Origin of the sequence: Salmonella sp. SAL00653 (assembly GCF_046552515.1) — a bacterium.
Lineage (GTDB): Bacteria > Pseudomonadota > Gammaproteobacteria > Enterobacterales > Enterobacteriaceae > Salmonella > Salmonella enterica.
Genome location: NZ_JBGDTY010000004.1, coordinates 114,726 through 172,396 on the forward strand (window position 1 = coordinate 114,726; position 57,671 = coordinate 172,396).

Below are 57,671 nucleotides of genomic sequence, written 5' to 3' on the forward strand. Positions count from 1 at the left end.
ATATCTTCAATGATGGTAACAAACGCACCGCCTTATTTATTACGCTGCTGTTTTTAAAGCGTAACGGGATCTCACTCGCTGCGAATCCGGATTTTGTCGATATGACAGTCGATGCGGCGGCAGGGCGGCTTACGCTGGAGCAAATTGCCGTTCGCTTACGTGCCTGAGACGTTAATCCCGGTGACGCTCCGCCTGGTTGGGTTACGGCATGTGCGCCGCCCCCGAGAATAATGTCGTACCTATCCGTGCCGTAGCTCCCACTTTTCTTTTCCGGCGCTTTCACTGCCTTGCCATCTCTCTGTCGCCTTACTATCTTTTTTTTGTAATAAAAAAGTTATTTTTCTGTCATTCGAGCATGTCATGTTACCCCCGCGAACATAAAACGCGTGATATCGCGCATCCCGGCACAAAAAGAGAGATAACCGATGATATCGTTACGACATACAGCTTTAGGACTGGCGCTGAGTCTGGCATTTACGGGTCAGGCGTTGGCCGTCACCACTATTCCATTCTGGCATTCAATGGAAGGGGAGTTAGGCAAAGAAGTTGATTCACTGGCGCAACGTTTCAACCAGGCCAATCCGGATTACAAAATCGTTCCGGTCTATAAGGGGAACTATGAACAGAACCTGAGCGCCGGGATCGCGGCATTCCGTACCGGCAACGCGCCGGCAATATTGCAGGTTTATGAGGTTGGGACAGCGACCATGATGGCCTCGAAAGCCATTAAGCCGGTTTATGAAGTGTTTAAAGACGCCGGTATTAACTTTGACGAGTCCCAGTTTGTACCGACCGTTGCAGGCTACTACACCGATGCTAAAAGCGGGCATCTGCTCTCCCAGCCCTTTAACAGCTCCACGCCGGTACTGTACTACAACAAAGACGCCTTTAAGAAAGCCGGTTTAGATCCGGAACAGCCGCCGAAAACCTGGCAGGAGCTGGCTGACTATACCGCGAAACTGAGAGCGGCAGGCATGAAATGCGGTTACGCCAGCGGCTGGCAAGGCTGGATCCAACTGGAAAACTTCAGCGCCTGGAACGGTCTCCCCTTTGCCAGTAAAAACAATGGCTTTGACGGTACAGACGCGGTGCTGGAGTTTAATAAGCCAGAGCAGGTGAAACATATCGCGCTGCTGGAAGAGATGAATAAAAAAGGCGATTTTAGCTATGTTGGGCGTAAGGACGAGTCTACCGAGAAGTTTTATAACGGTGACTGCGCGATGACAACCGCGTCCTCCGGCTCGCTCGCCAATATCCGCCAGTATGCCAAATTTAACTATGGCGTGGGTATGATGCCGTACGACGCTGATATCAAGGGCGCGCCGCAAAACGCCATTATCGGCGGAGCCAGCCTATGGGTCATGCAGGGTAAAGATAAAGAAACCTATACCGGCGTCGCCAAATTCCTCGACTTCCTGGCAAAACCGGAAAACGCTGCTGAATGGCATCAAAAAACCGGCTACCTGCCGATTACCACCGCCGCCTACGAGCTGACCCGCGAGCAGGGTTATTACGATAAAAACCCCGGTGCGGATATCGCCACTCGCCAGATGTTGAATAAGCCGCCGTTACCCTTCACCAAAGGCTTGCGTCTGGGCAATATGCCGCAGATTCGTACCATCGTGGACGAAGAGCTGGAAAGCGTCTGGACCGGGAAGAAAACCCCACAACAGGCGTTGGATACCGCAGTGGATCGCGGGAATCAGTTGCTGCGTCGTTTTGAGAAAGCGAGCAAATCTTAAGTGTATAAGTGCCTGGTGGCGCTGCGCTTATCAGGCCTACAGCGTTTGTAGGCCGGATAAGGTGCTTGCACCGCCATCCGGCACCTTCCAGGAAAAGAACCTTCATGTCATCATTCCGTCCGGTGTTCCGCTCGCGCTGGCTGCCGTATTTACTGGTTGCCCCGCAGTTGGTTATCACCGTTATTTTCTTTATCTGGCCTGCGGGCGAAGCGCTGTGGTATTCGCTGCAAAGCGTCGATCCGTTTGGTTTTTCCAGCCAATTTGTCGGGCTGGAGAATTTCGTCGCGCTTTTTCACGACAGTTATTATCTCGACGCCTTCTGGACGACGATTAAATTCAGCGCGCTGGTCACGTTTAGCGGCCTGCTGGTCTCGCTGTTTTTCGCCGCCCTGGTGGATTACGTGGTGCGCGGCAGCCGTTTTTATCAGACGCTGATGCTGCTGCCTTATGCCGTCGCGCCCGCCGTCGCCGCCGTATTGTGGATTTTCCTGTGTAACCCGGGGCGGGGATTAATCACCCATTTCCTCGGCGAATTCGGCTATGACTGGAACCACGCGCAAAACAGCGGTCAGGCGATGTTCCTGGTGGTATTTGCGTCAGTCTGGAAGCAGATTAGTTACAACTTTTTATTCTTCTTTGCCGCGCTGCAATCCATTCCCCGCTCGCTGGTGGAAGCGGCGGCCATTGACGGCGCCGGGCCGATTCGTCGTTTCTTCCGGCTTTCTTTGCCGCTTATTGCGCCGGTCAGTTTCTTCCTGCTGGTGGTCAACCTGGTGTACGCCTTTTTCGACACCTTCCCGGTGATTGACGCCGCGACCGCCGGCGGGCCGGTACAAGCCACCACGACGCTGATTTATAAGATTTATCGCGAAGGGTTTACCGGCCTGGATCTCTCGGCGTCCGCCGCGCAGTCGGTGGTGTTGATGTTCCTCGTCATCATTCTGACGGTGGTGCAGTTCCGCTATGTGGAAAGTAAGGTGCGTTACCAATGATAGAGAATCGTCGCGGGCTGACAATATTCAGCCATACCATGCTGGTTCTGGGGATCGCGGTCATTTTGTTTCCGCTGTATGTCGCGTTTGTCGCGGCGACGCTGGACGACCGCGCGGTGTTTGAGACGCCGATGACTCTGCTTCCCGGCACGCAGTTACTGGAGAATATCAAAACTATTTGGGTCAACGGCGTCGGTGTTAATAGCGCGCCATTCTGGCTGATGATGCTTAACAGTTTCATTATGGCGTTCAGCATTACGGTAGGCAAAATCACGGTATCTATGCTTTCCGCATTCGCCATCGTCTGGTTTCGTTTTCCCCTGCGTAACCTGTTCTTCTGGATGATTTTTATCACCCTGATGCTGCCGGTTGAAGTGCGTATCTTCCCGACGGTGGAAGTGATCGCCAACCTGAAAATGCTCGACAGCTATGCTGGTCTGACGCTACCGCTGATGGCGTCCGCTACCGCCACTTTCCTGTTTCGTCAGTTCTTCATGACGCTTCCGGATGAACTGGTGGAGGCGGCCCGTATTGACGGCGCGTCGCCGATGCGCTTTTTCCGCGACATCGTGTTGCCGCTGTCAAAAACCAACTTGGCGGCGCTGTTCGTTATCACCTTTATCTATGGCTGGAACCAGTATCTGTGGCCGCTGTTGATTATCACCGACGTGAATCTTGGCACTGCCGTAGCGGGTATCAAAGGGATGATCGCCACTGGCGAAGGTACCACGCAATGGAACCAGGTGATGGCCGCGATGCTGCTGACTCTGATTCCCCCGGTCGTAATTGTGTTAGCCATGCAACGGGCGTTTGTGCGTGGTTTAGTGGACAGTGAGAAATAAAAATGGCTGGTTTAAAACTACAGGCAGTAACCAAAAGCTGGGACGGCAAAACCCAGATCATTCAACCGCTGACGCTGGACGTGGCGGATGGCGAATTTATTGTGATGGTCGGGCCGTCCGGCTGCGGCAAATCAACGTTGTTGCGGATGGTGGCCGGTCTGGAACGCGTGACCAGCGGCGATATCTGGATTGATCGCAAACGGGTCACCGAGATGGAGCCCAAAGATCGCGGCATCGCGATGGTATTTCAGAACTATGCTCTCTATCCCCATATGAGCGTAGAGGAGAACATGGCGTGGGGGCTGAAAATTCGCGGTATGAGCAAAGCGCATATTGAAGAACGCGTACGGGAGGCGGCGCGCATTCTGGAGCTGGACGGCCTGCTTAAACGCCGTCCACGCGAGCTTTCCGGCGGTCAGCGGCAGCGCGTGGCAATGGGGCGCGCGATCGTCCGCGAGCCGGCAGTCTTCTTATTCGACGAACCGCTCTCTAACCTCGACGCCAAGCTGCGCGTGCAGATGCGTCTGGAGTTACAACATCTGCATCGTCGTCTTCGTACCACCTCGCTCTATGTTACTCACGATCAGGTAGAGGCGATGACGCTGGCCCAGCGGGTGATGGTGATGAATAAAGGCGTCGCAGAACAGATTGGCACGCCGGTAGAGGTATATGAAAAACCGGCCAGTCGCTTCGTGGCGAGCTTTATCGGCAGCCCGGCGATGAACCTGTTGGATGGCGTTATCAGCGCTTCCGGCGACCGTTTCGAATTGCCTGGCGGTCTGGCGTTACCGATAGGTGCGGACTATCGGGGTCATGCCGGACGTAACATGACGCTGGGTATCCGACCGGAGCATATTGCGTTAAGCTCGCAGGCGGAAGGCGGCGTGCCGCTAACGGTAGATACGCTGGAGTTTCTGGGCGCGGATAATCTGGCGCATGGGCGCTGGGGCGATCAGAAACTGGTGGTGCGGTTGGCGCATCAGCAGCGCCCGGCGGCGGGCAGTACGCTATGGCTGCATCTGCCGGAACATCAGCGACATCTTTTTGATGGCGAAACAGGACAACGTGTATGAGTAACTGGCCTTATCCCCACATTGTCGCCCATCGCGGCGGCGGCAAACTGGCGCCGGAAAACACTCTGGCGGCGATTGACGTGGGCGCGCAATACGGGCACACCATGATTGAGTTTGATGCCAAGCTGTCGAAAGACGGCGAAATTTTCCTGCTGCATGACGATAACCTGGAGCGCACCAGCAATGGTTGGGGCGTGGCGGGCGAGTTGAACTGGCAGGATTTATTGCGTGTGGACGCTGGCGGTTGGTTTAGCGGCGAATTTAAAGGCGAGCCGCTGCCGTTGCTCTCGCAGGTGGCGGAGCGCTGCCGTAAACACGGCATGATGGCGAATATTGAGATCAAACCGACAACGGGGAGCGGAAGGCTAACAGGACGCGTCGTGGCGTTGGCCGCCCGCGAACTGTGGGCCGGGATGACGCCGCCGCTGCTTTCTTCCTTTGAGATAGAGGCGCTGGAAGCGGCGCAGGCGGCAGCACCTGAACTGCCGCGCGGGTTACTGCTGGATAAATGGCGTGAAGACTGGCGTGAACTGACGACCCGTCTGGGCTGTGTTTCCCTCCATCTCAACCATAAATTACTCGATGAGACGCGAGTGCAAGAGATTAAGGCCGCGGGTCTGCGGATTCTGGTGTATACCGTCAATCAGCCCCAGCGGGCGGCAGAGCTGCTACGCTGGGGCGTGGATTGTATCTGCACCGATCGCATTGATGACATCGGCCCTCACTTTCAGTTTTAAGGGCCGTCAGTTTTAAGGGCTGATGGTTTTCAGCGGGATGTCAGGCTGCGGCGTCCCGCTGTCCTGCTGCAACATTGGCTGGGAATGGTTTAGCATCCGGTCCGGGTTTCCGCTGCCGCTGAGCATTCCGCCCTGCGTATTGGGCAGCGTTTGCTGACCGAGCATACCGTTGCCCGGCTGTCCCTGCTGAACCCGCTGCGTATTGGCATTCAACTGTGACTGTAGATTTTGCTGCTGGCTGCGCGCCTGCGTTTGCATCTGTTGTTTCAACATACCCTGCCGCTGAATCTGCTGCGTTTGCATCTGCGTCTGCATACGCTGCTGGCTGGGGATCTGATAACCTGGCTGATTAGGATTATTCATAGTGTTAATTGGCTGGGCCAATACAGCAAAGGGTAACAAAGCCGTAATAAGTAGTAAGCGTTTCATTGTCGTCTCCTCCCGATGAGGCCTCTTTTTAAGTGTACCTCTATTTCGCCATGATGATGATTTTTTAAGCGTTGTGGACCAGGATTAAACGGGACATACACCCATTTATCTGGAGAAAAACAACGATGAAACCAACGTTTATGCGCTGGGTGGCGATCGCCGCTCTGCTGGCCGGGGGAACGTTTAGCGCGGTGGCCAATCCTCCCGTCGCGCCGCCAGTCTCCTATGGTGTTGAAGAAGATGTCTTTCATCCTGTGCGGGCGACGCAAGGGATGGTGGCGTCCGTGGATGCAATGGCGACGCAGGTTGGCGTGGATATCTTAAAGCAGGGCGGTAATGCCGTGGATGCCGCCGTCGCCGTGGGCTATGCGCTGGCTGTGACGCATCCGCAAGCCGGGAATCTGGGCGGCGGGGGATTTATGCTGCTGCGCACCAAAGACGGTAACACTACGGCGATTGATTTTCGTGAAATGGCGCCTGCTGCCGCGACCCGTGATATGTTCCTCGACGATCAGGGTAACGCCGATGCGAAAAAGTCGCTGACGTCGCATCTGGCACCCGGTACGCCGGGTACCGTGGCGGGGTTCTCGCTGGCGCTGGAGAAATACGGCACGATGCCGCTGAATAAAGTGGTGCGTCCGGCGATGAAGCTGGCGGAAGAGGGTTTTGTGGTTAACGATGCGCTGGCTGACGACTTAAAAACTTACGGCAGCGAAGTGATCCCTAATCATGAAAACAGCAAAGCCATTTTCTGGAAAGACGGCGAGCCGCTGAAAAAAGGCGATAAGCTGGTCCAGAAGAATCTGGCGAAAAGCCTGGAAATGATTGCCGAAAACGGCCCGGATGCGTTTTATAAAGGGGCGATTGCTGACCAGATTGCCGGAGAAATGCAGAAGAACGGCGGTCTGATGACCAAAGAGGATTTAGCCAGCTATAAAGCCGTTGAGCGTACGCCAATCAGCGGTGACTATCGCGGGTATCAGGTCTTCTCCATGCCGCCGCCATCCTCGGGCGGTATTCACATCGTACAGATCCTGAATATCCTCGAAAATTTCGACATGAAGAAGTACGGCTTTGGCAGCGCCGATGCCATGCAAATCATGGCGGAAGCGGAAAAATACGCCTACGCTGACCGCTCAGAGTATCTGGGCGATTCGGACTTTGTGAAAGTGCCGTGGCAGGCGCTGACCAACAAAGACTATGCGAAAACGCTGGCCGATCAAATAGATATCAACAAGGCCAAACCTTCCAGCCAGATAAAACCGGGCAAGCTCGCCCCGTATGAAAGCAACCAGACCACCCACTTCTCGGTGGTGGATAAAGACGGCAATGCCGTGGCGGTGACCTATACCCTGAATACTACCTTCGGCACCGGGATTGTGGCGGGTAATACCGGTATTCTGCTCAATAATGAAATGGACGATTTCTCTGCCAAGCCAGGCGTGCCGAACGTATACGGACTGGTGGGCGGCGACGCCAACGCGGTCGGTCCGAAGAAGCGTCCGCTGTCGTCGATGTCGCCCACTATCGTCGTTAAAGAGGGCAAAACCTGGCTGGTGACCGGCAGTCCTGGCGGGAGTCGAATCATCACTACCGTGCTGCAAATGGTAGTGAACAGCATTGATTTCGGCATGAACGTCGCCGAAGCGACCAACGCGCCGCGCTTCCATCATCAATGGTTGCCGGACGAACTGCGGGTAGAAAAGGGCTTCAGCCCCGATACGCTAAAGTTGCTGGAACAGAAAGGGCAGAAAGTTGCGCTGAAAGAAGCGATGGGCAGCACCCAAAGTATTATGGTTGGACCGGATGGCGAACTGTATGGCGCGTCTGACCCGCGTTCGGTGGATGATTTAACGGCGGGATACTGATTTTTAATTCCAGGCCCGGTGTCAGACACCGGGCTATTTGCAGATTATGCCGTGAGTAATCGGGCTGGATTATCAATACAAAGCTTGCGCAGAGTATCGTTGTCTACTCCGCGAGCAGCCAGATAGGCGAGGAAGACATTCGGGACAAACCCCCAGCCATTTCCGCCATTTTTCGCCTACATCTGTTTGAGAAAAACATCATGGCTTAAAACGATTTGGTCGGCGTAACCCAGTGCAATCAGATTCGCTACTGCATCTGCGGTCTCCTGAACGCCCGGCGCGACACCTTCTTTTGGAAAGGTGATGTCCAGACCAATCATGTCAAATTCAAGCCATACGCCGCGGTCGAGCATTTTACGTTGATAGACGACATCTTTTCCTGAAGGGTCCGAATGCGCCAGCGAGACTTTTGCCGGAGAGACGTTCATTTCTTCCAGCACGATATCCAGCACCTCATCACCCAGTCGCAGCCACCCTGGCATATGGATATTCATCGCCGTGTGGGGGTTGTTACATTGTGCCAGAGACGCTGCTCGCAGGCTGTTACGCTCCGCTTGGGTAAACGCGGGAGATACGCCGATTTCACCGATCATGCCAGCGCGAATATCCGTCTCGCCAATACCCTGATTCAGTTCTTTATCAATGAGTGAGGCTAACAGCTCAACAGGTTTATGGATCCGGGTACTTTCAAATTTCTCCAGATAAGGTCCGGATGACGCAACGATATTCAAACCCGTTTTTAAGGCAACTTCTCGCAGCGCTGAGGCGTCCCGTCCAATGGATTCTGATCCGGTGGCGTCGACAATCGTCCTGCCGCCCAAAGACATAAAGTTATTGATTTCGAAGATAACATCATCAATCTCTTTGCGGTCCATGTTATCGGCGCAGCAGTATGGGTCGTGTTTCAGCCCCCACTGCAGGTCAGCACTGACTTTCTTTCCCACCAGTTGCTGTGAAAAAGCATAATGTGGCTCGTCTACGACCGAAGACAGATCGTTAAACAGATGTTCATGCGGTAGCGTCAGCCCCATATCCGTATGCGCCACCGGGCCTGTTACGGTTTGCAGGAAACCTTTCATTCTGACACCTCTATTCTTTGCGCCATTTTGGATGCTCTGTATTCAGGGATGGTGGTCACAATCGCACCGACTAACGCGAACAGCGTACCGATGATGGTGACCAGGTAGACCGTATTGCCTAATGAAGGGATCAATTCATCAATTAGCACTGAGCCAAGCAGTTGGCCTGCTGTTGACGCTACGCCCAGCATCAATAGCCCTAAGCCTCTCACCAGAATCGCCATTAGCCCGATGGACAGCAGACCCAGCGGACCACCGAGATACATCCACCATGTATCGGGTAACTGAATGGTGACATGGCCTAATGCGATACGTATCGCCAGCGCTGCGCCCAGGACACAAAAGCCGACGATGAAGTTCCATGTAATGGACACCAGCATGGAGCCCGTTGCCTCGGCGACTTTCGCATTCCCCGCAGGCTGCCAGCCAGCGAGTAACCCGGCCAAAAAGGGGAGGATAGCGAGCAGGATAAACGAGGTTGAGTGCCACTGTGGCGACACGACAAAAATGGTGGCGATAACGGCGAATAATGCGCCAGTAATGCGCCATGGCGTAAAATATTTCTTCTCCTCCACACCGACGCCAAAACGGTCGCACAGCAGGCCGGAAAGAAGCAGAGCGGAAATTAATGCCGTTTGAAAGGTGGCAACGCCCAGCGCGCTGGCGGATGCGCCTTCAGAAAATACGACCATCGCCCCGCATAATCCTGCAAACCAATTCCATAGCGGGATTTTTCTCTTTTTAATCAGAGTAGGGATTGAGGCGAATTGCTGGCGTGTTTCTTTGCGCGCAATAATAATAAAAAACATGACGACCAGACCGCTGGCAAACGAGATTACTGCGCAAGCATTACCGTCTTGTAACCAATGTCCTAACTGCCCATTAACGGCAGACTGCATCGGGGAAAGCATACCGGCTAAGATGGTGGCAAGCATCAGTAAGGGGGTTGAGTACTTATTCTTGTTCATATATCAATCCTTATATTTTATAAAAGGAGTAACTTTCGTTACTCCATTGTTTTTTATTTTCTGGCGATGAATTGAAGCGTGTTGACCCACAGGTCGGTATAAAATGGCCATGACATAAACTGCTGGGTTCCCCAGTGGGGGGAGCAGTCACTCATAAAGCAGGCGGTTTTACCCTGTTGGTATTCACCGAACACTAACAATGGGTCATTATTTATTGTTAATACGACATCGGCATCGTCTCTGGCGACGGCCTGGTTATATCCAAGAAATACCGGATAATCTGAGAACCCGTTAACAACAGGATGTTCAGGTGAGACAGCCTCAGCACAGATACCCTCTGGCTTTTCTACCCGGTCATCGCCATCAAGCATAATAACTGGCAGAACCTCAGCAAGAACGGTGTTCTTATAATTGGCTTTTGCCTCAATACCCATGAATGACAGATAGCCGCCAATCATGAGTAGTCCACCGCCATTTTTGACGTACTCTTTAATGGACTCCAGAGCGTTTGGTTTTATTTTTAGCTGATAGAAGGTTTCATTTTGTAGCAGGAAGGTATTACTACCAATGTCGCTAACAACAATCACATCATAACGATTTAATTCGTCAATACTCTCTGGAAAGGCAATTTGTACCGTGTGGGCAGGCATGTAATCAATTTCAACGCCGCCTTTCCTCAAGCATTCCAGTAACCATGTAGCGCCTTCTTCATATTTACTGGAGGTGAAACTGTCATAACCTTTTGAATGAATCATATGAATATGCCAGGATTCTCCAATAAAGAGCACCTTTAGTTTTTTCTGCGTATTGTTCATAGTCTGCTCCTTGATTTAGTGAGTAGAGATAGTTTGTTTGTAATGTGAACCCTGAATACGATGAAGAACGGAGTCGTTTTCCGGCATATCAGAGGCATTAGGCGTTTCAACCGCAAGTGAGGCAAATGCGCTGGCGTAGCACAATGCGGATGCCAGTGACTTTCCTTTTGCAAGGCCAGATGCGAGGGCGCCATTGAAAGCGTCACCCGCTCCCGCCGTATTTTTTACAACTGCCGGAAATGCCGGGGAATAGATGAATTGTGTGCCATCATAAGCAAGCGAACCTTTGCTACCTAATGTAATAATGGTATTTTTGACGCCTTTCTGATGAATAATTTTGGCCGCGCATTTGGCTGATTCGATATCATTAACCGCCATATTGGCCAGCAGGCCTGCTTCCGTTTCATTTGGCGTAATATAGTCAATGTTATCAATGATGGTGTTAACCATGTCATTGTACGGCGCTGGATTGATGATGACCGGTATGTCATTTTTTTGTGCGAGACGAATTGTTTGCTGCAGCGCTTCGTAATTCGTCTCCAGTTGGACAAGAACAATATCTGAATGAACAATGGCTTCTTTCTGAATGGTGATTTCATCAGGGGAAATTGTCATGTTGGCGCCAGGGTAGATAGCGATGACGTTATCTCCGGTATCTCCATTCACCATGATGGTTGCTGTACCTGTTTGTGTTTCTTTGGTCTGGTAGATAACACTTTTATGGATTTTTGATGAGTTTATAAAATTAATGGCGTAATCACTAAAATGATCTGAGCCGACTTTAGTAATAAAATGCACATCAGAGTCGGCATAGCTTGCTGCTAATGCCTGATTACATCCCTTACCGCCGGGTGAAAAAATAAATTTATCGGCCAGCAATGATTCTCCCGTTGAGGGTAATCTCGGTAGATAACTGATGATATCAACATTGAACGAGCCAATAACACATACATTATTTTTCATGGCAGAGAGACCTTTTTTTATTTTCTGCGCTGATTCATATTTTTCCAGCACATAAGCAATTTCATTTTTTGCGACGTTATCAAGAGAATCAAGGGTAATAAATGCACCACCATGACAGCGAGTAAGATATCCCTGTCCGGCAAGTTCATTGAGATCTGAACGAATAGTTTCCTTTGTTACCTTGAGACTTTTCGCCAGATTTGAAACTTTTACAACTCCCGAAATACTGAGTTCCTTCAATATTCTATGATGGCGTTCAAATTTCATTTTTTACCTCACCGTGGTTAAATTAGTCCCGGGAGGAGTATATTGTTGTGATTGTCACCATAAAGTGATGGCAGAAACCAAAAAAAACAAAAATTTAATATTAATATTGCTAAAATTACGGAAAAAACGGTGATAAAGCTTAAAGTGGTAATAACCATGAAACTCAGATGGTTATTGTTTTGATATAGGGGAAGTAGGTTGCAATAACTGGAATGTTGTGAAGGTTTGTGACGTTTCGCCCCACAGGGTGGGGCGGGGAAGCGCTATTTCACGCGCGCCATAAAGTACGCATCAACGTACTCACCGTTGCGCAGGCCGTATTTCTTACCGGTGCCTTCGATTTCAAAGCCGTACTTCTTATACACCGCCACGGCGGGCTCGTTATCAACAAACACCGTTAACTCAATACGGTCAACGCGCAGCCAGTTATCGCACATGTCGATCATGGTGCGGATCAGCGCGCTGGCAATGCCACGATTGTGCCACCGGGCATCCACGCAGATGCCAAAATCGGCCACGTGGCTGCGACGGGGACGTTGGGTGACCTGAATAGAAAGATGGCCAACGACAATATCGTCAATGCAGGCAACCAGTTGTTTAACCCCGGCTTGCTCGGTTAGCCGCGCCTGCCACATTTCGAGGGAAGGATGAGGAACCTGTAGCGTGTTGTGGTACACCTCCGGCTGGGCGTGGATCTGACGAATGGCGTCGTAATCTTTCGGTTCAGCGTGGCGTATCACTATTTCACTCATTCCTTATCTCCTGCAGGGGTAATTGTGTATTTACACTCGCTGAGAAAGAAAATTCCGTCAACCGCATTTTTTTGCAAAAAGAAGTAGACAAGTGCGAATGAGAATGATTATTATTGCATCGCGTTCAGGGGAACCCCTACGGAGAACCTGAAAGCACGACATTGCTCACATTGCTTCCAGTATTATTTTGGCCAGCTTTTGCTGGCTTTTTTTTTTGGGTTTTGTTTCAGCCTGGCTTACTTGTCATTTTGTCCCCGGGAAGTGCTCGTGCTCCTCACGTACATTTAGTACGCTCCGGGCCCTGCGCGCTTGCCGTGAACAATCTGCCTGCGCCACTTACGCCCGATCTTGAGGCATCTGCTTTTGTAGGCCCAAAAAGGCAACGCCGCATCCGGCAAAGAATCCAACATTCAGTCTCCTCACGCTTTGCGCTATGGTGTAAACAATCATCTTCAAAAGGATCGTCTCATGACCTTACACTGCGCATTTATTGGATTCGGCAAAAGCACCACCCGTTACCATCTCCCCTACGTTCTGAATCGGAAAGATACCTGGCATGTCGCGCATATTTTCCGTCGTCACGCTAAACCGGAAGAGCAGGCGCCACAGTATTCACATATTCACTTCACCAACGATCTGGATGAGGTGTTGGGCGATCCGCAGGTAAAGCTGGTGATCGTCTGTACGTATGCTGACAGCCATTTCGAATACGCCAAACGCGCGCTGGAAGCGGGTAAAAATGTGCTGGTTGAGAAACCTTTCACGCCGAAGCTGGCGGAGGCAAAAGTGTTGTTCGAACTGGCGCGAAGCAAAGGACTGACCGTTACGCCGTATCAGAATCGTCGTTTTGATTCCTGTTTTCTCACGGCTAAAAAAGCGATAGAGAGCGGCAAACTGGGCAAGATTGTCGAAATTGAAAGCCATTTCGATTATTACCGCCCGGTAGCAGAAACCAAACCGGGCCTGCCGCAGGACGGCGCTTTCTACGGACTTGGCGTCCACACCATGGATCAAATTATTTCGCTATTTGGCCGCCCGGATCATGTCGCGTATGACATTCGTAGCCTGCGTAATAAAGCGAATCCGGATGACACCTTTGAAGCGCAACTGTTTTATGGCGATTTGAAGGCTATCGTTAAAACCAGCCATCTGGTGAAAATCGACTATCCGAAGTTTATTGTTCACGGCACCAAAGGTTCGTTTGTGAAATACGGTATCGATCAACAAGAAACCAGCCTGAAAGCGAACATTATGCCTGGCGAGCCGGGTTTTGCCGCTGACGAATCCGTCGGTGTGCTGGAGTATGTCAATGACGACGGCGTTACGGTGAAAGAAGAGGTGAAACCGGAAACGGGTGACTATGGTCGCGTCTATGATGCGCTGTACCAGACGTTGACCGTCGGTACGCCTAATTACGTCAAGGAATCTGAAGTTCTTACCAACCTGGAAATCCTCGAACGTGCTTTCGAACAGGCAACGCCTGCGACGATAACCCTCGCTAAATAGCCCTTACAGACTCCTCTGCGCTTATTCATATTTTTTGAACAGAGGAGTCAATTTTCACCCTCTATGATCCCGGACGGAATGAGTCCACACTTATTCCATCGAAAACATCTGGGGGTGAACACAATGATCTACTTACGCAAAGCAAACGACCGCGGTCATGCGAATCATGGCTGGCTTGACTCCTGGCATACCTTTTCTTTTGCCGATTATTACGATCCGAACTTTATGGGGTTCTCGGCGCTGCGTGTGATTAACGACGATGTGATCGACGCAGGCCAGGGGTTCGGCACGCATCCGCATAAAGACATGGAAATTTTGACCTATGTGCTGGAAGGTGCCGTAGAACACCAGGACAGTATGGGCAATAAAGAACAGGTTCCGGCCGGTGAATTCCAGATTATGAGCGCCGGGACCGGCGTTCGCCACTCCGAGTACAACCCGAGCAAAACGGATCGTCTGCGGCTGTACCAGATCTGGATCATTCCGCAAGAAACCGGCATCACGCCGCGCTACGAACAGCGTCGCTTCGACGCCGCGCAGGGCAAGCAACTGGTGCTTTCGCCAGATGCTCGCGATGGTTCGCTGAAGGTCCACCAGGATATGGAGCTGTACCGCTGGGCGCTGCTCAAAGAGGAGCAGTCGGTGCATCAGATTGCCGCTGAGCGCCGCGTCTGGATCCAGGTGGTAAAAGGTAACGTGACCATTAACGGTACTAAAGCCACCACCAGCGATGGCCTGGCGATTTGGGATGAGCAGGCAATCTCGATTCATGCCGACAGCGACAGCGAAGTGTTACTGTTTGACCTGCCGCCAGTCTAACGTGCTGTAACCTTTTGTAGGCCGGATAAGACGCGAAAGCGTTGCCATCCGGCTTTTCATCGTTTGTCATTAATTCCGCACGTCCGTGGTAAACTGGGCAAATCTATCCCTTTTATACCTTTCAGGACGATGAAAAAGAAAAGACCCGTACTTCAGGATGTGGCCGACCGTGTGGGCGTGACCAAAATGACGGTCAGCCGTTTTTTGCGTAATCCGGAGCAGGTCTCCGTCGCGCTGCGGGGTAAAATTGCGGCTGCGCTTGATGAGCTCGGGTACATTCCTAATCGCGCGCCTGACATTCTTTCCAACGCCACCAGTCGCGCCATTGGCGTTCTGCTGCCGTCTTTAACCAACCAGGTCTTTGCGGAAGTGTTACGCGGCATTGAGGCTGTCACCGACGCGCATGGTTATCAAACCATGCTGGCGCACTACGGCTATAAACCGGAGATGGAGCAGGAGCGCCTGGAATCGATGCTCTCCTGGAATATCGACGGCCTGATCCTCACTGAGCGTACCCATACGCCGCGCACCTTAAAAATGATCGAAGTCGCCGGGATTCCGGTGGTGGAACTGATGGACAGCCAGTCGCCGTGTCTCGATATTGCCGTCGGTTTTGACAACTTCGAGGCCGCCCGTCAGATGACCGCCGCGATTATCGCGCGTGGTCATCGTCATATCGCCTATCTGGGGGCGCGCCTCGACGAACGTACTATCATCAAGCAGAAGGGTTATGAACAGGCGATGCGGGACGCAGGACTGGTTCCTTACAGTGTGATGATGGAGCAATCTTCATCCTACTCTTCCGGTATCGAACTCATGCGCCAGGCGCGACGCGAATACCCACAGCTTGACGGTATTTTTTGCACCAACGATGACCTGGCGGTGGGGGCGGCCTTCGAATGCCAGCGCCTGGGGCTAAAAATCCCGGACGACATGGCGATCGCCGGGTTCCACGGTCATGACATCGGCCAGGTGATGGAACCGCGTCTGGCAAGCGTCCTGACGCCGCGCGAGCGAATGGGCAGCATTGGCGCGGAACGTCTGTTGGCCCGCATTCGCGGCGAAATGGTCACGCCGAAAATGTTAGATTTAGGTTTCACCTTGTCACCGGGCGGATCTATTTAGTCTGACAACTTTGAAGTAGCTCACACTTATTCACTTTTGGCACGAATGGTCATTGCGTCGTGAATGGTGCGGTTGGACAATGTTACCGATAACAGTTACCCGTAACAAATTTTGCAACTTGTAGAGTGGGGGCCCGCTTTGAGCACGACTAATCATGATCACCACGTTTACGTTCTGATGGGCGTATCAGGCAGCGGTAAATCCGCTGTCGCAAGCGCCGTGGCGCATCAGCTTCATGCCGCGTTTCTGGACGGCGATTTTCTGCATCCGCGCTGCAATATTGAAAAAATGGCTTCCGGCGAGCCGTTGAATGATGATGACCGCAAACCGTGGTTACAGGCGCTGAACGACGCCGCTTTCGCGATGCAGCGTACCAATAAAATCTCGCTGATCGTCTGTTCCGCACTGAAAAAACATTATCGCGACCTGCTGCGCGAGGGAAACCCGAACCTCTCCTTTATCTATCTGAAAGGTGATTTCGACGTCATTGAAAGCCGTCTGAAAGCGCGCAAAGGTCATTTCTTCAAAACCCAGATGCTGGTGACGCAGTTTGAAACGCTGCAAGAGCCGGGTGCCGACGAACGCGATGTTCTGGTGGTGGATATCGACCAGCCGCTGGAAGGCGTTGTGGCGAGCACCATTGAGGTCATCAATAAAGGCAGTACGCTGTGAGTACATTAACACTGGTTTTAACCGCCGTCGGTTCCGTCTTACTGCTGCTGTTTCTCGTGATGAAGGCGCGTATGCACGCCTTCGTCGCGTTAATGGTCGTCTCAATGGGCGCGGGGCTTTTTTCAGGGATGCCGCTTGATAAAATCGCCGCGACCATGGAAAAAGGGATGGGCGGCACGCTGGGCTTCCTGGCGATTGTGGTCGCGCTGGGGGCGATGTTCGGCAAGATTCTGCATGAAACCGGCGCGGTCGATCAGATAGCCGTGAAAATGCTTAAATCCTTTGGCCATAACCGCGCGCACTATGCGATTGGCCTTGCCGGGCTGATTTGCGCGCTCCCGCTATTCTTTGAAGTGGCGATTGTGCTGCTGATAAGCGTGGCGTTCTCTATGGCGCGTCATACCGGCACAAACCTGGTGAAGCTGGTCATTCCGCTGTTTGCGGGCGTGGCGGCAGCCGCGGCGTTTTTGTTGCCTGGGCCTGCGCCGATGCTGCTGGCTTCCCAGATGCATGCTGATTTCGGCTGGATGATCCTGATTGGGCTGTGCGCCGCCATTCCTGGCATGATTATCGCCGGGCCGCTGTGGGGGAATTTTATCAGCCGTTACGTTGAGCTGCGTATTCCTGACGACATTACCGAGCCGCATCTGGGTGAAGGTAAAATGCCTTCTTTCGGCTTCAGCCTGTCGCTGATTCTGTTGCCGTTGGTGCTGGTAGGGCTGAAAACGATCGCCGCGCGTTTTGTGCCGGAAGGTTCCACCGCTTACGAATGGTTTGAGTTTATCGGTCACCCCTTCACTGCGATTCTGGTCGCTTGTCTGGTAGCGATTTATGGCCTGGCGATGCGTCAGGGGATGCCGAAAGACAAAGTGATGGAAATCTGCGGCCACGCGCTGCAACCGGCGGGCATTATCCTGCTGGTGATTGGCGCAGGCGGGGTGTTCAAACAGGTACTGGTTGACTCCGGCGTCGGCCCGGCGCTGGGCGAAGCGTTAACCGGTATGGGACTGCCGATTGCCATTACCTGCTTTGTGCTGGCGGCGGCGGTGCGCATCATTCAGGGCTCCGCGACCGTGGCGTGTTTAACCGCGGTCGGTCTGGTGATGCCGGTCATAGAGCAACTGAATTTCTCCGGCGCGCAGATGGCGGCGCTCTCTATCTGTATCGCCGGCGGTTCAATTGTGGTTTCTCATGTTAACGACGCTGGCTTCTGGCTGTTCGGTAAATTTACCGGCGCGACCGAAGCGCAGACGCTGAAGACCTGGACGATGATGGAAACTATCCTCGGCACGGTCGGCGCGATTGTTGGGATGATTGCTTTCCAACTGCTGAGCTGAGTCTTGTTGCCCGGTGGCGCTGTGCTTACCGGGCCTGGAAACGGGCACATATCGACACCGTAAGCCGGGTAAGGCGTAATCGCTACCCGGTTTTTTTATTGAGGTGTGCATGGCAATCGCCCAACGACGTTTTGCCTCGCCATGTTTCAGTACGCGCATAAAAACAGGCAAATTTCTACGCTGATCCATAATTAGGATCAATAAAACAGCGACGGAAATGATTCCCTTCCTAACGCAAATTCCCTGATAATCGCCACTGGACTTTCTGCTTGCGCGGTAAGGCAGGATAAGTCGCATTACTGATGGCTTCGCTATCATTGATTAATTTCACTTGCGACTTTGGCTGCTTTTTGTATGGTGAAGGATGCGCCACAGGATACTGGCGCGCATACACAGCACATCTCTTTGCAGGAAAAAAACGCTATGAAAAATGTTGGTTTTATCGGCTGGCGCGGAATGGTCGGCTCTGTTCTCATGCAACGCATGGTAGAGGAGCGCGATTTCGACGCTATTCGCCCTGTTTTCTTTTCTACCTCCCAGTTTGGACAGGCGGCGCCCACCTTCGGCGACACCTCCACCGGCACGCTACAGGACGCTTTTGATCTGGATGCGCTAAAAGCGCTCGATATCATCGTGACCTGCCAGGGCGGCGATTATACCAACGAAATTTATCCAAAGCTGCGCGAAAGCGGATGGCAGGGTTACTGGATTGACGCGGCTTCTACGCTGCGCATGAAAGATGATGCCATTATTATTCTCGACCCGGTTAACCAGGACGTGATTACCGACGGCCTGAACAATGGCGTGAAGACCTTTGTGGGCGGTAACTGTACCGTTAGCCTGATGTTGATGTCGCTGGGCGGTCTCTTTGCCCATAATCTCGTTGACTGGGTATCCGTCGCGACCTATCAGGCCGCCTCCGGCGGCGGCGCGCGCCATATGCGCGAGCTGTTAACCCAAATGGGGCAGTTGTATGGCCATGTCGCCGATGAACTGGCGACGCCGTCTTCCGCAATTCTTGATATTGAACGCAAAGTTACGGCATTGACCCGCAGCGGAGAGCTGCCGGTTGATAACTTTGGCGTACCGCTGGCGGGAAGCCTGATCCCCTGGATCGACAAACAGCTTGATAACGGCCAAAGCCGCGAAGAGTGGAAAGGCCAGGCGGAAACCAACAAGATCCTCAATACTGCCTCTGTGATCCCGGTTGATGGTTTGTGCGTGCGCGTCGGCGCGCTGCGCTGTCACAGCCAGGCGTTCACCATCAAGCTGAAAAAAGAGGTATCCATTCCGACGGTGGAAGAACTGCTGGCGGCACATAATCCGTGGGCGAAAGTGGTGCCGAACGATCGTGATATCACTATGCGCGAATTAACCCCGGCGGCGGTGACCGGCACGTTGACTACGCCGGTTGGTCGTCTGCGTAAGCTGAACATGGGGCCAGAGTTCTTATCGGCGTTTACCGTAGGCGACCAGTTGTTATGGGGCGCCGCCGAGCCGCTGCGTCGAATGCTGCGCCAGTTGGCGTAGTGGCTATTGCAGCGCTTATCGGGCCTGCGTGTGGTTCTGTAGGCCGGATAAGGCGCGTCAGCGCCGCCATCCGGCGGGGAAATTTGTGTTAAACCAGGGGTGCATCGTCACCCTTTTTTTGCGTAATACAGGAGTAAACGCAGATGTTTCATTTTTATCAGGAGTTAAGCAGAGCATTGGCTATTCTTTAAGGGTAGCTTAATCCCGCGGGTATTAAGCCTAACCTGAAGGTAGGACGACGCAGATAGGATGCACAGTGTGCTGCGCCGTTCAGGTCAAAGAAGTGTCACTACCTGATGTTGAATTCAGTGAGATGGAGTGACGCCACAAAACAGGATGACAAACCATGTCCAGTCGTATCGATAGAGACGTGATTAATGCGCTAATTGCAGGACATTTTGCGGACCCTTTTTCCGTACTCGGAATGCACCAGACCCAAGCCGGACTAGAAGTCCGCGCCCTATTACCTGACGCCACCGACGTATGGGTGATTGAACCCAAGACCGGACGTAAAGTCGGCAAACTGGAATGTCTCGACGCTCGCGGTTTTTTCTGCGGCGTTTTACCCCGACGTAAAAATTTCTTTCGCTATCAGCTCGCCGTGACCTGGCACGGACAGCAGAACCTCATCGACGATCCTTACCGTTTTGGTCCATTAATACAGGAAATGGATGCCTGGCTATTGTCGGAAGGCACCCACCTGCGTCCTTATGAAACGCTGGGCGCGCACGCCGATACGATAGATGGCGTCACCGGCACCCGTTTCTCCGTCTGGGCGCCTAATGCTCGTCGCGTTTCGGTTGTCGGGCAATTCAACTATTGGGATGGGCGTCGCCACCCGATGCGTCTGCGCAAAGAGAGCGGTATTTGGGAGCTGTTTATCCCCGGCGCGCATAATGGACAACTGTATAAATTCGAGCTGCTTGATGCGAACGGTAATCTGCGCATTAAAGCCGATCCCTATGCTTTTGAGGCGCAGATGCGTCCGGAAACGGCGTCGATGATTTGCGGACTGCCGGAGAAAGTGACGCCAAGCGAAGAACGACAAAAAGCCAATCAGTTTGATGCGCCGATCTCGATTTATGAGGTGCATTTAGGTTCATGGCGCCGCCATACGGATAACAATTTCTGGCTGAGCTATCGTGAGCTGGCGGATCAGCTTGTGCCTTACGCCAAATGGATGGGCTTTACGCACCTTGAACTCTTGCCGGTCAACGAACATCCGTTTGACGGCAGTTGGGGCTACCAGCCGACCGGACTCTACGCGCCGACCCGCCGCTTTGGTACGCGGGACGACTTCCGCTATTTCATCAATGCGGCCCATGCGGCGGGCCTTAACGTCATTCTCGACTGGGTGCCGGGCCATTTCCCGTCCGATGAATTTAGCCTCGCGGAGTTTGACGGCACCCACCTCTATGAGCACAGCGACCCGCGCGAGGGCTATCACCAGGACTGGAATACGCTGATCTACAACTATGGTCGTCGTGAAGTCAGTAATTATCTGGTGGGTAACGCCCTGTACTGGATGGAGCGTTTTGGGATTGATGCGCTGCGTGTCGATGCGGTGGCCTCTATGATCTACCGCGACTACAGCCGCAAAGAGGGCGAGTGGATACCGAACGAGTTCGGTGGTCGTGAAAACCTGGAAGCCATTGAGTTTCTGCGTAATACCAACCGCATTATTGGCGAGCAGGTGCCCGGCGCGGTCAGCATGGCGGAAGAGTCGACAGACTTCGCTGGCGTGACGCGTCCACCGGAAACGGGCGGCCTGGGGTTCTGGTACAAGTGGAATCTGGGCTGGATGCACGACACGCTGGACTACATGAAGCTGGACCCGGTGTACCGCCAGTATCATCACGACAAGCTGACCTTTGGTATGTTGTACAACCATACCGAAAACTTTGTTCTGCCGCTGTCGCACGATGAGGTGGTTCACGGCAAGAAATCCATTCTCGATCGTATGCCGGGCGATGCGTGGCAAAAATTTGCCAACCTGCGCGCCTATTATGGCTGGATGTGGGCCTTCCCCGGCAAGAAACTGCTGTTTATGGGAAATGAGTTTGCCCAGGGACGCGAGTGGAACCATGACGCCAGCCTCGACTGGCACTTGCTGGAGGGGGGCGATAACTGGCACCACGGGGTTCAGCGTCTGGTACGCGATCTCAACCACACCTATCGCCACCATAAAGCGTTGCATGAGCTGGATTTTGATGCTTACGGCTTTGAGTGGCTGGTGGTCGATGACAATGAACGCTCGGTACTGATTTTTGTACGCCGTGATAAAGCCGGTAACGAGATCATCGTCGCCAGCAACTTTACGCCCGTTCCTCGCCACGACTACCGCTTTGGCATCAACCAGCCGGGACGCTGGCGTGAAATTCTCAATACTGATTCGATGCATTATCACGGTAGCAACACCGGCAATGGCGGCGTGGTGCACAGCGATGAGATCGAAAGCCATGGCCGTCAGCACTCTCTTAACCTGACGTTACCGCCGTTGGCGACGATCTGGCTGATGCGGGAGGGGGAATGACGCAGCTTGCGATCGGCGAAGCAACGCCGCATGGCGCAACGTATGACGGTCATGGCGTGAATTTCACGCTCTTTTCCGCCCATGCGGAGCGCGTAGAGCTGTGCGTTTTTGATTCCCGAGGGAATGAGCGTCGCTATGACCTGCCAGGACGTCGCGGCGATGTCTGGCATGGTTATCTGGCAGGCGCCAGGCCAGGTTTGCGCTATGGCTACCGCGTACATGGCCCGTGGCAACCAGCGCAGGGGCATCGGTTTAATCCGGCGAAGTTACTGCTTGACCCTTATGCGCGCCGGGTCGAGGGCGAACTAAAAGATCATCCGCTGTTGCACGGCGGACACGATGAACCGGACTACCGCGATAACGCGGCGGTGGCGCCGAAAAGCGTGGTAATCAGCGACCATTATGACTGGGAAGATGACGCCGCGCCGCGCACGCCGTGGGGAAAAACGGTCATCTATGAAGCACATGTCAAAGGGCTTACCTACCTGCATCCGGAACTCCCCCAAGAGATACGCGGTACCTATAAAGCGCTCGGTCATCCGGTCATGGTGGCGTACTTCAAACAGCTTGGCATTACGGCGCTGGAACTGTTGCCGGTGGCGCAGTTTGCCAGCGAGCCGCGCCTGCAACGTATGGGGCTGACCAATTATTGGGGTTACAACCCGATGGCGATGTTCGCGCTGCATCCCGCCTGGGCCAGTTCGCCCGAGACGGCGCTGGACGAGTTTCGCGATGCGGTGAAAGCGCTGCATCGCGCGGGGATTGAGGTCATTCTGGACATCGTATTAAACCATAGCGCCGAGCTGGATCTGGACGGTCCAACCTTCTCCCTGCGCGGAATTGATAACCGTAGCTATTATTGGATAAGGGACGATGGCGATTATCACAACTGGACGGGGTGCGGCAACACGCTCAATTTAAGCCATCCCGGCGTGGTGGAATACGCGTGCGAGTGTTTGCGCTATTGGGTGGAAACCTGTCATGTCGATGGTTTTCGTTTTGATTTGGCGTCCGTCATGGGGCGCACGCCGACGTTTCGCCAGGATGCGCCGCTGTTCGCCGCGATTAAAGCGTGTCCTGTGTTATCAACGGTCAAGCTGATTGCTGAACCGTGGGATATTGGCGAGGGCGGCTATCAGGTCGGGAATTTTCCGCCACCATTTGCCGAGTGGAACGATCATTTTCGCGATGCGGCCCGCCGATTCTGGTTGCCGCGTAACCTGACGACCGGGGAGTTTGCCTGTCGTTTCGCCGCTTCCAGCGATGTGTTTAAACGCAATGGCCGCGCGCCCGGCGCCTCTGTCAATCTGCTCACGGCGCATGACGGTTTTACGCTCCGGGACTGCGTCTGTTTCAATCAGAAACACAATGAGGCGAACGGTGAGGAAAATCGCGACGGCACCAACAGCAATTACAGCGACAATCATGGTAAAGAAGGATTAGGCGGTCCGCTTGATTTAATGGAGCGGCGGCGCGACAGCATTCATGCCCTGCTGGCGACGCTACTGCTCTCTCAGGGAACGCCGATGCTGCTGGCAGGCGATGAACACGGCCATAGCCAGCACGGCAACAATAACGCCTACTGTCAGGATAATGCCTTAACCTGGCTGGACTGGCAGCAGGCAAATCGTGGGTTAACCACGTTTACCGCCGCGCTGATTCGTTTGCGTCAGCAGATACCGGCTTTAACCGGCAATAGCTGGTGGGAAGAAGGCGATGGCAACGTGCGTTGGCTAAATAAAAACGCGCAACCCTTGAGTGCGGATGAGTGGCAAAACGGGCCTAAGCTGATGCAAATTCTGTTGTCGGACCGTTTTCTGATTGCGATAAATGCCACGCTTGAGGTGACAGATATAGTTTTACCCGAAGGGGAATGGCGCGCCGTTCCCCCATTCGCTGGAGAGGATAATCCGGTGATAACGGCGGTCTGGCAGGGACCTGCGCATGGACTGTGTGTGTTCCAGAGAGGATAAAAAAGGAGTTAATCATGGTGAGTTTAGAGAAGAACGATCGTGTAATGTTGGCGCGCCAGCTGCCATTGAAATCTGTTGCCCTAATCCTGGCCGGCGGCCGCGGCACGCGTCTAAAAGATTTAACGAACAAACGCGCCAAACCAGCCGTCCACTTTGGTGGGAAGTTCCGCATCATCGATTTCGCCTTATCTAATTGTCTGAACTCCGGGATTCGCCGTATCGGCGTGATCACTCAGTATCAGTCCCATACGCTGGTGCAGCATATTCAGCGCGGCTGGTCACTGTTTAGCGAAGAGATGAACGAATTTGTCGATCTGCTGCCAGCTCAACAGCGTATGAAGGGCGAAAACTGGTATCGCGGCACGGCAGACGCGGTGACCCAGAACCTGGATATTATTCGTCGCTATAAAGCGGAATATGTCGTCATCCTGGCAGGCGATCATATCTATAAGCAGGACTACTCGCGTATGTTGATCGATCACGTTGAAAAGGGCGCGCGTTGCACGGTGGCCTGTATGCCGGTGCCGATCAAAGAAGCGACGGCGTTCGGCGTGATGGCGGTCGATGAAAGCGACAAGATTATTGATTTTGTCGAAAAACCGGCGAATCCCCCCGCAATGCCTGGTGACGCCAGCAAAGCGCTGGCCAGTATGGGCATTTACGTTTTTGACGCCGATTACCTGTATGAATTGCTGGCGGCAGACGATAAAGATGACGCGTCCAGCCACGATTTCGGTAAAGACATTATCCCCAAAATCACCCGCGAAGGTATGGCTTACGCGCATCCTTTCCCGCTCTCCTGCGTGCAGTCCGATCCACAAGCCGAACCGTACTGGCGCGATGTAGGTACGCTGGAAGCTTACTGGAAGGCGAACCTGGATTTAGCCTCGGTGACGCCGGAGCTGGATATGTATGACCAGAACTGGCCTATCCGTACGCATATGGAATCGCTACCGCCTGCGAAATTCGTGCAGGACCGCTCCGGTAGCCACGGTATGACGCTGAACTCGCTGGTCTCCGGCGGCTGCATTATCTCCGGTTCGGTGGTGGTGCAATCTGTGCTCTTCCCACGGGTGAGAATAAATTCTTTTTGTAATATTGATTCGGCAGTGTTGTTACCTGAGGTTTGGGTAGGACGCTCCTGCCGTTTACGTCGCTGTGTTATTGACCGTGCCTGTATTATCCCGGAAGGCATGGTGATTGGTGAAAATGCGGAAGAGGACGCTCGTCGTTTCTACCGTTCAGAAGAAGGTATTGTACTGGTCACGCGTGAAATGCTGCGCAAACTGCAGGTCAAACAGGAGCGATAATGCAGGTTTTACATGTATGTTCAGAGATGTTCCCCTTGCTGAAGACTGGGGGGCTGGCGGATGTGATAGGCGCGTTGCCTGCGGCACAAATTGCGGATGGTGTTGATGTTCGCGTTCTGCTTCCAGGGTTTCCCGATATCCGTCGGGGGATACCCGATGCGCATGTGGTGAGCCGCCGCGATACTTTCGCAGGTAAGATATCGCTGCTGTTCGGGCATTATAACGGCGTGGGCATTTATCTGATCGACGCGCCGCATCTGTACGAGCGTCCAGGCAGTCCCTATCACGATACGAATTTATATGCCTATACCGATAACGTGCTGCGCTTTGCCCTGTTAGGGTGGGTCGGCTGTGAAATGGCCTGCGGACTTGATCCATTCTGGCGCCCCGACGTGGTGCACGCCCATGACTGGCACGCCGGGCTGGCGCCCGCCTATCTGGCGGCGCGCGGGCGGCCGGCGAAATCGGTCTTTACCGTACACAACCTGGCCTATCAAGGCATGTTTTATGCAAAGCATATGGATGACATCGAACTGCCGTGGTCATTCTTTAATATGCATGGGCTGGAGTTCAACGGACAACTCTCCTTTTTGAAGGCCGGTTTGTACTATGCCGACCATATTACGGCGGTGAGCCCGACCTATGCGCGTGAAATTACTGAACCGAAGTTTGCTTATGGTATGGAAGGACTGCTGCGCCAGCGTCATCTGGAAGGGCGCTTGTCCGGCATACTGAACGGCGTGGATGAGAAGATCTGGAACCCGGAATCCGATCTGCTGCTGGCGTCGCGCTACAAGCGCGATACCCTGGAAGAGAAGGCGGAAAACAAGCGTCAGCTACAAATTGCGATGGGGTTGAAGGTTAACGACAAAGTGCCGCTGTTCGCCGTGGTAAGCCGTCTGACCAACCAGAAAGGTCTGGATCTGGTGCTGGAGGCGTTACCGGGGCTGCTGGAGCAGGGCGGGCAGTTGGCGCTACTCGGCGCGGGTGATCCGGTGCTTCAGGAAGGGTTCCTCGCGGCGGCGGCGGAACACCCAGGGCAGGTTGGCGTACAGATCGGCTATCACGAAGCTTTCTCGCATCGTATTATGGGCGGCGCGGACGTCATTCTGGTGCCCAGTCGTTTCGAACCGTGCGGCTTAACGCAGTTATATGGCTTAAAGTATGGCACGCTGCCTCTGGTGCGGCGTACCGGGGGGTTGGCCGATACGGTCTCCGACAGTTCGCTGGAAAATTTGGCGGACGGTATCGCCAGCGGTTTTGTCTTTGAAGACAGTAATGCCTGGTCGTTGCTACGCGCGATTCGGCGTGCTTTTGTGTTGTGGTCACGGCCTTCGCTTTGGCGGTTTGTACAACGGCAGGCGATGGCGATGGATTTTAGCTGGCAAGTTGCCGCGAAATCATACCGCGAGCTGTACTATCGCTTGAAATAGTCATCCAGGAATCATTTATATGAATGCTCCGTTTACTTATGCATCGCCCACACTCAGCGTTGAGGCGCTTAAGCATTCTATTGCCTATAAGCTGATGTTTACGATTGGTAAAGACCCGGTCATTGCCAATAAACATGAATGGCTGAACGCCACGTTGTTCGCGGTGCGCGATCGTCTGGTGGAGCGCTGGCTGCGTTCTAATCGAGCCCAATTATCGCAGGAAACCCGGCAGGTTTATTACCTGTCGATGGAGTTTTTGATTGGTCGTACCCTCTCTAACGCGCTGCTCTCGCTGGGCATTTATGATGACGTTAAAGGCGCGCTGGAGGCCATGGGCTTAGATCTCGAAGAGCTGATCGATGAAGAGAATGACCCAGGGCTTGGCAACGGCGGCTTAGGACGGCTGGCGGCTTGCTTCCTGGACTCGCTGGCGACGCTAGGATTACCGGGTCGCGGGTATGGCATTCGCTACGACTACGGCATGTTTAAGCAGAATATTGTCGACGGGCGGCAAAAAGAATCTCCGGATTACTGGCTGGAATATGGCAACCCGTGGGAGTTCAAGCGCCACAATACGCGCTATAAGGTGCTTTTTGGCGGGCGCATTCAGCAGGAAGGTAAAAAAGCGCGCTGGATTGAGACGGAAGAGATTCTGGCCGTCGCGTACGATCAGATCATCCCCGGTTACGACACCGACGCCACTAACACACTGCGGCTGTGGAATGCGCAGGCCAGTAGTGAAATCAACCTCGGTAAATTCAACCAGGGCGACTACTTTGCGGCGGTGGAAGATAAAAACCACTCTGAGAATGTTTCACGGGTGCTCTATCCGGACGATTCCACCTATTCCGGACGAGAGCTACGCCTGCGCCAGGAGTATTTTCTGGTCTCGGCGACAGTGCAGGATATCCTGCACCGTCATTATCAACTGCATAAAACCTATGAGAATCTGGCGGATAAAATCGCCATTCACCTCAATGATACGCATCCGGTGCTGTCAATTCCGGAGCTGATGCGCCTGCTGATTGATGAACATAAATTTAGCTGGGACGACGCGTTTGAGGTGTGCTGTCAGGTCTTCTCTTACACCAACCATACGTTGATGAGCGAGGCGCTGGAGACCTGGCCTGTCGATATGCTGGGGAAAATTCTGCCCCGGCACCTGCAGATTATCTTCGAGATTAACGACTATTTCCTGAAAACGTTGCAGGAGCAATATCCCAACGATACCAGCCTGCTTGGACGCGCGTCGGTTATTGATGAGTCGAACGGTCGCCGGGTACGGATGGCCTGGCTGGCGGTGGTGGTCAGCCATAAAGTCAACGGCGTTTCTGAACTCCATTCCAACCTGATGGTGCAGTCGCTGTTCGCGGATTTTGCGAAGATTTTTCCGACCCGTTTTTGTAACGTCACTAACGGCGTTACGCCGCGCCGCTGGCTGGCGCTGGCAAACCCGCCGCTGTCTGACGTGCTGGATGAGAATATTGGTCGTACCTGGCGTACCGATCTTAGTCAGCTCAGCGAGCTGAAGCAGCATTGTGATTATCCGCTGGTCAATCATGCGGTGCGTCAGGCGAAGCTGGAAAATAAAAAACGGCTGGCGGTAGTGATAGCGCAACAACTGAATGTGGTGGTGAACCCTAAAGCGTTATTTGACGTGCAGATTAAGCGTATTCACGAATACAAGCGGCAGTTGATGAACGTACTGCATGTCATTACCCGCTATAACCGCATTAAAGAAAATCCGGAGGCCGACTGGGTGCCGCGGGTGAATATTTTTGCCGGTAAGGCGGCTTCCGCCTATTACATGGCAAAACACATTATTCATCTGATCAACGACGTGGCGAAAGTGATTAACAACGATCCGCAGATTGGCGACAAGCTGAAAGTAGTGTTTATCCCGAACTACAGCGTCAGCCTGGCGCAGGTGATCATTCCCGCTGCCGACCTGTCTGAGCAGATTTCGCTGGCAGGGACAGAAGCTTCCGGCACCAGTAATATGAAATTTGCCCTGAACGGCGCGCTCACCATTGGTACGCTGGATGGCGCGAACGTAGAGATGCAGGAGCATGTCGGCGAGGAGAATATCTTTATCTTCGGTAATACTGCCGAAGAGGTGGAAGCATTGCGCAGGCAGGGTTATAAGCCTCGCGACTATTATGAAAAAGATGAAGAGCTACATCAGGTACTGACGCAGATTGGTAGCGGCGTCTTTAATCCGGAAGAGCCAGGCCGTTACCGCGATCTGGTAGATTCGCTGATTAACTTTGGCGATCACTATCAGGTGCTGGCGGACTACCGCAGCTACGTGGACTGCCAGGATAAGGTGGATGAGTTGTATCGTCGCCCGGAAGAGTGGACGACGAAAGCGATGCTCAACATTGCCAATATGGGCTACTTCTCATCGGACAGAACCATCAAAGAGTATGCCGAAAATATCTGGCATATTGATCCGGTGCGGTTGTAGCGGTTTAACGCTTGAGAACGGGGCCAAACGGCCCCGTTTTTTATCGTGGTATATTCGGGGGGTATGCCGATATTCGTCTGCTGAATCTGTTAGCGGCACTTGGTCTCTGTCATGGAAAAAGGGTTGAGTACTGGTGTATAGTATTAGCAGAAAAATCCATAATTAATTGATAATAATATGAAAAAGATTACGACATCTATTCCGGCTCTCGATAAAATTATGCGCGTATTTGCTTACCTTCTGGAGTGCGATGGCGCAACGTTTACCCAGATCCATCAAAATTCAGGGATTGCGAAAAGCAGTACCTCATCTTTGCTCAACGGCATGGTGGAGCATGGGTTATTACGCCAGGAAAAAGACAAGTATTATCTGGGGCTACGCCTGTATGAATTAGGTAATAAAGCGGCGGAACAGTATGACATTAAAAAAATCGCGTTACCGATTCTTGAAGAGATTCGCGATAACACCGGCCTGACCTGCCATCTTGGCGTTCTGGAGGGCGATGCCCCCATTTATCTTCTGAAAGTCGAAAGCCCACAGGCTATTGTGATTCGAAGCTGGGAGGGCAAGCGCCTCTCATTACATAGCTCAGGGCTGGGGAAGGTGCTGATTGCATGGCTTAGCGGGGAAGAGCTGGAGGAGTTGCTGCCTCCAGATCAGATATTAACGCGTTTTACGGATACGACGATCACAGATGTGAATATCCTTAAGCAGGAGTTAGCAGGAGTTCGCCGTCGCGGCTGGGGTTATGATAATGAAGAAGACTCCCTTGGCGTGCGCTGCATTGCGGTGCCGGTATTCAATACGCAGGGGAAAGTGATCGCCGCCCTGAGCGTATCCGGCGTTACGTTCCAGATCCCCGATGATAAACGCGAGTCGCTTGCTACGCTGATGATGGATGCCAGCCGTAGCCTGACGCGTCTGATGTGCTGAAATAAAAAGACACAGCGGGCAAGAAGCCCGCTTTCGTCATAGCTTAAAGTCCCGCACGCTGTAAGATCTGCTTCAAATTCGAAATATGTTCTTCATTTGCCGGCAAAACGGGGGGCATTACATGAGTTGAAATATCGACTCCGCTAAGCTGAATTGCCTTTTTGATTATCCCGAAGAAAGGTGAATCCAGGCTGTAAATAGTGGAAAGCGCGGACAGCCTGCGCTGTAATCCGAACATTGTCTCATACTCTTTTTCACACCACGCGCGGTAGATCCCGCAGGTTAGCTGCGGCGCAAAGTTCGCTGTCGCTGGGATCCCGCCGTTGCCGCCTAAGATAAGCGTATCCATCATATATTCATCATAGCCGGAGAAAATAACGAAGTCCGGACGCACTGGCCTGACATTATTGATGATTTCACGAATATGGCTGATATTATCAACGGTATCCTTAATGCCGATAATATTGGGGTGATCCTGCGCCAGCCGGGTAATTAAATCAACGCTAAGGTCCTGTCCCGTCAATGCTGGGAAGTTGTAGAGAATCACCGGGCTTTTTATGTTATTAGCCACGGTTTTGAAATGATGATAAATATACTCATCGGTCAATCTGGCATAGTAGGGATTGAGTACCAGCACGGCATCGACTTCGAGTCGGTCGGCATGCTGACCATACTCAATCACTTCCTGCGTGCTGGTGCTGCTAATACCTAATAGTACTGGAATACGGCGGTTAATATGACGGACGCAAAACTCTGCGGTTTCCAGACGCAGCGCATTGGTCATATGGCAAAATTCCCCCCCGCTGCCCAGCAGTAATACGCCATTGACCTTGCTTGCAATAAGATGATCCAGCAAGGTTGCCATGCCGACTTTATCTAACTCTCCCTGCGCATTAACAATGGTCGGAACTGGCGGAAATACGCCGTGAAATTTCGTAATCTGAGTCATGTATTGATCCTTAAAACAGGCGAGCCGTAGCCCGCCAGGGATATTATTTAAGCCAGGCTCCGGCCATTAATGATGTTGCATTAGCGGTGAACTGTTTAAAGACGCCGCGACAGTTTGAATAATCAGGTTTCTTCCAGCTTGCTCGACGCTCTTCAAGACAGCGGCGTATTTCCTCTTCTGTTTTAGGCATCCCGTCGATCCCTACAATATTGAGCTTGCGGCCTTTCACATCCATTTCGATTAAATCACCATCTTCCACCAGGGCAATCGGCCCGCCATCAGCGGCTTCTGGCGAGACGTGTCCGACACATGGCCCGCTGGTCGCTCCAGAGAAACGACCGTCGGTAATCAATGCGACTTTTCCGTCGAGGCGTTTGTCATACACGATGGCATCGGTTGTCATCAGCATTTCCGGTGCGCCAGAGCCTTTTGCGCCTTCGTAGCGAATGAAAATGACGTCGCCGGGTTCGATATGGTTATGGATGATGGCCTGCTGAGCGTCTTCTTCGGAGTTAAAGACCCGAGCAGGACCGGTATGGTGGTGCATATCCGGTGCACAGGCCGCGTATTTAATGACCGCTCCTTCAGGCGCGATGTTGCCTTTCAGTACCGCAATCGACCCTTTTTTGGTGGCATTTTCTGGTTTACGGATCACCTCCTCCGGACTGACTTTGTAATTGTTGAGGTAACCGTGGTTGCGGGTAAAGAAGCCAGATTGATGGAGCATTTCCAGGTTGTCGCCGAGCGTACGGCCAGTCACGGTAAGAACATCAAGATCCAGATAATCGCGCAGATACCATTGCACCATTGGCACGCCGCCTGCGAACCACATCATTTCGGTAACGTATTCACCGCTGGGCTGAATATTGGTCAGATAAGGGATTTCATTATTGATCCGATCAAACAGTTCGGGCTTCAGCTCCCATCCGAGTTCATGAGCGATGGCCGGAAGGTGGATCATCGCATTGGTGCTGCCACCAATAGCAGCATGGACTTTGATAGCATTTTCAAACGCCGCAGGAGTCAGGATCTTATGGGTGGTGATATTTTTCTCCGCCAGATATAGCGCCTGGTGGCCTGCGGTTCTGGCAACGCGGCGAATTTCCGCCAGGGTTGATGGCAGCAAAGCGCTGCCTGGCAGGGCCAGCCCCAATGCCTCCGACATGCACTGCATGGTACTGGCCGTTCCCATAAACTGGCAGGCTCCGGCGGTGGGGCAACCGCATTGCTGCATGGCTTCTACTTGCTGAATGCCGATTTCGCCTTTCTTCAACTTAGCAGTGATCCCGCCGAGGTCAGAAGTACTCATATTCGGTGCCGGACGCATAGAACCGCCGGGAATATGCAGCAGCGGCAGGTTCAGGCGTGCGGCGGCAATCAGATGCGCCGGGATAGATTTATCGCAGCTTGAGATCAGAATACCGGCATCATAAGGCACCACTGAGGCATGAATTTCGACCATGTTGGCAATAGCTTCTCGAGATGCCAGGATGTAATTCATCCCATCGTGGCCCTGACCCCAGCCGTCGCAGATATCCGTCACATGGTGACGGACCGCGCGACCGCCGCTTTCATGAACACCCAGCACGGCTTCATCGCCCAGTTGGTTAAGATGGAAACTGCCCGGATGACTTTCGCCATAGCAATCATCCACCAGGACCTGCAGTTTATTGACATCTTCTTTGCTGTAATTCATTCCAAGACGCAGGGCGTCGAGCTGCGACCACAGGTCGCGAGCATGTTGACATTTTTGGCTCATTTGGCGATTCCTTCCTGTTTAAGTGACGCACCCGGCGTCGAGGTGTTAGGTGTGTTGCTGCTACCTGCAGGACGAGCGGTAACAGAAGGTAAGCTGAAAAGCAGTCCAACGGCGATAAGCAGGGCGGCAACCAGTACGGTCATTCCTGCTGTTTGCGAGAACGTCACCGTTAACAGCCCGACGAGGTACGGACCGATAAAGCCGCCGATGTTGCCCAGGGCGTTGATCGTGCCGCGCACGCCGCCCAGAACGTTGGGGGCGAAGAGTAATGGCGGCAGCGTCCAGAATGGACCGGCATAGGCTTGCAGGAAGAACCCGCAAATAACCATCATGCCGTAGGCGAGCCAGACGTTATCTTTCAGTAATAAGGAGAGGGCGAGGCAGACCGCGAAACCCAGCAGAGGAATAGCCGTGTAAAGGCGGCGATTCATCGTTTTATCACACCATTTGGCGATGTAATACTGACCGATGATGCACAGAACGTAAGGCGCCGCAGTGAGTACCCCAACGATGGTCATGCCGCTGCCGGTCAGGTGTTTAATCAGATTTGGCATCCATAGCGCGAAGCCATAGAAGCCGACCTGTACGAAGAAATAGATACCGACAAGCTTCCACAGGTTGATGCTTTTTAATACGCCACGAATGCTGCTTTGTTCTCCGCCAATACTCAACGCGCGATCGGCCAGCAATTTTTGTTCGATCCAGGCGCGCTCTTTCGGATCCAGCCACTTTGCCTGATGCGGGTGATCGGAAACCAAAGGTAGCCAGACAAAGAGCAGTCCCAGAGAGAGCAAGCCTTCGATGATAAACATCTCCCGCCAGCCGTAGGTTTCAATAAGCCAGCCGGAAAGCGGCCCGGTAATAATAGAAGCGACGGCCAGGTTCATCTGGAAATAGGCGATAGCCCTGGCGCGCTCCTCATTTGGGAACCAGTGGCCAATCAGCGCCAGAATGGCGGGATACACAGCACCTTCCGCCACGCCGAGCACAAAGCGGATAATCAACAACTGCGTCGGTGTCTGAACAAAACCGGTCAGCAGGGCAAAGCCACCCCAGGCGACGATTGTCCAGGCAATTAACTTCTTGGCGCTTAGCCGCTCGGCTATCTGACCGCCGGGAATTTGCAGGAAGATATAACCAATAAAGAAGATCCCGGCGACCAGACCGGCAAAAGAAGCCGTCATGCCTAAATCTTCATCCATGCCGCCTGCGATCCCAATGGCGATATTGGTCCTGTCCATATAGGCCACGATATAAACGAGGATCGTGGCTGGAATAATATGCAGCCAGCGCCCTCGTGTGGTCGGTTTCTCTATTTCAATGCTCATCATTGCATCCCTTTAGTATCAAAAAATTATGTTCTTTATATGGAACTGTTGTTCTGTATATTGACACTATGCCGACGTATTCATACAGCGTCAATTCCATACTCTAAGGAAGGTTATATTTTGTGATTTGCTTCAAAAATGAACGGAGATAAGGTGAGAAAGAGCGGATAACCCAATGGAAACTGCTCATCGGTCTAATACATAACCAAAATTGTGCGCTGCCTCACAGGATAAGATTATGCTCTCACCTGGTCATTGTGCGTTCAGAGTAAACAGCATTAAATTCTTTATGTGGAATTTTTGTTCTGTATATTGAACTTTAATGCTTTTTAAGGAGAAACAATGGTTACTACCGCGATCTTTCCGTCACGATATGTTCAGGGTAAAGGAGCGTTGACAACGCATCTCCCGCAGGAATTGGCCGCACTCGGTCATAAGGCGCTGATTTTGCAGGATCCTGTTGTTCACAGCACCTACCGGGATGCGGTTGCAACAGCACTGCACGGGGTGATTGAATTTGATATCGAAGTATTCAGTAGCGAGTGCAGTGATGAGGAAATTGCTCGCATCTCCGCACGCGCGCAGGAAATTGGCGCCGATGTGATTGTCGGTATGGGGGGTGGGAAAACCCTGGATACGGCAAAAGCAACCGGCGCCAGCCTGCGGTTGCCTATTGCCGTGGTTCCTACTCTGGCCTCAACGGATGCGCCGTGCAGTTCACTGGTTGTTATCTATACGCCAGAAGGGAAATTCAAACGCTACCTGATGATTCCACGTAACCCGACACTTGTGCTGGTGGACAGCAGTATTATTGCTGCCGCGCCGGTACGCTTTTTGGTTTCCGGGATAGGCGATGCGCTGGCAACCTGGTTTGAAGCGGAAGATTGCCGCATCAAAGGGGCTGGCAATATGACCACCAGGCCAGGACCGATGACCGCATTTGAGCTGGCGCGCTTTTGCTACACCACCTTGATGCGCTATGGGCGCCTGGCGAAACTTGCCTGTGAACAACATCAGGTTACTCCGGCGCTCGAACATGTTATTGAAGCGAATACGCTATTATCCGGGCTTGGTTTTGAAAGCGGTGGGCTGGCGGCGGCGCACGCTATTCATAACGGTCTGACGGTACTGCCCGCCACGCACAAATACTGGCATGGGGAAAAGGTTGCGTTTGGCACGCTGGCAATGCTTATGCTCACCGATAGAGCGCCTGAGCTTATCGAGGAAGTTTATCAATTTTGTGAAGATATAGGCTTGCCCACCACGCTGGCGGATATTGGTCTGGCTGGCGTTAGCGATGATGAACTGCTGGCCGTTGCCAGGGCGTCTTGTCAAACTGGGGAAACGATACACAACGAGCCGTTTACCATTACGCCGGAGGCTGTGCAGGCGGCATTGCGGGCCGCCGATGCTGTTGGGCAGGCGCGGAAAAAGATCGATCTTGCAGGTTAATGTGAGCCTGTAAATAAAAAACGGCAGCCGGAACTTTCAACTTCTGTCTGCCGCTATCGTGAATGTTTTAACGTCGCGATTTCAGAAAAATGCATGGGGGGTGCTCAGGACTACCGGGTTTATACTTCCGCTATCGCAGGGATTAGCGGATAGAAAAATGAAAAATGCTAAGTGGCTTTTTTTGTCAATCATAATGGCGTTTATCGGCGTGCCGCTGCTGGTGAACATTATTACGATTATCGTGGGGGGAATGTGGGCGTGCATTAGCGTTCTTGAAAATAGTATCCCCGTCGCGCGATCTATTGAGGAGGCGACCATTATCCCGGTAGCGCTTCTGGGCGCGGGGTTAATTTTTCTCTGTGGCCGAATATGGGGAAAGGGAAATGCATCAGAGGTAAATCCAGAATGGCGTGATTGCTGCCTGCTTATGCCCGCTCTGGTGGTGCTGATGGGGTGGGTCATCCTGATGTTTCTCACCGATCTTAATATTCGCGCGATAGGGCGTAAACCCATCGCCCAGGTGGTGCAAACGCTTTGGTTAGTACCCAGCGTAATATCCTTTTTCAACGGCTGGGTATGGGCAGTGTTGCTCATCCCGGTTGGCTCGCAGCTCTGTTTTGCATTAGGGTATGGCGGTGCGCGTTGGGGAGTGCTACGCGGCGGTGCGGGCTACTCTTGTCGTAATCTGCTGGTGATTTGCCTGCTGTTTTTCGGGAGCTGTGCCGTATACCAGTCACATCTTTATGCCGTGAAGTATCCCGCTCCCGAGAGCAGTGAATATCTTTATTTCCGCGATTATCAGGCGCACACATGGGGCAACAAACTAACCGGGCTGCGCGATGAGCCGACACTTTTGCTCACCCAAAATTGGCCGCGGCTCGATGGCGCAACGGCTGGCTTGCCGTTATACGCCTCGGCTTTTTATGCGCTTACGCGCTTTCCGGATGATATCTGCCCTGAAGACTACCTTGAAAACCAGGGAACCATTGAAGCCTATCAAAATATCCTTAACGGCAATGCCGATCTTATTTTTGTCGCCCAGCCTTCCACTGCTCAAAAGCAATTGGCCGAGGCCAGTGGCGTAAAACTGGTTTACACCCCCTTTGCACGTGAAGCGTTTGTGTTTATCGTCAACCAAAACAATCCCGTGTCATCGTTGAGTGATGTACAAATTCGCGGCATTTTTAGCGGAAGAATCACCCACTGGAATGAGGTAGGCGGAGAGGCAATCGACATTAAGCCCTGGCAGCGACCGGAAAACTCTGGCAGCCAAACGGCGATGCTGGCGAAGGTAATGAAAGAAACGAAGCTGATGCCAGCGCAAACAACATCAGTGGCAACCGCAATGGGGGAAATGGTGGATATCGTGGCTGAGTATCGCAATACGCACAACGCCATTGGCTATACCTTTCGTTATTACGCTACGCAGATGCACAGCAATAAAGAGATTAAATTACTGGCGATAAACGATGTTGCCCCGACGGTTGAAAATATTCGTAACGGCAGTTACCCGTACACGGTTGATGTTTATATGGTCACCCGTGAGCACCCCACAGCGGAAACACAAAAGCTGGTGGACTGGTTTCTAAGCCCGCAGGGACAACAGTTGGTGCAGGATGTGGGATATGTGCCTCTGTATCCGGCCGCGAAATAAAGGGACTAAATGGAAGATGTTAAATTATATGTGGAACGGGTAGGCGTAGACCCGGCCAGCGGCGCTGATATTCGTATTGCACGGCGTGAATCCACTTCGTGGCATAAAGATATTGTTGCTGAGCTGATTAATCAGGTCCTCCGGTGTGGTGCGGCATTAATCATCGTCGCTGTGCTGACCGCCTGCGATGATCGCCAGGTAAGCTATTTTCCTGATTATGCCGCCATACCCGAGCAGTCCGGTATCTGGACCTGGCTACCTGTGTTCTTTCCATCGTCCGCCAGTGAAATAGAAATGACGTTTAACCTGGACAGCAATCTTTTTTATGCTGACTTTAGCGTGGCCGACGGTGATAAACGCGCGCATTTTGAAAGCGTGCCGGGGGAGGAGTGCGTGGTTCATTATGCCAACTTTACTCATAAAAGCTGGTGTAAAACGGGGAAAACTCTCTGGAATAGCGAAGCGCGGGCAAAACCCTTCTTTATTACCCAAATAAGTGTCGATCGCTACCGTATCACTAATCATATGCCCGGCTGTACAAAACCCGGCGAGTGAATGCGGTATGTGGCGAAAAGGGCGGTATAAACCGCCCCGGATTTTATTACGACGCCATTGAAAGTTGGTGTTTCTCAACATACGCCGCCAGCCACTGGGTGATGCGGGACTGCTGTTCGGCGGTCAGCCACATGCCTTCTTTGGTGCGACGCCAGATAGCGTCTTCAGTACGGCGCACCCATTCGTGATCCACCAGGTACTTGAGTTCCGCCTCGTAAAACTCATGACCGAAATCTTCGCCTAAATCAAGCAGCGACGTGGCTTCGCCGAGAATCCACTCCGTGTTGCTGCCGTAAGTGCGCGAATAGTGGCGCGCCAGCGATTCCGTCAGGAATGGGTAACGACGACGCAGCTTCGCCGCGTAATCTTCGCGGCTGCCGTCGATGTCGCCGCCGGGCAGTACGCACGTTTTGGTCCATGCCGGGCCGATGCCTGGATAATAAGACGCCAGTTTTTCCATCGCATGTTCGGCCAGCTTACGGTAGGTCGTGAGCTTACCGCCAAACACGGAAAGCAGCGGCGCTTTGCCGTTTTCATCATGAATATCAAGGGTATAATCGCGAGTGATCGCCTGCGGTGAGTCGGACTCATCATCGCACAGCGGACGGACGCCGGAGTACGTCCAGACGATGTCATCGCGCCCCAGTTGTTTCTGGAAGTGCGCGTTATAGACCTTCAACAGGTAATTAATTTCGCTCTCTTCAATTTTTACCGCTTTCGGATCGCCTTTATATTCGACATCGGTTGTGCCAATGATCGAAAACTCTTCCATCCACGGAATGACAAAGACGATACGCTTATCTTCGTTTTGCAGAATATACGCCTGCTTCTGATTATGGACGCGCGGCACGACGATATGGCTGCCTTTGATCAGGCGGATGCCATACGGTGACGGCAGGTGCATCCCTTCGTCGAAGAACTGTTTGACCCACGGTCCGGTGGCGTTAACCAGTCCGCGCGCCTGCCAGACATATTTTTTACCGGTGTCGATATCTTCCGCTTCGACAATCCACAGGCCATTTTCCCGACGAGCGGCGGTTGCGCGAGTACGGGTAAGGACTTCGCCGCCTTTACGCACCACCATCTGTGCGTTAGCCAGCACCAGACGCGCATCGTCTACCCAGCAGTCGGAATATTCGAATCCGCGCACGATTTCCGGTTTGAGCACCGAATCTGCGCCAAACCGCACACCGGTGGAACTGGGTAAACTGGTACGTTTGCCGAGGTGATCGTACATAAACAGACCGATACGGATCATCCAGGCTGGACGTAAATGCGGGCGGTGCGGCAGACGAAAACGCATCGGGAAGGCGATGTGCGGCGCCATTTTCAACAGCACTTCACGTTCTGCCAGCGCTTCGCTGACCAGACGGAACTCGTAGTGCTCAAGGTAGCGTAAGCCGCCGTGGATAAGTTTCGAACTGGCGGAAGAGGTTGCGCAGGCCAAATCCTGCGCTTCCAGCATGAGTACGGACAAACCGCGTCCGGCGGCATCAGCCGCGATGCCTGCACCGTTAATGCCCCCGCCTATCACGATCAGATCTTTGGTTTCCATGCTGCCCTCTTGCACTTTCGTTAAAGTTCAAAAATGTTCGTTATCGAACATAATAGCAAAGAAACGCGCTATTGGTAACATCGAAAAAACATTTTAGAGTGATATGTATAACATTATGGCGCTAAGCTACTCCGTCAACGTACACTGGGCGATAAAATGCCTTAATTGGCTTCACCGGCAATAATGAAAGAGCGATTCATGGAACAATTTGAATGTATCACTGTAGAAGAGGCGTATCAGAAACTGCACCAGGGCGCGGCGGTGCTGGTCGATATTCGCGATCCGCAAAGTTATGCCATGGGTCATGCGCCGCAGGCGTTTCACTTGACTAACGATACGCTGGGCGCGTTTATGCGTGAGCATGGTTTCGATACCGCGGTGATGGTAATGTGCTATCACGGCAACAGTAGTAAAGGCGCCGCGCAGTATCTGCTTCGGCAAGGCTATGATGCGGTTTACAGCATTGACGGCGGGTTTGAGGCCTGGCATCGCCGTTTCCCTGCCGATGTCGCGAATGGCGCGTAATCCCATAAAGATGCAGCCTCCGACGAGAAGGGTATATATACTGTCTTCTTTTGTATGGACTAAGCGACAGCAATAATGTTGATGATTACTTCCTTTGCGAATCCTCGCGTGGCGCAGGCATTTGTTGATTACATGGCCACCCAGGGCGTCATTCTTACTATTCAGCAACATAATCAAAGCGATATCTGGCTGGCGGATGAATCGCAGGCCGAACGTGTGCGGGTCGAGCTGGCGCGGTTTATAGAAAATCCCGGCGATCCGCGTTATCTGGCGGCTAGCTGGCAGTCCGGGCAGACTAACAGCGGGCTACGCTACCGCCGTTTTCCCTTTCTCGCCACGCTGCGTGAACGAGCCGGCCCTGTTACCTGGATCGTGATGATCGCCTGCGTGCTGGTCTATATCGCGATGAGTCTCATCGGCGATCAGACGGTGATGGTGTGGCTGGCGTGGCCGTTCGATCCGGTTTTAAAATTTGAAGTCTGGCGCTACTTCACCCATATCTTTATGCACTTCTCACTGATGCATATTCTTTTTAACCTGCTGTGGTGGTGGTATCTCGGCGGGGCGGTAGAGAAGCGCCTGGGCAGCGGTAAATTAATCGTCATTACGGTGGTAAGCGCGCTGCTAAGCGGCTATGTACAGCAGAAATTTAGCGGCCCGTGGTTTGGCGGGCTGTCCGGCGTCGTCTATGCGCTGATGGGGTACGTGTGGCTGCGCGGAGAGCGCGATCCGCAAAGCGGAATTTACCTCCAGCGCGGCTTAATTATTTTTGCATTATTGTGGATAGTCGCTGGTTGGTTTGACTGGTTTGGCATGTCTATGGCGAACGGCGCGCACATCGCCGGGCTTATCGTCGGTTTAGCAATGGCCTTTGTTGATACGCTGAATGCGCGAAAACGAACGTGAGGCGTATCCGGCCTGTGGTCGAGATATTTTTCCAGGCCGGGTAGGGCGAATGCCGCTATCCGGCGCAAGGTTGGTTACTTTCAGAGATTATTCATGAAACAAACACAACGGCATGACGCGATCATTGAACTGGTGAAAAAACAGGGGTACGTCAGTACGGAAGAGCTGGTGGAGCATTTTTCTGTCAGCCCGCAAACCATTCGTCGGGATCTTAACGATCTGGCGGAACAGAATATGATTTTGCGCCACCACGGCGGCGCGGCGTTGCCCTCCAGCTCGGTGAACATGCCGTGGCACGATCGTAAGGCGACGCAAACGGAAGAAAAAGAGCGCATCGCTCGCAAAGTCGCGGCCCAGATCCCCAATGGCTCAACGCTGTTTATTGATATCGGCACGACGCCGGAAGCCGTAGCGCACGCCCTGTTAGGGCACAGTAATTTGCGGATCGTGACCAACAATTTGAACGTAGCGAACACGCTAATGGCGAAAGAGGATTTTCGTATTATCCTCGCCGGCGGCGAACTCCGCAGCCGCGACGGCGGCATTATTGGCGAAGCGACGCAGGACTTTATCGCTCAGTTCCGTCTCGATTTCGGCATTCTCGGTATTAGCGGTATTGATAGCGACGGCTCATTGCTGGAATTTGACTACCATGAGGTACGCACCAAGCGCGCGATTATCGAAAATTCGCGCCACGTGATGCTGGTGGTGGATCACTCTAAATTTGGCCGTAACGCGATGGTAAACATGGGCAGCATTAGTATGGTCGATGCGGTCTACACCGATACCCTGCCGCCGCCGGGCGTGATGCAGGTGTTGACGGAGAACCATATTCAACTGGAGCTGTGTTAATTCTGTAAAACGTCCCACGTCAGACCAAAACGCGCCAGGTACTTACGCAGCCGGTCAGCGTCATTCACCGTGGCTTTCCCCTGACGGGAAACGTTGAATAGCTGCCGCCCGGCGTCGGAAAGGGTTTTCGCCTGGCGGCAGACCGCAACGACGTTTTCCAGTTGCATACGGTCAAACAGATCCAGCGCCGTTGCGTCAATGCCCGGCAGTCCGTCGAGCGCGGAGGGGCGATGGTCATTCCAGCTATAGCGCAAACGCGCGATTTCATCGTCTACCGTTTCGACCGTGATTCGCCCGTTGTCCGCCAGCGTCGCCATGCGGGTGACGCTGGCGGAGAGTTCGCGGAAGTTACCGCGCCAGGCGGCCTGCGGCGAGGTGGCGAAGCTCAGCCAGGCGCGGCGCGCTTCGGTATTAAAACGCACGCTGTCGCCGGTTAGCGCCGCGTGGCGTTCCAGTTCGTAGTCAAGGTTTGGCTCAATATCTTCCTGGCGCTGACGCAGGCCCGGTAGTTCGAAGGTCCAGAGATTAATACGCGCGTACAGGTCTTCGCGGAATGTCCCCTCCGCCACCCGCTGGCGCAGGTCGCGCACCGTGCCGGCAATCAACTGGAAATCGCTGCTGACCTGCTGGTCGCTGCCGAAAGGGTAAAAGCGTTTTTCTTCAATGGCTTTCAGCAACATGGCCTGTTCATCCGCGCCCAGTTCTCCCACTTCGTCAAGAAACAACATGCCGCCGTCGGCGCTGCGCAGCAGCCCTGCACGCTCCTCTCTCGCGCCGGTAAACGCCCCCTTAACGTGGCCGAACAGCGCCGACATCGCCGTGTCGCCGCGCAGGGTGGCGCAGTTCACTTCGACAAACGGGCCGCTGAACTGGTGGCGGGCCAGTTTTAGTTCATAGATGCGACGGGCGAGAAACGACTTGCCCGCGCCGGTCGGGCCATTGAGCAGGATTGGCGAACGGGAGCGTATCGCGACGCGCTCAATTTGCTCAATCATCCGGTTGAAACACGGGTTGCGGGTTGCAATGCCGGACTTCAGGAAGTTGAGCGTCTCCTCCCGCTCTTGGGCGAAGCGGGTGGCGATATCATTGTAGCGGCTGAGGTCGAGGTCAATAATCGTCACGTCGCCCGTGCTATGCGGTTTATCTTTTTTGCGCGGCGGCGAGGTCTGCGCTAATCGCGCCGGAAGATAGCGCGCCTCCGCCAGCAGGAACCAGCAGATCTGCGCGACATGGGTGCCGGTGGTGATGTGAATCAGATAGTCTTCATCTTCGGGATGAAAAGTATGGCTGCGGGCGAAATCGTGCAGGCAGGCGTAAACCTCTTCGAAGTCCCACGGGTTGCGGATCGCGATTTCTACGCCGACGACTTCCGTTTCCGGCGAGACGCTGGCGATATCCTTCTTTAATCCTTCAAACAGAGAGCGAGAGCGGGCATCGTACAGCAGTTCCAGGCGGTGAACGACCAGCGTCTCCTGCTGGCACAGACACAAAGTAGGGCGCCATTTTTCCCAACGTTGACTGCCGCGTCCTGCATAGTCGAGTACCGTACCGACAAAACCAAAGGCCACCGTTTTTCGCATCTTAGATTTCCTTCTAAAAGACGAGATAATTTTATCGCTTTTTAATGACTACCGTGCAGGCATTTTTCTTTCACTTGAACGCTAAAGAAATAAATCAATTAAAAATCAATAGATTAAAAAATAATTTATTTTCTGGCACGCTGGTTGCAATAACCATGGCATGGAGAATAACGGAAATGGGAAAAACAAATGGCTAATCCACTTTTGTTCCGTTCGCTGTTAAGGGACGTGCCGCTGGCCAACGCCAGCAATCAGCAAGGCGCAGCGGCCTTTGCCTTCACCCCGCGCCATAAACTGGCGCAAATGGTGATGACCGGCTGCATGAACGAGACTTTTTATGCCAGCGGCCAGGCGCAGCTAAATGATGTTCTGGCGACGGCGAAAGATCTCGACGATCTGTTTTTAGCGCAACTGGCGATTTATGGCCGCGAACGCGGGATGATGAAGGATATGCCCGCGCTGTTGACCGCCATTCTGGCGGCGCGTGGTTCGGCGCTGCTGCCGGTAGTATTTGCGCGGGTGATCAACAATGGTCGGATGCTGCGTAACTTTGTGCAAATTTTGCGCAGCGGCGTGACCGGGCGGCGCTCGCTGGGGACGCGGCCAAAGAAGCTGGTGCAGCGTTGGTTACAGAACGCCAGCGAAGAGCGTTTATTGCAGGCATCGGTGGGCAATGCGCCGTCGCTGGCGGATATCGTCAAAATGGTGCACCCACGGCCGCAAGCGGCGTGGCAGGAAGCCTTCTTCGCCTGGCTGATTGGTAAGCCGTGCGATAAGACGCAACTGCCGGAAAAAACGCGCGCGCTGCTGGCGTTTCGTGAAGGCGACATGGGCGCGGCCTTACCCGATGTGCCGTTTTTACTGCTGACCAACGCGCCGCTGAGTCGCGAACAGTGGGCACAACTGGCGCAGCGGATGAGTTGGCAAACGTTGCGGATGAATTTGAATACGCTGGCGCGTCATGACGTGTTTGAGAATGCAACGCTTGCCGCCAGCGTGGCGCAGCGGCTGGCGGACAGGGCGCAGGTGCGCCAGTCCTGGGTCTATCCTTATCAGCTGTTGTCGGCGTGGAGCAATCTGCAAAGCAGCGTGCCGCAGGTTATTCGCGAGGCTTTAGTGCAGGCGATGGAGTACGCGCTGGAGAACATTCCGCCGTTTCGCGGCAACGTGGTGGTCTGCCCGGACGTGTCGGGGTCGATGAAGTCGTCGATAACCGGCTATCGCAAGGGGGCGACCAGTAAGATCCGCTGCGTGGACGTTGCCGGGCTGATCGCCGCCGCCGTGCTGCGTAATCATCCGCAGGCCCGCGTGCTGCCGTTTGAATGCGATGTGGTCGACGTGCAGCTTGATGCGCGCCAGTCGGTTATGCACAACGCGCAAAAGCTGGCGGCGGTTGGCGGCGGCGGCACCAACTGCTCCGCGCCGCTGCGTAGGTTGTTGAACGAGCGGGCGCGGGTGGATCTGGTGATTATGGTGTCGGATAACGAATCGTGGGTTGATAAGTCGCGCCATGGCTCAACGGCCACCATGGAGTGCTGGATCGAACTGAAAAAGCGCAACCCGCAGGCGCGCCTGGTGTGTATCGATCTGCTGCCTTACGGTACCACCCAGGCGGCGGAACGAAGCGATATTTTGAACGTCGGCGGCTTCAGCGACGAGGTGTTTACGGTGATAGATAACTTTGTTAACGGTCGCTATGGCAGCGCGCACTGGCTGGAAGAGATTGAAGCCGTGACGCTGTAAAGAGTATTCAGCGCGGCGCGAATGCTGGCCGGGATTACATCTTTCCCGATGCGTATCATCCCGGCTATGAATTTGTCGCGCAACGCTGAAGGCACGAATGCTGGTGGATCTACACCTTGTATGGCCAGACGCAGGTTCGAACCCTGCCGGGGCTTAGCCCTGTAGCTCAACGGTAGAGCGGGTGATTCACCTTAACTTGTCGTGCCACCCTATTTTGGCGAATGCCTGTGGATCTACATTTGTTGCGGGTTCGAGACCCGTCAGAGCCCGGCTCTGTAGCTCAATGGTAGAGCGGTGTATTCACATAAACTTGTCGCCACCCTAATGATTAAAACGAGAAAAAATGATGAATTACGAATTGATGACCACCCAGAACGCACCGGTAAAAATGTGGACCAAAGGCGTACCGGTAGAAGACGATGCCCGTCAGCAGCTGATCAATACGGCGAAAATGCCGTTTATTTTCAAACATATTGCCGTTATGCCGGATGTGCATTTGGGGAAAGGATCGACCATCGGTAGCGTGATCCCGACGAAAGGGGCGATTATTCCGGCGGCGGTGGGCGTGGATATCGGTTGTGGAATGAACGCGCTGCGTACCAGCTTAACGGCGGCCGATCTGCCGGAAAATCTGGCGGAGCTGCGTAGCGCCATAGAGGCCGCTGTGCCTCACGGGCGTACCACCGGACGCGGGCGTCGCGATGTGGGCGCATGGGGAAACCCGCCCGCCAACGTTGATGAAAAATGGGCGCAGCTGGAAGCGGGATATCAGTGGTTAACGCAAAAATATCCGCGCTTTTTGAATACCAATAGCTATAAGCACCTGGGAACGTTGGGAACCGGTAACCACTTTATTGAGATCTGTCTGGATGAAACCGATCGGGTATGGATCATGCTGCACTCCGGTTCGCGCGGGATCGGTAACGCCATCGGCACCTATTTTATCGGCCTGGCGCAGCAAGAAATGCAGGAGCAGTTAGAAACGCTGCCGTCCCGCGATCTGGCGTATTTTAATGAAGGAAGCGAATATTTTGATGATTACCTGAAAGCGGTACACTGGGCGCAGCAATTCGCCAGCCTGAACCGCGAGGCGATGATGGAAAACGCGCTGGCGGCGCTCCAGCGCTGCGTGGAAAAACCGATCGCCCTCGATATGGACGAGATCAACTGCCACCATAACTATGTGCAAAAAGAGCAGCACTTTGGCGAAGAGATCTATGTGACGCGTAAAGGGGCTGTTTCGGCGCGGCGCGGTGAGTTCGGTATCATTCCCGGTTCGATGGGGGCGAAAAGCTTTATCGTGCGCGGGCTGGGTAACGAAGAGTCGTTCTGTTCGTGCAGCCACGGCGCCGGACGTGTGATGAGCCGAACGAAAGCGAAGAAACTGTTTAGCGTTGACGATCAGATTCGCGCCACCGCGCATGTCGAATGCCGTAAAGATGCGGACGTGATCGACGAGATCCCAATGGCGTATAAAGATATTGATGCGGTGATGGCGGCGCAGTCTGACCTGGTGGAAATCATGTACGCCCTGCGGCAGGTGGTGTGCGTTAAAGGATAGAAAATGGCAAGGATCATCGCGCTGGATGGCGCACAGGGAGAGGGCGGCGGGCAGATTTTGCGCTCGGCGCTGAGTTTATCAATGATAACCGGCCAGCCGTTTGAAATGAGCGGCATCCGCGCCGGGCGCGCTAAACCGGGGCTGCTACGCCAGCATTTAACGGCGGTGCGAGCGGCAACGGAAATCTGCGGCGCGCAGGTGAACGGCGACGAGCTGGGCTCGCAACAGTTGCGTTTTACGCCGGGGCCGATTCGCGGCGGCGAGTACCGTTTCGCGATTGGCAGCGCGGGCAGTTGTATGCTGGTGCTGCAAACCGTCCTGCCCGCGCTGTGGTTTGCCGATGGTTCATCCCGCGTGGAGGTTCACGGCGGGACGCATAATCAGGCCGCGCCCAGCGCCGATTTTATTTGCCGCGTCTGGGAGCCGCTGTTGGCGAGGATGGGCATCAGCCAGCGTACCACGCTGATAAAACACGGCTTTTATCCGGCAGGCGGCGGCGCGGCGGCGACGGTCGTCGAACCGGCAACGTCTTTACGCGGGCTAACGCTGATATCGCGCGGCGAGACGCTGCGCACCACCGCTGAAGCTTTGCTGGCGGCGGTTCCTTACCACGTTGGCGAACGTGAAGTCGCAACGCTGGAAGCCCACTTCCCGCAGGCGGAGAAAAACGTCGTTGCGCTGGAAGGCGGCTGCGGGCCGGGCAACGCGCTGTCGCTGATGATTCAAAGCGAACAACTGACCGAACTGTTCGTCGCGTTCGGCGTTAAAGGCACCAGCGCGGAAGCGGTAGCTAATCAGGTTGCGAATGAAGCGAGGCGCTATCTCGCAAGCCCGGCGGCGGTGGGAGAGCATCTGGCCGACCAGCTGATTTTACCGCTGGCGCTGGCGGGCGAAGGCGCGTTTACCGTGGCACGGGCTTCCGCTCACTTGCTTACCAATATTGCGGTGGTGGAACGGTTTTTGCCGGTAACGTTCAACCTGGAGGAGGCGAGGGGGATGGTGCAGGTTATGGTAAGTAAAAAGGATAGCGGATCATGACATACCACGCTGATTTCCTTGATACTGAACAACGCGTTGCTGACGCCATCCCGGAGAGGGATGTTAATCCCTTTTCCGGCCCTTCAACGATGCGGCGAAGAGTGCTGGTGAGTCAGGACGGCGAGCCGGTTATCGTGCTGTGTCTTTTTGTCGCGCTGGAAGAGGGGCGCTGGATCGTTGAGCAGTGCTTCAGCGGCATCATGAATAATGATAAGACTATTGCGATATTATACGGTCAGCACGTTCACTTATTTGATACGGATTCACATCAGGTTAAGAGCCTGTTTCTTGATGATTATGTTGGCCATATTTATTCAATACCCGATGTTTGGGATCATAAGGCCTCGCTGAGCGAGAATTTCCTGGTCACAACCTTTCAGTATACGTTTCTTATCCACGTGAGTTCCGGCATTATCTGGCGATCGGAACCGTGTGGTATTGATGGCGTCATTATTCACGATATCCGGGAGGGTATTATTTATGGCAGTGGTGAGTGGGACCCGCCGGATGGATGGGCGCCATTTAACCTGCGGCTGAGCGACGGCCATCGGGCCTGAAGCCAACTCAGCGTCTGGATTTACGTTTATGCCGGATGGCGGCTACGCCTCTACGCCTTACCCGGCCTACAAAACCAGCAATATCAATATGTTTTAAAATGACTCTACAGGCCTGATAAGCGAAGCGCCATCAGGCACACGTTAAACCCCGTACCCCATCATCTTCAGCAACTGTTGTGCGTGCTGTACCGCGTCCTGACGGTGCGCGACGCCGAGTTTCTGGTAGAGGTTGCGGATATGCGTCTTAATGGTGGTCGCGGCCACCGCCAGTTCGCCGGCAATCTGTTCGTTGCTGTAACCGGAATAGATAAGCCCTAACACCTGCCATTCACGCTGGGTGAGCGGGCTGGTGCGAATAAGCTCCGGGACATCCGGATGGTTAAGCAGGCGCTCGACGAAGCCTTCGTCAAAATGGGCGAATTTATGCCGGTGATGTTGGTTAATCTCTCGCAGGATGCGCTGCGCGCGATGCTGCTCCATCTCCGGCAGCGTATTGAGCTGGATAAGCTGACGCAATTGTTGCGCCATGGCTTCGCCTTCAATCACAAAATGGCTGATAAATCCGGTGCGGTTGGCGAGCTGTAAGGCATCAAGCAATACGCGCTGGGCGTCGTTTTTCCGCCCGGATTGCCAGTAAAGCTGATTGAGTAACAGCAGATTGCGGTTTAAATCGCTCATTAAGCGCAGGCTACGGGCATTCTCATTTAACTCTTCCAGCACGATTTCCGCAGGCTCGAATTCGCCCAGCAGGATCTGCGCGCGGGCGATATTCCGCCATTGCCCTTGCAGAAAATGGTTATTGGCAAACGCCGGTTTGGGAGTATGACGTAACCAGTTGGCGGCGGATTTTTTGTCGCCGGTTAACTGCCAGTAAATGACACGCACCTTATCGGCGTTAGAGATCCAGTCGCAGTGATAACGGCCATTGCCTAATAAATTTTCCAGTCGGTTAAGCTGACTACGGGCATTATCCAGATCGCCGCGCGCCAGCGAGCACTGCACCAGTAACGTCAGGCACTGCAACTGTTGTTGCGGCTGGAAGGTGGACAGCACAGCGATACCGCTGCGCGCCGAGGCCTCCGCTTCGTCAAGGCGCGCCCACGCCCACAGCAATTGCGCGCGGATACGTACCAGAAACTCATGCATCGGCAGTTGTTCCAGATGTTGCTCTTTGATCAACTGGAAGGCTCTCTCCTGCGTTTCCCATGCGGCCTGCAGGAATCCCTGGGCGAACTGAATTTCGCTTTGTTGAATTAAGCTCCACAGCGCGTAATGCCAGACGTCATGATGGCGCGCCATTTGTTCGGTTTGCTGCATCAGCGATAAAGACTGGCTGAGATCGCCTTTACAGTGCAGCACTTCGCCGTGAACGGAGGTCGCGACAATACGGCTATAAAACCAGGCGAGAGGAAGCTCATCCAGCGCCAGTTTCGCCAGCCGCTCTGCCTCTTCCGGATTGCCGTCGTTGATGGCGACCTGGGCGCGCAGCGCGTTAAATTCAGCATGTAGCGTGCCGTCCATGACCCCTTTGATCTCTTGCTCGGCGCGCGCCAGCAGCGTATTCACTTCGCTGTAGCGGTGTTGGCTTTGCATCAGCCAGGCCTGTAACAACACCAGCCGCGGATTTTCCAGCAGGCTTTCCCACGGCAGCGCTTTTAATGACTCTTCCAGCAGCGCCAGTTCACTGTGATTAAACAGCCCCCACGCATGGTTAAGCAGGATATCGCGCAGCATTTGCGCGTCACCCGCCGCCAGCGCATGATGTATAGCTTCGCTGGGAAAACCTTGTTCCATCCAGCTTTCCGCGGCCGCACGGTGGATCTCCGACAGTTCCGCCGCCAGTTCCCACTGGCAACGCTGGCGCAGAAAGCTACCAAACGACGGGTGATAGCTGAACCATTCGCCCGTGTCGTCCATGCGTTGCAGGAATAACCCCTGGCGCTCAATCTCCTCCAGCCGCATCTGGCCGTTTTCTTCGCCGGTCACGCGCACAATCAACGCGTCATTCATTGAGCGTAAGATCGCGCTTTTAAGTAAAAAATGTCGGGTGCTGACATCCACGTTATCCAGTACTTCGTCCACCAGATAATCAGAAAGGTGGCTGGCATTAATCCCGGCAAGACGGCGGGCGGAGTGATGCGCAGAGGTATGGTTCTGGCGCGCGGAGAGGGCGATCAACTGTAGCGCAGTGGCCCAACCGGCCACATCGTCGCACATGCGGCTGCTCTCAGCGGCTTCAATGGGCGACGAAAGACGACGGTCAAAAAATTGCTTTGCTTCCTGATGGTTAAAAGCCAACTGCTGGCTGCCGATTTCCAACAGCTGATCGCGCACGCGCAGATTAGCGATGCCCAGTTGCGGCAAATTACGCGATAACACCACCAGGGTGAAATTTTCCGGCTGATGCCGTAAGAAAAAGCGCATCGCGTCGTGAATCACCGGATTGGTAATCAAATGGTAGTCGTCAATCACCAGATAAAGCGGGCGATGCCATTGCGCCAGTTCAATAAAGAGCTGTGCGAAGAGGGACGTCAGGCTGGCGTACTGACGTTTTTGCGCCATCGCTTCGCTGGTAGAGCAGTGTCCGCCGGTGGCCTGTTGGATAGCGGCAATTAAGTAACTGGCGAATCGCTCTTGCTGGTTATCGCCTTCGTCGAGAGAGTACCAGCCTAATTCATTTTTGCCCGCCGCCCACTGTGAGACAAGCGTGGTTTTCCCATAGCCAGCAGGACTGGTTACCAGGGCGAGCCTGAAATTGTTCGCGCCGGAAAGTTTAGCCAACAGCCGCTCACGAACCACGGTATGGTCGAGACGAACCGGACGACTTAATTTAGACGGAATCAACATAGCAATCACTTCACTGTGGGAAATGGGGGGAACTGCGATTTTTTTGCGCTTCGTAATTAATAGATATAAGGTCGGCCAGAAAGCATTTTAATGCAAGCTAAGCAGACTTTTTATGTGTCTGAATTTGCACTCTGTCACAATTCTAAATAACGGTATTAAAAAAGTATTCGGCGCGGTTGAAACGAGCGTCAGAGCTGGGCTGAGGTCATATTTCCGTTATTGTAAATAATGTCCTGGACATCATCCGGATTTAACACAATGGCGATACCAGGCGTTTAATTAATTATGTTTAGTTAGTGAATCTCCCGCCGCTGAATATTTCAGGTAAGAAACTATTTCGGCGTTCATATAATCTTTCGAAAATACCCCTTCGCGATTTACTGTTATTTCTGTTTATTCATTTGATTATGCGTAACACTGGGTGTCGTTGACAGGAATCGGCGCGTTTATACAGGGGTAAGTGGCGGCGATCACACTTTTATGCTCATCCCCGCTCCTCCTCCCTCCCTAATCATTGCCGGGAGGAGGAAGGTCAACATCGAGCCTGGCAAACTAGCGATAACGTTGTTTTATTACCCGAGGACGGATTTCCTATGTCACAGCCAACCTTCAATAAAGATCAATTCCAGGCCGCCCTGACGCGTCAGTGGCAGCGTTTCGGTTTACTGTCGGCGTCTGACATGACGCCTCGTCAGTGGTGGCAGGCCGTTAGCGGCGCGCTGGCGGAATTACTGAGCGCGCAACCGGTAGCGCAGCCGACGAAAGGCCAGCGTCATGTGAACTACATTTCGATGGAATTTTTGATTGGCCGCCTGACGGGAAATAACCTGTTAAATCTGGGGTGGTACCAGGACGTTAGCGATGTGCTGAAAGCGCACGATATTAATCTGACCGATCTGCTGGAAGAGGAAGTCGATCCGGCGCTCGGCAACGGTGGTCTGGGACGTCTGGCCGCCTGCTTCCTCGATTCGATGGCCACCGTCGGGCAGTCCGCTACGGGCTATGGTCTGAACTACCAGTATGGGCTGTTCCGTCAGTCATTTGTTGAAGGCAAGCAGATGGAGGCGCCTGATGACTGGCATCGCGGCAGCTATCCGTGGTTCCGCCACAACGAGGCGCTGGACGTCCAGGTTGGGATCGGCGGTAAAGTCACCAAAGAAGGGCGCTGGGAACCCGGTTTTGTGATTACAGGCCAGGCCTGGGATCTGCCTGTGTTAGGCTATCGTAACGGCGTCGCGCAACCGCTGCGTTTGTGGCAGGCGACCCACGCGCATCCGTTTGATCTGACCAAATTCAACGACGGCGCTTTCCTGCGGGCGGAACAGCAGGGTATCGATGCGGAAAAACTGACGAAGGTGCTTTATCCCAACGATAACCACACGGCGGGTAAAAAACTGCGTCTGATGCAGCAATACTTCCAGTGCGCCTGCTCGGTAGCGGATATTCTGCGTCGCCATCATCTGGCCGGACGCAAACTGCATGAGCTGGCGGATTACGAGGTCATTCAGTTGAACGATACTCACCCGACCATCGCCATTCCGGAACTGCTGCGCGTGCTGATTGACGAGCACCAGCTGAGCTGGGATGACGCCTGGGCTATCACCAGCAAAACCTTCGCCTACACCAACCACACCCTGATGCCAGAAGCGCTGGAGTGCTGGGATGAGAGGTTAATCAAAGCGCTGTTGCCGCGTCATATGCAGATTATCAAGCAGATTAACGATCGCTTTAAGACGCTGGTCGATAACACCTGGCCTGGCGATAAGCAGGTATGGGCAAAACTGGCGGTGGTGCATGACCGTCAGGTACGTATGGCCAATATGTGCGTGGTCAGCGGCTTTGCGGTCAACGGCGTGGCGGCGCTGCACTCCGATCTGGTGGTGAAAGATCTGTTCCCGGAATATCACCAGCTTTGGCCGAACAAATTCCACAATGTCACCAACGGCATTACACCGCGTCGCTGGATCAAACAGTGTAATCCGCAGCTTGCGGCGTTGCTGGATAAAACGCTGAAAAAAGAGTGGGCTAACGATCTCGACCAGTTGATCAACCTCGAAAAATACGCTGACGATGCGAAGTTCCGTCAGCAGTATCGCGACATCAAGCGGGCGAACAAAGAGCGGCTGGTGAAATTCATCAAGGCCCGTACCGGGATTGAGATTTCAAGCAACGCGATTTTTGATATTCAAATCAAACGTCTGCACGAGTACAAACGTCAGCACCTGAACCTACTGCACATTCTGGCGCTGTACAAAGAGATCCGCGAAAACCCGCAGGCTGACCGCGTACCGCGCGTATTCCTGTTTGGCGCGAAGGCGGCGCCGGGCTATTACCTGGCGAAGAACATCATTTTTGCTATCAATAAGGTTGCGGAGGCCATTAATAACGACCCGGCGGTGGGTGATAAGCTGAAGGTGGTTTTCCTGCCGGATTACTGCGTCTCGGCGGCGGAAATGCTCATTCCGGCGGCGGATATTTCCGAGCAAATTTCTACTGCCGGGAAAGAGGCGTCCGGCACCGGCAACATGAAACTGGCACTGAACGGGGCGTTGACTGTGGGAACGCTGGACGGCGCTAACGTTGAAATCGCTGAGAAGGTGGGTGAAGAGAATATCTTTATCTTTGGCCATACTGTGGAAGAGGTCAAGGCGCTCAAAGCCAAAGGCTACGATCCGGTGAAATGGCGTAAAAAAGACAAAGTGCTGGATGCGGTGCTAAAAGAGCTGGAAAGCGGTCAATACAGCGATGGCGATAAACATGCCTTTGACCAGATGCTGCATAGCCTCGGCAAACAGGGGGGCGATCCGTACCTGGTCATGGCGGACTTCGCCGCTTATGTCGAGGCGCAAAAGCAGGTGGATGCGCTGTATCGTGACCAGGAAGCGTGGACGCGCGCCGCGCTCCTCAATACCGCGCGCTGCGGTATGTTCAGTTCCGATCGCTCTATTCGCGATTATCAGGCCCGTATCTGGCAGGCAAAACGCTAAGGGAGCGCGATGGAAAATAAACGTCTCGATAGTGCCGCGCTGGCGGCGGGGATCAGTCCCAGTTACATCAATGCTCATGGCAAACCGCAGTCTATTGGCGCTGAAACCAAGAGACGTTTGCTGGCGGCGATGCACGGCACGACAACAGGACCACAGGCGGTCGTGCCGAATGTGAAGGTTTATACCGCGGGTAAAAAAATGGCGTTGCCGGTAGAGGGGCGCGGTGAGTTTTCCTGGCTGCTGACTACGGAAGAGGGCGAGCATTACAAAGGGCGCGTGACGGGCGGTAAAAAACTTAACCTGCCGGCTACGTTGCCGGAGGGCTACCACACCCTGACGTTGACCCAGGATGAACAGCGTACGCACTGCCGTATTATCGTCGCTCCGCCGCGATGCTATGAGCCGCAGGCGCTGCTGGAAGGGAAAAAACTGTGGGGGGCCTGCGTCCAGCTTTATACTCTGCGTTCAGAAAAAAACTGGGGTATTGGCGATTTCGGCGATTTGAGGTCGATGCTGGTCGACGTGGCGACACGCGGCGGCGCGTTTATCGGCCTGAATCCGATCCACGCGCTTTATCCGGCGAATCCGGAGAGCGCCAGTCCCTACAGCCCCTCGTCTCGTCGCTGGCTGAACGTGATATATATCGACGTCAACGCCGTCGAAGATTTCCGCCTGAGCGAAGAGGCGCAGGCATGGTGGCAAATGCCCGCCACACAGCAAAAGCTGCGACAGGCGCGCGATGCGCAATGGGTGGATTACGCTACCGTTACCGCGCTGAAAATCACGGCGCTGCGGATGGCGTGGACGCGGTTTGCCGCTCGCGACGATGCGCAAATGGCGGAGTTTCGTCACTTTATCGCCCGCGAAGGCGAGAGCCTTTACTGGCAGGCGGCATTCGACGCGCTGCATGCGTATCAGGTAAAAGAGGATGAGCAGCGCTGGGGCTGGCCAGCCTGGCCGGAGGCGTACCAGTCGGTAGAGTCTCCCGCGGTAAAACAATTCTGTGAAGCGCACCGCGAAGAGGTGGAGTTTTACCTCTGGCTTCAGTGGCTGGCCTGGCGCCAATTCGCCGCCTGCTGGGATACCTGCCAGAGTTTTAAACTACCGATTGGTCTGTACCGCGATCTGGCGGTTGGCGTAGCGGAAGGCGGCGCGGAAACCTGGTGCGACCGGGAGCTGTACTGCCTGAAAGCATCTGTCGGCGCGCCGCCGGATATCCTCGGCCCGCTCGGTCAGAACTGGGGGTTGCCGCCAATGGACCCGCATATCATTGTCGCCCGGGCGTATGAGCCCTTTATCGACCTGCTGCGCGCCAATATGCAAAACTGCGGCGCGTTGCGCATTGACCATGTCATGTCGTTGCTGCGTCTGTGGTGGATACCGTATGGCGAAACAGCGGATCAGGGGGCTTACGTCCATTATCCGGTAGATGATTTGCTTTCTATTCTGGCGCTGGAGAGCCAACGTCACCGTTGTATGGTGATAGGCGAAGATCTGGGGACGGTGCCAGTTGAGATTGTCGGCAAGCTGCGCGATAGCGGGGTCTATTCTTATAAAGTGCTGTGGTTTGAAAATGACCTTGAGAAAAACTTCCGCGCGCCAGGCGCGTATCCGCAACAATCGATGGCTGTCGCCTCGACGCACGATCTCCCCACGCTGCGCGGCTATTGGGAATGTGGTGACCTGACGTTGGGTAAAGCTCTGGGGCTTTATCCGGATGAAGTGATTCTGCGCGGGCTGTATGAGGATCGCGAGCGGGCGAAACAGGGGCTATTGGACGCGCTGCATAAATATGGCTGTCTGCCAAAACGCGCCGGGCATAAGGCATCGTTAATGTCGATGACGCCAACGCTAAATCGCGGACTTCAGCGCTATATCGCCGACAGTAACAGCGGTCTATTGGGGCTTCAGCCGGAGGACTGGCTGGATATGGCCGATCCGGTTAACGTACCGGGCACCAGCGATCAGTATAAAAACTGGCGGCGGAAGCTCACCGCCACGCTGGAGCAGATGTTTGCCGATGAGGGCGTAAACAAGCTGATTAAGGATTTGGATAAGCGCCGAAAAGCGGCCGCGAAGAAGAAGTAATAAAGCCGGGGATTTCCCCGGCTTTATTATGGTGAGAGCACGTAGGTCTGATAAGCGCAGCGCCATCAGGCAATCCTGGCGCACATTGCTGCCTTATCCGGCCTACAAGCTGTCTCGCTTAAACCACCATACCCAACAGCAGACAGCCGATCAGGCCGCAGACGGAGATGATCGTTTCCAGCATCGACCAGGATTTAATGGTCTCGCCGATAGTCAAATTGAAATACTCTTTGAACAGCCAGAAGCCCGGGTCGTTGACGTGAGAGAAAATCACGCTCCCGGAACCGACTGCGATAACCATCAGTTCAGGGCTAACGCCGGTAGTGGCGATCAGCGGCGCCGCAATGCCGCCTGCGGTAATCGCCGCGACAGTCGCGGAGCCCAGCGCGATACGCAGCACCGCCGCGATAGACCACGCCATTAACAGCGGAGAGACATTGGTTTCATGCATCATTGAAGCGATGTATTTATCCACGCCGCTATCGACCAGCACCTGCTTGAACGCGCCGCCGCCGCCGATGATCAGCAGCATCATGGCGATAATTTTGATGGAAGAGACCAGCGTATCGTTAATCTGATCCATTGAACGCCCGCGGTTCAGGCCAAAGGTGAACATCGCAATCAGTACGGCAATTAACGTAGCCATTACCGGGTCGCCCAGGAACTCGGCAACGGGCAGGAAAGCGTGGCCTTTTGGCAGAATCATCTCGGCAATCGCACGCATCGCCATCAGAATAACCGGAACCAGCGACGTCCAGACGCTGACGCCAAAGCCCGGCATCTCTTCTTCCGTAAAAGTTTTCGCGCTGTACAGGCCTTCCGGGATCGGCTTATCGATACCTTTCAGGAAACGGGCGTAAACCGGTCCGGCAAGGATCACGGTCGGGATTGCCAGAATCGTACCAAACAGCAGCGTCTTACCCATATCGGCATGGAAAATCGTGGCGATTGCGGTTGGGCCCGGGTGCGGCGGCAGGAAGCCGTGTGTGACGGAAAGCGCCGCGGCCATCGGCACGCCGACGTACAGTAACGGGATATTCGCCGCTGCGGCAATGGTGAATACCAGCGGCAGCATCAGAACGAAGCCCACTTCATAGAACAGAGCGAAGCCGACGGTAAAGCCGGTTAACACTACGGCCCACTGAATATGCTTTTTACCAAATTTCGCGATCAGGGTAGTGGCGATACGTTGAGCGCCGCCGCAGTCGGCAAGCATTTTGCCCAGCATGGCGCCGAACCCCATAATCAGGGCCAGACTGCCAAGCGTACCGCCGACACCGGCTTTGATGGAGCCGATGACTTTATCCAGCGGCATTCCCTGCATCAACCCGACAGCGAGCGCTACCAGGACAAGGGCGATAAATCCGTTCATTTTGAAGCGGATCATCAGAAGAAGTAACAAGATAACACCGATAGCAACGATGACTAATGGCATGATTTACCTGGCCTTTGCTTTGTTATGGGTAACGTCATTGTTTCGACGACAAATTCCTGTTGTTCCCGACGGGAGCAGAGTCGCAATAGCACCAATACTGATTACCGTTGAAACGAATGAGCGTAGTCAGATGTT

General features: G+C 53.8%; 43 protein-coding genes and 2 pseudogenes (1 of these 45 only partly in view). 31 read left to right on the top strand and 14 right to left on the bottom strand.

Going from position 1 to position 57,671, the window contains the following annotated elements; all coding sequences use genetic code 11:
• The 6 genes from ACLJRU_RS06950 to ugpQ form a co-directional block, all read left to right on the top strand.
• On the top strand, positions 1-167 hold the end of the coding sequence (locus ACLJRU_RS06950; RefSeq protein ID WP_000174963.1) for a type II toxin-antitoxin system death-on-curing family toxin. Its footprint begins 202 nt before the window's first position; the window shows 167 of its 369 coding nt (coding positions 203-369); its start codon lies off the left edge, out of view; the stop codon is at positions 165-167.
• Between the two features lie 258 nt (positions 168-425).
• Positions 426-1,742, top strand: a complete 1,317-nt coding sequence (ugpB, locus tag ACLJRU_RS06955) for a sn-glycerol-3-phosphate ABC transporter substrate-binding protein UgpB (protein ID WP_000624747.1) — start codon at positions 426-428, stop codon at positions 1,740-1,742.
• Positions 1,743-1,846: 104 nt separating this feature from the next.
• A complete protein-coding gene (gene ugpA / locus ACLJRU_RS06960; RefSeq protein ID WP_038394052.1) occupies positions 1,847-2,734 on the top strand; it encodes a sn-glycerol-3-phosphate ABC transporter permease UgpA in 888 nt (295 codons plus the stop codon).
• Positions 2,731-3,576: a sn-glycerol-3-phosphate ABC transporter permease UgpE gene (gene ugpE, locus ACLJRU_RS06965; RefSeq protein ID WP_023235349.1), complete on the top strand. Its 846-nt coding sequence runs from the start codon at positions 2,731-2,733 to the stop codon at positions 3,574-3,576. The genes ugpA and ugpE overlap by 4 nt, the downstream gene beginning before the upstream one ends.
• A 2-nt stretch (positions 3,577-3,578) precedes the next feature.
• Entirely contained in the window at positions 3,579-4,649 is a 1,071-nt protein-coding gene (locus ACLJRU_RS06970) for a sn-glycerol-3-phosphate import ATP-binding protein UgpC (protein WP_011264401.1), read from the top strand.
• Positions 4,646-5,386 carry a glycerophosphodiester phosphodiesterase gene (gene ugpQ / locus ACLJRU_RS06975; RefSeq protein WP_000073538.1) on the top strand — a complete coding sequence of 247 codons (741 nt, stop codon included), beginning with the start codon at positions 4,646-4,648 and terminating at the stop codon, positions 5,384-5,386. Before ACLJRU_RS06970 ends, ugpQ begins: the two co-directional genes overlap by 4 nt.
• 12 nt (positions 5,387-5,398) lie before the next feature.
• On the opposite strand, the gene ACLJRU_RS06980 is transcribed toward ugpQ, so the two are convergent.
• Positions 5,399-5,815 carry a DUF2756 family protein gene (locus ACLJRU_RS06980; RefSeq protein WP_000826046.1) on the bottom strand — a complete coding sequence of 139 codons (417 nt, stop codon included), beginning with the start codon at positions 5,813-5,815 and terminating at the stop codon, positions 5,399-5,401.
• A 125-nt stretch (positions 5,816-5,940) separates the two neighbouring features.
• Between ACLJRU_RS06980 and ggt the strand changes: the two genes are divergently transcribed.
• On the top strand, positions 5,941-7,683 hold the full coding sequence (ggt, locus tag ACLJRU_RS06985) for a gamma-glutamyltransferase (protein ID WP_011264400.1): 1,743 nt from the start codon (positions 5,941-5,943) through the stop codon (positions 7,681-7,683).
• A gap of 44 nt (positions 7,684-7,727) precedes the next feature.
• Here the strand turns inward: ggt and ACLJRU_RS06990 are convergent.
• The 5 genes and pseudogenes from ACLJRU_RS06990 to yhhY form a co-directional block, all read right to left on the bottom strand.
• Positions 7,728-8,762 (bottom strand): annotated as a pseudogene (locus tag ACLJRU_RS06990) (phosphotriesterase).
• Positions 8,759-9,730: a DMT family transporter gene (locus ACLJRU_RS06995; protein ID WP_001038953.1), complete on the bottom strand. Its 972-nt coding sequence runs from the start codon at positions 9,728-9,730 to the stop codon at positions 8,759-8,761. The pseudogene ACLJRU_RS06990 and the gene ACLJRU_RS06995 overlap by 4 nt, the downstream one beginning before the upstream one ends.
• A 53-nt stretch (positions 9,731-9,783) precedes the next feature.
• Positions 9,784-10,545 (bottom strand): glutamine amidotransferase, encoded by a 762-nt coding sequence (locus ACLJRU_RS07000; protein WP_023235347.1) that lies wholly within the window; start codon positions 10,543-10,545, stop codon positions 9,784-9,786.
• Positions 10,546-10,560: 15 nt separating this feature from the next.
• Positions 10,561-11,775 carry a PfkB family carbohydrate kinase gene (locus tag ACLJRU_RS07005; protein WP_000667440.1) on the bottom strand — a complete coding sequence of 405 codons (1,215 nt, stop codon included), beginning with the start codon at positions 11,773-11,775 and terminating at the stop codon, positions 10,561-10,563.
• 263 nt (positions 11,776-12,038) lie between these two features.
• Complete coding sequence (gene yhhY / locus ACLJRU_RS07010) at positions 12,039-12,527, bottom strand: N-acetyltransferase (protein ID WP_001290278.1); 489 nt, start codon at positions 12,525-12,527, stop codon at positions 12,039-12,041.
• Positions 12,528-12,995: 468 nt separating this feature from the next.
• Between yhhY and ACLJRU_RS07015 the strand changes: the two genes are divergently transcribed.
• From ACLJRU_RS07015 to gntU, 5 genes are all read left to right on the top strand, one after another.
• Entirely contained in the window at positions 12,996-14,033 is a 1,038-nt protein-coding gene (locus tag ACLJRU_RS07015; RefSeq protein ID WP_000172391.1) for an oxidoreductase, read from the top strand.
• Positions 14,034-14,156: 123 nt separating this feature from the next.
• The gene (locus ACLJRU_RS07020) at positions 14,157-14,852 is read left to right on the top strand and encodes a pirin family protein (protein WP_000639790.1); all 696 of its coding nucleotides are present in this window, start codon (positions 14,157-14,159) and stop codon (positions 14,850-14,852) included.
• Between the two features lie 129 nt (positions 14,853-14,981).
• Positions 14,982-15,977, top strand: a complete 996-nt coding sequence (gene gntR, locus ACLJRU_RS07025; RefSeq protein WP_000730238.1) for a gluconate operon transcriptional repressor GntR — start codon at positions 14,982-14,984, stop codon at positions 15,975-15,977.
• A 138-nt stretch (positions 15,978-16,115) separates the two neighbouring features.
• Positions 16,116-16,649, top strand: coding sequence for a gluconokinase (gene gntK / locus ACLJRU_RS07030; protein WP_000108342.1), 534 nt, complete (start codon positions 16,116-16,118; stop codon positions 16,647-16,649).
• The gene (gene gntU, locus ACLJRU_RS07035; protein WP_000105950.1) at positions 16,646-17,986 is read left to right on the top strand and encodes a gluconate transporter; all 1,341 of its coding nucleotides are present in this window, start codon (positions 16,646-16,648) and stop codon (positions 17,984-17,986) included. The genes gntK and gntU overlap by 4 nt, the downstream gene beginning before the upstream one ends.
• Positions 17,987-18,100: 114 nt before the next feature.
• Here the strand turns inward: gntU and ACLJRU_RS07040 are convergent.
• Positions 18,101-18,175, bottom strand: a pseudogene (locus ACLJRU_RS07040) (MarC family protein); the annotation flags it as partial.
• Between the two features lie 234 nt (positions 18,176-18,409).
• Here ACLJRU_RS07040 and asd point away from each other — a divergent pair.
• The 7 genes from asd (at position 18,410) to ACLJRU_RS07075 (ending at position 30,165) form a co-directional block, all read left to right on the top strand.
• Positions 18,410-19,516: an aspartate-semialdehyde dehydrogenase gene (asd, locus tag ACLJRU_RS07045; RefSeq protein WP_000799940.1), complete on the top strand. Its 1,107-nt coding sequence runs from the start codon at positions 18,410-18,412 to the stop codon at positions 19,514-19,516.
• Between the two features lie 346 nt (positions 19,517-19,862).
• Positions 19,863-22,049, top strand: a complete 2,187-nt coding sequence (gene glgB / locus ACLJRU_RS07050) for a 1,4-alpha-glucan branching enzyme (protein ID WP_023235346.1) — start codon at positions 19,863-19,865, stop codon at positions 22,047-22,049.
• Positions 22,046-24,022: a glycogen debranching protein GlgX gene (gene glgX, locus ACLJRU_RS07055; RefSeq protein ID WP_000192491.1), complete on the top strand. Its 1,977-nt coding sequence runs from the start codon at positions 22,046-22,048 to the stop codon at positions 24,020-24,022. Before glgB ends, glgX begins: the two co-directional genes overlap by 4 nt.
• A 14-nt stretch (positions 24,023-24,036) precedes the next feature.
• On the top strand, positions 24,037-25,332 hold the full coding sequence (gene glgC, locus ACLJRU_RS07060; RefSeq protein ID WP_000253994.1) for a glucose-1-phosphate adenylyltransferase: 1,296 nt from the start codon (positions 24,037-24,039) through the stop codon (positions 25,330-25,332).
• Entirely contained in the window at positions 25,332-26,765 is a 1,434-nt protein-coding gene (gene glgA, locus ACLJRU_RS07065; RefSeq protein WP_023235345.1) for a glycogen synthase GlgA, read from the top strand. Before glgC ends, glgA begins: the two co-directional genes overlap by 1 nt.
• Positions 26,766-26,784: 19 nt before the next feature.
• Positions 26,785-29,232 carry a glycogen phosphorylase gene (gene glgP / locus ACLJRU_RS07070; RefSeq protein WP_038394051.1) on the top strand — a complete coding sequence of 816 codons (2,448 nt, stop codon included), beginning with the start codon at positions 26,785-26,787 and terminating at the stop codon, positions 29,230-29,232.
• Between the two features lie 177 nt (positions 29,233-29,409).
• On the top strand, positions 29,410-30,165 hold the full coding sequence (locus ACLJRU_RS07075; protein ID WP_001541035.1) for an IclR family transcriptional regulator: 756 nt from the start codon (positions 29,410-29,412) through the stop codon (positions 30,163-30,165).
• Positions 30,166-30,208: 43 nt separating this feature from the next.
• On the opposite strand, the gene ACLJRU_RS07080 is transcribed toward ACLJRU_RS07075, so the two are convergent.
• From ACLJRU_RS07080 to ACLJRU_RS07090, 3 genes are read right to left on the bottom strand one after another with little or no spacing between them, the layout of a single operon-like run.
• Positions 30,209-31,114: a dihydrodipicolinate synthase family protein gene (locus tag ACLJRU_RS07080; protein WP_000192193.1), complete on the bottom strand. Its 906-nt coding sequence runs from the start codon at positions 31,112-31,114 to the stop codon at positions 30,209-30,211.
• 43 nt (positions 31,115-31,157) lie between these two features.
• Positions 31,158-32,873: a dihydroxy-acid dehydratase gene (ilvD, locus tag ACLJRU_RS07085; RefSeq protein ID WP_023235344.1), complete on the bottom strand. Its 1,716-nt coding sequence runs from the start codon at positions 32,871-32,873 to the stop codon at positions 31,158-31,160.
• Positions 32,870-34,204 (bottom strand): MFS transporter, encoded by a 1,335-nt coding sequence (locus ACLJRU_RS07090; RefSeq protein ID WP_001518078.1) that lies wholly within the window; start codon positions 34,202-34,204, stop codon positions 32,870-32,872. Before ACLJRU_RS07090 ends, ilvD begins: the two co-directional genes overlap by 4 nt.
• A 339-nt stretch (positions 34,205-34,543) precedes the next feature.
• Between ACLJRU_RS07090 and ACLJRU_RS07095 the strand changes: the two genes are divergently transcribed.
• The 3 genes from ACLJRU_RS07095 (at position 34,544) to ACLJRU_RS07105 (ending at position 37,862) form a co-directional block, all read left to right on the top strand.
• Complete coding sequence (locus tag ACLJRU_RS07095) at positions 34,544-35,653, top strand: glycerol dehydrogenase (RefSeq protein WP_000258845.1); 1,110 nt, start codon at positions 34,544-34,546, stop codon at positions 35,651-35,653.
• Between the two features lie 157 nt (positions 35,654-35,810).
• The gene (locus tag ACLJRU_RS07100; RefSeq protein ID WP_000786183.1) at positions 35,811-37,307 is read left to right on the top strand and encodes a PstS family phosphate ABC transporter substrate-binding protein; all 1,497 of its coding nucleotides are present in this window, start codon (positions 35,811-35,813) and stop codon (positions 37,305-37,307) included.
• Positions 37,308-37,316: 9 nt separating this feature from the next.
• A complete protein-coding gene (locus tag ACLJRU_RS07105; RefSeq protein WP_001541032.1) occupies positions 37,317-37,862 on the top strand; it encodes a hypothetical protein in 546 nt (181 codons plus the stop codon).
• A 46-nt stretch (positions 37,863-37,908) separates the two neighbouring features.
• On the opposite strand, the gene glpD is transcribed toward ACLJRU_RS07105, so the two are convergent.
• Positions 37,909-39,417 (bottom strand): glycerol-3-phosphate dehydrogenase, encoded by a 1,509-nt coding sequence (gene glpD / locus ACLJRU_RS07110; RefSeq protein ID WP_001541031.1) that lies wholly within the window; start codon positions 39,415-39,417, stop codon positions 37,909-37,911.
• A gap of 198 nt (positions 39,418-39,615) precedes the next feature.
• Between glpD and glpE the strand changes: the two genes are divergently transcribed.
• The 3 genes from glpE (at position 39,616) to ACLJRU_RS07125 (ending at position 41,700) form a co-directional block, all read left to right on the top strand.
• Positions 39,616-39,942: a thiosulfate sulfurtransferase GlpE gene (glpE, locus tag ACLJRU_RS07115; RefSeq protein ID WP_038394050.1), complete on the top strand. Its 327-nt coding sequence runs from the start codon at positions 39,616-39,618 to the stop codon at positions 39,940-39,942.
• 75 nt (positions 39,943-40,017) lie between these two features.
• Positions 40,018-40,848, top strand: a complete 831-nt coding sequence (gene glpG, locus ACLJRU_RS07120; RefSeq protein ID WP_001541030.1) for a rhomboid family intramembrane serine protease GlpG — start codon at positions 40,018-40,020, stop codon at positions 40,846-40,848.
• A 93-nt stretch (positions 40,849-40,941) separates the two neighbouring features.
• Complete coding sequence (locus ACLJRU_RS07125) at positions 40,942-41,700, top strand: DeoR/GlpR family transcriptional regulator (protein ID WP_001541029.1); 759 nt, start codon at positions 40,942-40,944, stop codon at positions 41,698-41,700.
• Here ACLJRU_RS07125 and rtcR read toward each other — a convergent pair.
• Positions 41,697-43,280 carry an RNA repair transcriptional activator RtcR gene (gene rtcR / locus ACLJRU_RS07130; RefSeq protein WP_001232871.1) on the bottom strand — a complete coding sequence of 528 codons (1,584 nt, stop codon included), beginning with the start codon at positions 43,278-43,280 and terminating at the stop codon, positions 41,697-41,699. The two genes, ACLJRU_RS07125 and rtcR, sit on opposite strands and share 4 nt — an antisense overlap.
• Positions 43,281-43,469: 189 nt before the next feature.
• On the opposite strand from rtcR, the gene ACLJRU_RS07135 reads away from it, so the two are divergent.
• The 4 genes from ACLJRU_RS07135 (at position 43,470) to ACLJRU_RS07150 (ending at position 48,179) form a co-directional block, all read left to right on the top strand.
• The gene (locus ACLJRU_RS07135; RefSeq protein ID WP_023235342.1) at positions 43,470-45,023 is read left to right on the top strand and encodes a vWA domain-containing protein; all 1,554 of its coding nucleotides are present in this window, start codon (positions 43,470-43,472) and stop codon (positions 45,021-45,023) included.
• 346 nt (positions 45,024-45,369) lie between these two features.
• A complete protein-coding gene (gene rtcB / locus ACLJRU_RS07140; protein WP_001105530.1) occupies positions 45,370-46,584 on the top strand; it encodes an RNA-splicing ligase RtcB in 1,215 nt (404 codons plus the stop codon).
• 3 nt (positions 46,585-46,587) lie between these two features.
• Positions 46,588-47,622, top strand: a complete 1,035-nt coding sequence (gene rtcA / locus ACLJRU_RS07145) for an RNA 3'-terminal phosphate cyclase (protein ID WP_023235341.1) — start codon at positions 46,588-46,590, stop codon at positions 47,620-47,622.
• Positions 47,619-48,179 (top strand): hypothetical protein, encoded by a 561-nt coding sequence (locus tag ACLJRU_RS07150; protein WP_000220926.1) that lies wholly within the window; start codon positions 47,619-47,621, stop codon positions 48,177-48,179. Before rtcA ends, ACLJRU_RS07150 begins: the two co-directional genes overlap by 4 nt.
• Before the next feature lie 141 nt (positions 48,180-48,320).
• Here ACLJRU_RS07150 and malT read toward each other — a convergent pair whose 3' ends face one another.
• Positions 48,321-51,026: an HTH-type transcriptional regulator MalT gene (malT, locus tag ACLJRU_RS07155; protein WP_001541025.1), complete on the bottom strand. Its 2,706-nt coding sequence runs from the start codon at positions 51,024-51,026 to the stop codon at positions 48,321-48,323.
• A gap of 593 nt (positions 51,027-51,619) precedes the next feature.
• Between malT and malP the strand changes: the two genes are divergently transcribed.
• Positions 51,620-54,013 (top strand): maltodextrin phosphorylase, encoded by a 2,394-nt coding sequence (gene malP / locus ACLJRU_RS07160; RefSeq protein ID WP_001541024.1) that lies wholly within the window; start codon positions 51,620-51,622, stop codon positions 54,011-54,013.
• A gap of 9 nt (positions 54,014-54,022) precedes the next feature.
• Positions 54,023-56,101, top strand: coding sequence for a 4-alpha-glucanotransferase (malQ, locus tag ACLJRU_RS07165; RefSeq protein WP_001541023.1), 2,079 nt, complete (start codon positions 54,023-54,025; stop codon positions 56,099-56,101).
• A 118-nt stretch (positions 56,102-56,219) separates the two neighbouring features.
• On the opposite strand, the gene gntT is transcribed toward malQ, so the two are convergent.
• Positions 56,220-57,536 carry a gluconate transporter gene (gene gntT, locus ACLJRU_RS07170; RefSeq protein ID WP_001131737.1) on the bottom strand — a complete coding sequence of 439 codons (1,317 nt, stop codon included), beginning with the start codon at positions 57,534-57,536 and terminating at the stop codon, positions 56,220-56,222.
• Positions 57,537-57,671: the final 135 nt, after the last annotated feature.

What these genes read in the sequence shown, in the direction of transcription:
- ugpB (WP_000624747.1), top strand. Translation starts at nt 426, where the DNA reads ATGATATCGTTACGACATACAGCTTTAGGACTGGCGCTGAGTCTGGCA.
- ugpA (WP_038394052.1), top strand. Translation starts at nt 1,847, where the DNA reads ATGTCATCATTCCGTCCGGTGTTCCGCTCGCGCTGGCTGCCGTATTTA.
- ugpE (WP_023235349.1), top strand. Translation starts at nt 2,731, where the DNA reads ATGATAGAGAATCGTCGCGGGCTGACAATATTCAGCCATACCATGCTG.
- ACLJRU_RS06970 (WP_011264401.1), top strand. Translation starts at nt 3,579, where the DNA reads ATGGCTGGTTTAAAACTACAGGCAGTAACCAAAAGCTGGGACGGCAAA.
- ugpQ (WP_000073538.1), top strand. Translation starts at nt 4,646, where the DNA reads ATGAGTAACTGGCCTTATCCCCACATTGTCGCCCATCGCGGCGGCGGC.
- ACLJRU_RS06980 (WP_000826046.1), bottom strand. Translation starts at nt 5,815, where the DNA reads ATGAAACGCTTACTACTTATTACGGCTTTGTTACCCTTTGCTGTATTG.
- ggt (WP_011264400.1), top strand. Translation starts at nt 5,941, where the DNA reads ATGAAACCAACGTTTATGCGCTGGGTGGCGATCGCCGCTCTGCTGGCC.
- ACLJRU_RS06995 (WP_001038953.1), bottom strand. Translation starts at nt 9,730, where the DNA reads ATGAACAAGAATAAGTACTCAACCCCCTTACTGATGCTTGCCACCATC.
- ACLJRU_RS07000 (WP_023235347.1), bottom strand. Translation starts at nt 10,545, where the DNA reads ATGAACAATACGCAGAAAAAACTAAAGGTGCTCTTTATTGGAGAATCC.
- ACLJRU_RS07005 (WP_000667440.1), bottom strand. Translation starts at nt 11,775, where the DNA reads ATGAAATTTGAACGCCATCATAGAATATTGAAGGAACTCAGTATTTCG.
- yhhY (WP_001290278.1), bottom strand. Translation starts at nt 12,527, where the DNA reads ATGAGTGAAATAGTGATACGCCACGCTGAACCGAAAGATTACGACGCC.
- ACLJRU_RS07015 (WP_000172391.1), top strand. Translation starts at nt 12,996, where the DNA reads ATGACCTTACACTGCGCATTTATTGGATTCGGCAAAAGCACCACCCGT.
- ACLJRU_RS07020 (WP_000639790.1), top strand. Translation starts at nt 14,157, where the DNA reads ATGATCTACTTACGCAAAGCAAACGACCGCGGTCATGCGAATCATGGC.
- gntR (WP_000730238.1), top strand. Translation starts at nt 14,982, where the DNA reads ATGAAAAAGAAAAGACCCGTACTTCAGGATGTGGCCGACCGTGTGGGC.
- asd (WP_000799940.1), top strand. Translation starts at nt 18,410, where the DNA reads ATGAAAAATGTTGGTTTTATCGGCTGGCGCGGAATGGTCGGCTCTGTT.
- glgB (WP_023235346.1), top strand. Translation starts at nt 19,863, where the DNA reads ATGTCCAGTCGTATCGATAGAGACGTGATTAATGCGCTAATTGCAGGA.
- glgX (WP_000192491.1), top strand. Translation starts at nt 22,046, where the DNA reads ATGACGCAGCTTGCGATCGGCGAAGCAACGCCGCATGGCGCAACGTAT.
- glgC (WP_000253994.1), top strand. Translation starts at nt 24,037, where the DNA reads ATGGTGAGTTTAGAGAAGAACGATCGTGTAATGTTGGCGCGCCAGCTG.
- glgA (WP_023235345.1), top strand. Translation starts at nt 25,332, where the DNA reads ATGCAGGTTTTACATGTATGTTCAGAGATGTTCCCCTTGCTGAAGACT.
- glgP (WP_038394051.1), top strand. Translation starts at nt 26,785, where the DNA reads ATGAATGCTCCGTTTACTTATGCATCGCCCACACTCAGCGTTGAGGCG.
- ACLJRU_RS07075 (WP_001541035.1), top strand. Translation starts at nt 29,410, where the DNA reads ATGAAAAAGATTACGACATCTATTCCGGCTCTCGATAAAATTATGCGC.
- ACLJRU_RS07080 (WP_000192193.1), bottom strand. Translation starts at nt 31,114, where the DNA reads ATGACTCAGATTACGAAATTTCACGGCGTATTTCCGCCAGTTCCGACC.
- ilvD (WP_023235344.1), bottom strand. Translation starts at nt 32,873, where the DNA reads ATGAGCCAAAAATGTCAACATGCTCGCGACCTGTGGTCGCAGCTCGAC.
- ACLJRU_RS07090 (WP_001518078.1), bottom strand. Translation starts at nt 34,204, where the DNA reads ATGATGAGCATTGAAATAGAGAAACCGACCACACGAGGGCGCTGGCTG.
- ACLJRU_RS07095 (WP_000258845.1), top strand. Translation starts at nt 34,544, where the DNA reads ATGGTTACTACCGCGATCTTTCCGTCACGATATGTTCAGGGTAAAGGA.
- ACLJRU_RS07100 (WP_000786183.1), top strand. Translation starts at nt 35,811, where the DNA reads ATGAAAAATGCTAAGTGGCTTTTTTTGTCAATCATAATGGCGTTTATC.
- ACLJRU_RS07105 (WP_001541032.1), top strand. Translation starts at nt 37,317, where the DNA reads ATGGAAGATGTTAAATTATATGTGGAACGGGTAGGCGTAGACCCGGCC.
- glpD (WP_001541031.1), bottom strand. Translation starts at nt 39,417, where the DNA reads ATGGAAACCAAAGATCTGATCGTGATAGGCGGGGGCATTAACGGTGCA.
- glpE (WP_038394050.1), top strand. Translation starts at nt 39,616, where the DNA reads ATGGAACAATTTGAATGTATCACTGTAGAAGAGGCGTATCAGAAACTG.
- glpG (WP_001541030.1), top strand. Translation starts at nt 40,018, where the DNA reads ATGTTGATGATTACTTCCTTTGCGAATCCTCGCGTGGCGCAGGCATTT.
- ACLJRU_RS07125 (WP_001541029.1), top strand. Translation starts at nt 40,942, where the DNA reads ATGAAACAAACACAACGGCATGACGCGATCATTGAACTGGTGAAAAAA.
- rtcR (WP_001232871.1), bottom strand. Translation starts at nt 43,280, where the DNA reads ATGCGAAAAACGGTGGCCTTTGGTTTTGTCGGTACGGTACTCGACTAT.
- ACLJRU_RS07135 (WP_023235342.1), top strand. Translation starts at nt 43,470, where the DNA reads ATGGCTAATCCACTTTTGTTCCGTTCGCTGTTAAGGGACGTGCCGCTG.
- rtcB (WP_001105530.1), top strand. Translation starts at nt 45,370, where the DNA reads ATGAATTACGAATTGATGACCACCCAGAACGCACCGGTAAAAATGTGG.
- rtcA (WP_023235341.1), top strand. Translation starts at nt 46,588, where the DNA reads ATGGCAAGGATCATCGCGCTGGATGGCGCACAGGGAGAGGGCGGCGGG.
- ACLJRU_RS07150 (WP_000220926.1), top strand. Translation starts at nt 47,619, where the DNA reads ATGACATACCACGCTGATTTCCTTGATACTGAACAACGCGTTGCTGAC.
- malT (WP_001541025.1), bottom strand. Translation starts at nt 51,026, where the DNA reads ATGTTGATTCCGTCTAAATTAAGTCGTCCGGTTCGTCTCGACCATACC.
- malP (WP_001541024.1), top strand. Translation starts at nt 51,620, where the DNA reads ATGTCACAGCCAACCTTCAATAAAGATCAATTCCAGGCCGCCCTGACG.
- malQ (WP_001541023.1), top strand. Translation starts at nt 54,023, where the DNA reads ATGGAAAATAAACGTCTCGATAGTGCCGCGCTGGCGGCGGGGATCAGT.
- gntT (WP_001131737.1), bottom strand. Translation starts at nt 57,536, where the DNA reads ATGCCATTAGTCATCGTTGCTATCGGTGTTATCTTGTTACTTCTTCTG.